Origin of the sequence: Acinetobacter sp. 479375 (assembly GCF_000581715.1) — a bacterium.
GTDB lineage: Bacteria > Pseudomonadota > Gammaproteobacteria > Pseudomonadales > Moraxellaceae > Acinetobacter > Acinetobacter ursingii.
Window position 1 is genome coordinate 1 of sequence record NZ_JEZN01000011.1, and the last position, 57,671, is coordinate 57,671.

Below are 57,671 nucleotides of genomic sequence, written 5' to 3' on the forward strand. Positions count from 1 at the left end.
GGCTTTGTTGCACAAAGATTTAAAAGATAACACTCTGCTCATTTGAACAGAATTCAAGTGACAACTTGGGTATGAGGACGACCTAATTCTGTAAATTTGTTCAATACGGCTATGCGTGCATGAATCTCATTCACCTGACTAGAAAAACTCCTTGCTGTTAATTTATCACCTAATAGTTTGATGCAATGCATCTTGGTTTCAACTAAACTTCGACGATGATAACCAGACCATTTTTTCCAAAGCGTTCTTCCTAAACGTTTAACTGTTTTCAGTAACTCATTCCGCTCTAAAGATCTCAATTTCTGATCTTTCCATGGTTTTGCATTTTTTCTTGGCGGAATGAGCGCATGTGCATCTCGATCTAGAATGACTTGTCTGCAGTGCTTCGTGTCATAAGCACCATCGGTATAGACCGAATCAATTCGTTCATCTAAGGGAATTTGAGCAAGTAAATCACCGAGTACTTGCGAATCGCTCACATTATTTGTAGTAAGCTGTACTGCACGTATTTGCAAGGTTTCAGCATCGATGCCAATATGAAGCTTACGCCATTGGCGACGATATTCAGGTCCATGTTTCTTACGTTTCCACTCACCTTCACCTAGAAACTTTAAGCCAGTTGAGTCGACGAGTAGATGTAGCCCATCACTACTTTTTTGATAGCTAATCGCAATATCAATATGTTTTTGTCTTCGACAAAGCGTACTGTAATCTGGTGCGGTCCAATTTAATCCACAAAGTTTAATCAGACTTTGAACAAAACCTGTGACCATGCGTAAAGAGAGTCTAAATAAAGATTTGATCATTAAACAGCATTGAATAGCCGTATCGGAGTAAGTTTGATTTCGACCTTGCTTGTTTTGTGGTTGTGCATACCACTGAGTGTTTGGATCAAACCAAATGGAAATGTTGCCCCGATTAATGAGAGCGCGATTATAGGAAGACCAGTTGGTTGTACGATAAGTTTTAGGAGTAGGTTTATTCATTTTGAAATTATAGGACTGAATAAACCTTATAGGCTCTAGGTTTGTGCAACAAAGCCCTCTCCCTGTATAAACTTGATATTGTAACAAAATCAAGTTTATTAATTAGAAGAAGCTAAGACAATGAAATTACGATAAATGGTTAGTCACTTTTATATTAGTATTTCTGCGAAATCAATCTCTAAAAATATAAGGGAGACTACCTCCCTTATATTTCAACCAATCGAGATAATCGGTTATCTTATATCTCTAGACCACATATCTTTTACTTAATCCCCATTCTGCCAATATCCGTCTATATGTCGTTGAAGATTTGTCTGCTGCAAAGTGCGCCTCCATTGAAACATCTAATGGAAGTTCTTCCGGTTTTTGACTCTCAACAATATCCTGATCCTCTGCAAAAATTTGTGCATTGAAGTCATATACAGCCTGTAGGTCACCCGTCGTATCAAAATTACGTGTCAACGGAACAAATAGCCTGGTTTGATTATGCGAAACAGGACAACAAGCATTCAAAATTTTTAAAATCCCATTGTTAGGAAAATAGACAGTAAGTGTTGCCGAGAATGGAGGATATACATCAAATTCTCGTTTCCATAAGAAATTCTCTGGCTCTAAATGTCTCAAACTATGAGGAAGGTTACTTACTGTAGAGATATAAATCGTTTTAAGTCCATAATCTGTTCTTTCAGTTTCATATTTTGGCACTACTGGATTATCACGATCAGCGAATGCCTTGTTATGCACCCAGGCAAAATGTGCCACATCGATAAAACCTTCAAGCTGACGACCACTAGAACCTGCTATATCAACAAATGGTGGGAGTATTGATTGATGTTCATCCGAATCCCAAGTTTCAAGAACTGGAAAATTAGCTTCACTTTCATCACGGCTAAATAAGCTGGTCCAAACTAGTCCATATTTCTCAACTACAGGGAATTTAGTTAAGGTGAACCGATCTGAAATTTGGGTAAGTTCTGGTTGAGCAGGGATTTTTACGCACTTACCTTGTGCGTTATAGTTGAGCCCATGATAGGGACAAACAATATTTTCACCTTCTACCCATCCTTTACTTAATGGCACTCCTCGATGTGGACAGATATCTCTGACCAGATGAATTTCTCCACTTTCAGTTTTATAAATAGCCATTTTGACATCAAGAAGCTGAACTTGTTGCGGTTGAGTCGTTACATCCTGGATTTGAACTACCGGATACCAATGCTGCGCTAGAATATTCCAGTCATTTGGGTCAAATTGACTACATTGTGGCTGAGTGAATAAATTGAGAACTGGTATTGCATTCATTTTAGCGCTGCCCCTCTTATAAGTTATTGATTAATTCAAACTTCTTAGCATTGCTTCATCATGACTTTTTCTTTTCTATCTGTCTATTAAAGACTTTAGGAATGGTATTTCTAATTTTTAGAACACTTTTCTTATTATTGTTCTTCTTATCTAAACTTAACGAATAACTAGCATTTTATAACTCATCACAATTCTTAATTGATGCTGAATTACTTGGACTCCTATTACTACTCTGACTTTATTTAGTGTTGCCTTTTTGGCAACGAGTTGAGCGAGATTCTCTGCTATGCACGGAATTAAATTGTCATTAAGTTGATAACAACAAAGTTCAAAGAGCCACAAAAATGTTGATATACACACCACCTTCTACGGCTAAAAGTATTCCAGTAATCGACTTAAGCGACAGTTTTTCCGATAACCTAGAAAAACGGAAATCTGTTGCGTGGGAAATCCATAAAGCATGCAGAACAACAGGTTTCTTCTATATTAAAAATCATGGTATCGCTTCTGAAGTTCTCCAAAAACAACTAGACATTGCAAAACAGTTTTTTGATCTTCCGATCGAAAACAAATTAGAGATTGATTTCAAAAACTCCAAATGCCTTCGTGGTTATGAACCTATGGCAGCCCAAACACTCGATGAGGGTTCTCCTCCTGACCTAAAAGAAGGCTTCATGTCTGGAAAAAACCTAGATTCAAGTCACCCATATGTCCAAAAAGGATATCCACAACATGGGCAAAATCAGTGGCCTGAAGACCTCCCTGAAATGAAAACTCAGACTGAAACTTATATTCAACAGGTGTTAAAACTGGGTAAACATCTAGCTGGTTTACTAGCCCTTTCTCTTGGTCTTGAAGAAAACTACTTCGAAGTAGGCTATGACGAAGCTGTGATTATTACTCGTATGCTTCACTACCCACCACAGTCTGAAGAAATTATAAATAATCAGTTGGGTTGCGGTGCGCACACCGATTGGGGCTTATTGACCCTCTTATTACAAGATGAAGTGGGTGGACTAGAAGTCCGCAACAGTGAGGGTGAATGGATTCGTGCACCTCACATTCCAGATACTTTTATCGTAAATTTAGGTGATTTAGTCCAATTCATGACTAATGGACTATACCTGTCAAATATGCACCGAGTTTTCAATAGTAAAGCAGGAGTCTCTCGTTATTCGGTTCCATCCTTCTTCGATCTGGATTACGAATACAAAATCAAAAGGCTCCAAAATTTAAGTGATGAATTTAAGGCTGAACCTAAAGAAATGACCGTAGGTGAATACTTAGCCTATATGTATCAGAAAACTTACGCTGCGAAAAAAGAAGCCGTTTAATTTATTCAACAGTTGGTATCAAAATTATGAAAAAAATGTTTCCTCTAGGTTGTGCTGGTTTAGGCATTCAAAACTCATCAAAAGAACGACCAGTAAGCCTGAATGAGCCTACTATTCTCGAACAGTTCGAAATGCTAAAAGCTGCGGAGGTCTTTGATTTTCTGGATCGTATCCCTCTTGAAGATAGTCAAATAGATGCTTACATCAAGGCAAGTCAGAAAACAAATATCCCTATTTATTCTGGTTGTGGCTTATATGTCATTGGCAAGGATGAGGAAGCATTCAAACAGGATATTAATCGTAGTGCCGCTGTAGGGGCCAAATTCCACAACATGATGATTTGGGCAAAACATGCAGATGGTCATTATGTAACGAACGAAGAAGTTGCTAAAACTTATATCGATTTCTACACCTACGCTCAAAGTAAAGGAATAACGGTTACCTTAGAGTGCCACGTTGATAACTGGTCTGAAGATTATCGTCGAGTAATTCCGGTGGCAGATCTTATAGAAAAAGAAGGTGTGCCGTTTGAGTTTGCAATGGATTACAGCCATTGTATTTTTAAAATTGAAAATGAAATTGAGCTTGCTGTATCACAAATGCGTGATGATCCTGAAGCTATCAGAAAGTTAGATCCTTTTAATAATGATAGTTTTGCAGATGATTGGCTGAATCGAAATTTAGTTACATGGGGGCAGATCCGTCCTGCAGTCCCGAATAATCCAGTTAACTGGTTAGCATTTGAAACAGGACCATATAATGGCTTAGGAACAAATCGTCCTGGCCGAGGAATTCAGTATCCATTTAATCAACCTACGGAAGGTGAATGGCATACAGACTTCTGGCATGCATATAAGCTTGCACCAACCAAAGAAGTCATTCGTAAAATCATTGATAGCTACTTGAACAATCCAAATTCTAAAGTTCAACTTATGACTGTTGATAATATCAATTTAGAGTCGTATGGTTTAAATTGGAAATACAACATGTTTGCCGACAGTTGCAGTGTTGCCCATTATATTCGTGAGATTTATGAGGAGCGACTGGCAATATTTATGGCAAAACAAAATTCAACTGATACTCTTCAAAGAGAATCAGCATGAATAACCTACTTAATTTAAAAAATATTTTCGTAAATGCCAGTCTTTTAGGACTTTTACTCATCAGTGGGGCCAATCCAGCATTGGCCGCTGATCAAGCGGCTTTTGTCTATGTCGCTCATAAAAACGATTATGGTTGGTCTTATTCACACGATATAGGTCGTCTGAAAGCAGAAAAGTCCTTACAGGGTAAATTTAAGACCTCTTATATCGAGAATATTCTAGATAATGCCGACTCTGAACGTACATTTCGGAGACTCGCACAACAAGGAAATAAGGTTATATTTGCTACTACCTTCGGGTATATGAATGCCATTGAAAAGGTAGCTAAACAGTTCCCGAACACCATTTTTATGCATGCGAACGGATATAAAACTGCAAAAAATGTGGGAGTCTATGATATCCGAACCTATGAAGGCTCTTACTTGCAAGGGGTATTGGCAGGCTATAAGACTAAAAGTAATGTTTGGGTGTTGTAGCACCATTCCCAATTCCTGAAGTCATTAGAGACATCAATGCCTATACACTTGGGGCTCAATCTGTAAATCCAAAAATTAAGACCAAGATAGTCTGGATTAACACTTGGTTTGATTCAGGAAAAGAGCATGAGGCTGCACTTGCATTAATATCGCAAAATGCTGATATATTATCACAAGTCACCAACTCACCCGCTGTAGTTAAAGCTGCTCAGGAAAAAGGGAAATTTGGCTTTGGCTGGAACTCAGATATGAGTAAGTTTGCTCCTAAAGGTCACCTAGCTGCATCAGTGTTATATTGGGAAAAAATCTATACTCCTGTTTTGCAGCAAGTGCATAACAAAATATGGAAGTCGGGATCGACATGGTATGGTGTCAAGGAAGGTGCCATCGATATAGCAGGTTTTGGTCCAATGGTCTCTAACAATGAAAAAATGAAGGTTTTGGCTGTCCGAGATAAAATTCGTAACGGTCAATATATTGTGTTTAGTGGACCACTTTACAAACAAGATGGAACATTACTTTTGGGAAAAGGTAAACATCTCTCAAATACGCAATTGATGAGTATGAATTATTTCGTTAAAGGCGTGGATGCTGCTTATCCAAAATAAACAAAGCTAAGCCTTTATTGAGGGATTTCGATAAGGGCTTAGCTTTTTAGTTGTACTTTTCAGGTTATGTTTATTGTCCAGCTTCGCCTCTTTGTAGGATTTCATCTGTAATAAGCCTGGAGAGAGCGTCTGTTGCTGTGGAAAGATAATGCCCTTTACGTGCATACAGACCTAAATCACAGTAGATACCATTGTTATCATTAAGCGGAATATAGCGAAGGCGATTATTAATTATTTCATTTTCCAACCCAAAGAATGTCTGAAAACCAATTCCCTTATTCCTGAGTATTAACTGTTTCATTAATTCCAAAGAACTCGTTTGCATTTTAAAATTTGGAATAGCATGTTGTGCACCCGCAAATAATGGCGCCAACTGTTGATAAATAGATAAATTAGGTTTTGGCATAATCACATCATAGTCGAGGCACTGATGGAATGACACCGTCTTTTGAGAGGCCAAGGGATGCTCAGTCGATACAATTGCACCTAATTTAAAATGGGATATTGCTATTTGGTGCAAATCATTATGCTTTGGCAAGGCAAAAGCCAAGCCTAGATCCACCCTATTTTCAATGATTTCATTAGGGATATCTTTTGAGCCTAAAATTGTAACCCCTACAGTTACATTAGGATATTTTACTTGGAATTTTTCAATAATCTCTGGCAGGAAATTAATTGCCAGTGTTTCAACACTCGCAATTTCTACATGACCTTTATAAAGCCCTTTCAGTGCATCCAATTCATTCTGCAATCGCTTAGTATCTCGCAATACTAAACTGATATGTCTTGAAAATAACTCACCTGCATGAGTAAGTACCATACCCGAAGGCACCCGATTGAATAATGGTGCTCCAACTTCATCTTCGAGTTTTAAAATTTGCCTGTTTACAGCAGAAGATACGACATTTAATTGTCTGGCTGCTTCCCTGATTGAACCGCACCGGCGTACAGCATCAAAATAATGAATTGCTGCTGAGTGAAAGCGAAGACCACGTGTACTCATTTTAACATCACATCCTATTCCAATTTTAAAGCCCCAATCCATTTATAAATTTGAATGAGCTATTGAAATAGAAGCAAAAAACTTGCCATTAAGTAGCAGCCATTTTTTGGACCTAAAGCATTATTTTCAGTGCATCCCGTTGCTTTTTCAGCATCACCACTCATTTAAAAAAGTTTAAGCAATTGTTTTTATTTAATTAATTAAGAATAGCTCTCTTTTTGGCATCAGCTTGCTCGATATTCATTGCTATGCGGTCTCATGATTATTTTATAAAAAAAGAAAACATTATTTTTGAGAGATTGCTACATGACTGCGCTGGAAAACAATCAAAACATTACCTCTATACCCATCATCGATATTTCTGGACTTTTGGATAATGACATACAAACGCACCAAAACATTGCCTCACATATTCGGAAAGCATGCTTAGATAAAGGTTTTTTTTACATTACGGGACATGGAGTTTCTAAAGCATTACAAGATAAGGTTTTTGAATATTCCAAATTATTTTTTAGTCTTCCCCCAGAACAGAAAAAGCAGTGGTCCAAAGAGCTTTCTGAAGCAAATAGAGGCTATGAATCATTAAGAGCACAAACACTTGAACCTAATTCTCCGCCTGATATAAAGGAAGGCTTTTATATCGGGAAGGAACGCTCACCTTCAGATCCTTTTGTCATCCATAAAGCTTTTAACCAAGGCCCAAACCAATGGCCAGATATTGATGGATTTAAAGAGGTAATGGAGGAATATCAAGTTGAATTGATTAAAGTCTCTGAACGACTCATGCGTGCTATTGCATTATCTCTAAACTTGGAAGCTGACTATTTCACAGAGTTTTGTAAGGATGCAGATTTAGTCACTTTACGCTTATTACACTATCCCCCTCAACCAGCTAATGCTCAACCAAATGAAAAAGGTTGCGGGGCACATACTGATTTCGGCGGGCTTACTCTATTACTTCAAGACCATAATCGTGGTTTACAAGTATGGGATCAGTCAACAAACCAATGGATTTGGGCAGAGCCTATTGAAGATAGTTATGTCGTTAACCTAGGTGACCTAATCTCTATGTGGACGAACAATACATATAGATCCACCCTCCATCGCGTCATCAACATCTCAGGTGGGGAACGATATTCTGTTCCATTCTTCTACAGCGGTAATCACCAGTATCAGATTGAATGCATTCGAGAGTGTTTGGAGGAAAACTCAGAACCGCTATATCCACCAATCAGTGTTGAACAGCATTATCGTAACATGTTCAAAAAAACATATATCTAATAATAAGGAGTTTCCCATGAAAAAATTACCAGTTATCGACATTGCACCTCTTTATGACGTTAACCATCCTGATTATGCAGATATATGCAACCAAATTGACCAAGCATGTCGTGAATGGGGATTCTTCTATATCAGTGGTTATAAACCGAATCACCTTGCAGAAGTTCAAAGTTTAGCTAAAGAGTTTTTTAGTAAGCCTCTACAAGAGAAATTAGAAATAGATATTCAAAAGAATAAAATTGCACATAGAGGATATGGTGCATTAGGAGTAGAACAACTGAACCCTGACTTACCTGAAGACTTTAAAGAAATATATGACATGGGTGTCCATTTAGAAGCTAATCATCCCGAAGTCATTAATCAAGAACCTCTAAGGGGACCAAATGTTTATCCAAATATTGAAGGGTGGAAAGTAGCTACAGAAGAGTATTTTGATGAAATGGTGGATTTAGCAAAAATATTGCTTAATGCCATGTCTCATGCCATTGGTCTTCCGCAAAATTATTTTGATCATTGTCTGCAAGACAGCCTATGTTTTCTCCGGTTAATTCATTATCCGCCTACCTTAGACAATACAGACTCTCAAGGTTTTAATGCGGGAACACATACTGATTATGGGTGTGTAACTATTTTGGCTCAGGATGAAGTAGGTGGATTACAAGTTCAGGATGTTAATGGTAATTGGATCGATGCTCCTCCTATACCTAACACCTATGTAATCAATATCGGAGATATGATGGCACGATGGTCAAATGATCTCTATAAATCGACACCTCATCGCGTTTCGAGTCCTAAAGGAAAACAAAGATTCTCATTTCCATTTTTCATACAACCTAGTCCAAAAACTGTAATCCGTTGCCTACCTAACTGTTACAGCGAATCCAATCCACCTAAGTACTTACCAATTACTAGTATGGAATATTTGCAATCACGTTTTAGTGCAACCTACAAACATCGTGCTGAAGTTTGAATATCGGAAACAATTATATGAAAAAAAATGCGCCCTATCTATTTTTAAGCACATGTTTAATAAGCACTTATTCTTTTGCTGAGGAATCATGGTTAAATTGGCAATCCAATAGTATTTCTGCACTTTACGGTAAAGGTTTTGAAGTTGAACCAGATACACATGAAACCATTACCTTCGAACATGCTAGTAATTGGAAATGGGGAGATCTTTATCTATTCGTCGACACTTATTGGTTTGATGGCGAAAAGACAGCTTCCCAAGGCCATAATGCGGTCTATACAGAAATAGCCCCACGCTTTTCAATAGGAAAACTAACCAATACGAATTTGAGCTTTGGGCCAGTGAAAGATGTCCTAATAGCTACGAGTTTTGACTTAAGTATTCAAGATCAGCCTGGCTATGACGATATGTGGACTTATTTAGTTGGTCCAGGTTTTGACCTAGATATCAAAGGCTTTGATTATTTCACCCTTAATTTTTACTATCGCATTCCAGACGATGGAAACACCCCAAGTGGACAATGGCAAATCACTCCTTCCTGGTCATATACCGTCCCATTTCTTAAATCATCAATCATTTTTGATGGATACATTGATTGGGTAGTCAATTCCAAAGGTAATAACTCTTCCGACTTTCACTTTAACCCACAAATCAAATATGACCTTAGCCCTCATCTAGGCTTAAGCCCAAAAAAATTAGCAGCAGGTATTGAATACGACTATTGGAAAAACAAATTCTTAATCGAAGACACTCCATATTTTAAAACTAATCAAAATGCTACTAGTTTCATCGTCAAATATACCTTTTAGGCTGAAGGAGAAAAACATATATGACTAACACAATCACAGCCAATAACTTAAAACCAAGCTCCATGATTTTTCTCAGTATCCAGCACGTCTTGGTAATGTATGCAGGTGCTGTTTCAATTCCCCTAATTGTTGGAGGAGCTTTAGGGTTAAGCACTGCAGAAATTGCTTTCTTAATTACTGCAGATCTATTTGTTTGTGGCATTGCCACCCTCATTCAAACTATTGGTTTTAAAAATGTAGGTATTCGCTTTCCCATTATGATGGGAGTTACCTTTACTGCAGTAGGCCCAATGATTGCAATTGGGACTAATCCAGATATGGGACTACTAAGTGTATTTGGGGCAATCATTATCGCAGGGATCTTTGGCTTCCTGATTTCACCATTTATTGGAAAGTTAATACGATTCTTCCCTCCTGTGGTGACAGGAACTCAAATTCTTGTGATTGGTCTATCTCTCATTGGTATTGCAGGCACATGGTCCGCTGGCGGATATGGGGTAAAAGACTTTGGAAATCCATTGTACTTATCTATCGCTGCCTGTGTTCTATTAAGCATTATTATCATCAGCCGTTATGTTAAAGGCTTTTTGGGCAACATTTCAGTTCTAATCGGGATGGGAATTGGTTATATCATCGCTGCATTTTCTGGCCTCATCTCTTTAGACAAGATAGATGAAAGCCCATGGTTAGGTTGGGTGATGCCATTTCACTTCGGTATTCCAGAGTTTAACTTTTGGGCTGTCTTGACTATGTGCGTAGTCATGCTGGTTATTTTCATTGAAACAGCTGGGATGTTCATGGCTGTAGGTGAAATTGTTGAAGAAGAGGTGGATCAGGAAAAATTGACTCGCGGTTTTAGAGCTGACAGCCTTGGCACAATGATTGGTGGGATTTTTAATATCTTCCCGTATACATCCTATGCTCAGAACATCGGTTTGCTAGCGATCACAGGTGTTAAGAATCGCAGTGTATGTGCTTTAGCTGGTGTGTTTTTAATCCTTTTAGGTCTATTTCCTAAAATAGCTTACTTTGTTGCGTCTATACCCTCATGTGTTCTAGGTGGAGCCGCATTGTTTATGTTTGGGATGGTGACATCTAATGGTATCAAAGTACTGCAGCGTGTCGACTTTCAAAATGTGAATAATCTCTACATCATTGCAGTCAGTGCCGGCATAGGTATGTTGCCTGTATTCTCACCTACTATTTTCTCACAACTACCATCTTATCTTTCACCTCTGTTAAACAGCCCAATTTTGCTAACGGCTTTTTGTGCTGTGATTTTGAATGCTGTTCTCAATCGAAAACAGCGGATATTGGATGAATAGTATCTTCAGAAATTGAAAGATGCATAAATATCAGATACACAGGGCTTTGTTGCACAAACCTAGCCTATAAGGTTTATTCAGTCCTATAATTTCAAAATGATCAAATCTTTATTTAGACTCTCTTTACGCATGGTCACAGGTTTTGTTCAAAGTCTGATTAAACTTTGTGGATTAAATTGGACCGCACCAGATTACAGTACGCTTTGTCGAAGACAAAAACATATTGATATTGCGATTAGCTATCAAAAAAGTAGTGATGGGCTACATCTACTCGTCGACTCAACTGGCTTAAAGTTTCTAGGTGAAGGTGAGTGGAAACGTAAGAAACATGGACCTGAATATCGTCGCCAATGGCGTAAGCTTCATATTGGCATCGATGCTGAAACCTTGCAAATACGTGCAGTACAGCTTACTACAAATAATGTGAGCGATTCGCAAGTACTCGGTGATTTACTTGCTCAAATTCCCTTAGATGAACGAATTGATTCGGTCTATACCGATGGTGCTTATGACACGAAGCACTGCAGACAAGTCATTCTAGATCGAGATGCACATGCGCTCATTCCGCCAAGAAAAAATGCAAAACCATGGAAAGATCAGAAATTGAGATCTTTAGAGCGGAATGAGTTACTGAAAACAGTTAAACGTTTAGGAAGAACGCTTTGGAAAAAATGGTCTGGTTATCATCGTCGAAGTTTAGTTGAAACCAAGATGCATTGCATCAAACTATTAGGTGATAAATTAACAGCAAGGAGTTTTTCTAGTCAGGTGAATGAGATTCATGCACGCATAGCCGTATTGAACAAATTTACAGAATTAGGTCGTCCTCATACCCAAGTTGTCACTTGAATTCTGTTCAAATGAGCAGAGTGTTATCTTTTAAATCTTTGTGCAACAAAGCCATATTGAAGTGCTTTGCTCAGTTAGGTTTGTCTTAAATCCTTCATCATCTGATAAATAATTTAATAATCTTAAATGTATCCACTGTTTGAGTGGTTCAATTTTATGATTAAAAGGTAAATACAAAGTATTATTATTGATATCACCCGATAAATTATGGTTTTTTACGATTTTAAAAATGGAAATTTTTTACTTTTTAGAATTTTTTGAATGCTATCAGTTTCAAAAAAAGATTCATTAATGAGAAGTAAATCAATATTAGGATCGGCCGCATTTATCCAGTTAATACCATATTGGTCTGGAATAGCATTTCTTAATTCTATTTTTAATTCATCTGAACTTTTTAATCCTAAGCCAGAAATTGCAATATTAATGCAGTGTCCATTCATAATATCTTTTTGTATCTCAACGTTGGACAGTACAAAATTAATAGCCCTTAAGTCATTTGATTGATTAAAGGGCTAATGATCATTAAGCAAAATCGAGTTCTTTCTCAAACGTTTTTAGTTCATGGCGGGCCATCGCTAAATTAGATTTTGAGCGATCCAAAACTAGATATAAGAAGATATTGCTATTGCTCTCTAAAGGGCGAATAAGATGATATTGCTTGCCTAGAGTGATTAATATATCTTCAATTTCATCATTGAGCTTGAGTGCATTTGCAACGCGTCGCTTAGCACGGACAACTTCAGTGTTGCCTGCTGCTGCAAGTTCTAAATCAATATTACCCCTACCTTGAGTCGCTAGCGCTAAACCGCTTTCAGTATCAACTAATGCCACAGCATTGAAACTATCAATACTGGTCAATCCATCAAGTGATAATTTCGCCATATTTTTACCTATTTATTAAGATATGATTATTTATAATTTCTACTACTCCTGATTTTATTCAGAGTGAAATAGTAGGAGTTTTTTATTATTCAAAAGTGCCTTGACTAAATCAATAGTACATATACTAGAACCTGTAATGATGAGTCTTTTAATTGATTAGAATAGCCAAGTTAAATTGAGAAAAATGTATTTTTTAAATGCATATTGATCTTTTAAATGTGATTTTTATCGCATTAAATTTGATCAAAAAAGCTAAAATTACAAGTGTAACAAATTATATTTTTTAAAAATAATGAATGTGATAAAGTGACATTATTTGTGAACTATAAGGTAAATAAAAAATAAGAGAGTATATACTCTCTTATTTTTAAATAGTCTTTTTAATCTGTCTTAATGAATTAAGTTTGAATATTGGCAATATAAAAAAACCAAAATTGCCAAAGCCACTATTGGCGCCACAATTTTAGACCATGCAGGAATAGGTAATTCCTGAATTTCAATCGTGTTATGGTGATTTGTTTCGGTGGGTTGTTGTGCGGTATGGACCATTTGATTAAACTCCTTCATGGTTTCATCTAATGATAGCTCTTCTGAAACTTGAGGTTTAGTCCCAATGAGTTCTGTGAGTTGATTTGTTGACCAAACCCAATCATCAGCCTGTCCAGATAAATGCTCAATTTGACCTGCCAATAGTTCTTTTAACCCAGTGGGACCAAAATTTCCTGTATCATCGAGTTGTTTAATCTCAGAAAATTGTAGTTCCAAAATCTCCATCAACGCCTGTTCTTGCTCTTTAGGGGCTAATTCTGATTGATTGTTTGAGGAGGTAACAAGATGACGAGCAATCTCTTGTAGGTACAAGGGATCGATTCTATGAATTTCTTGGTAAAGTTTATTTTCATCTTCACGCCAGAGTTGAATCAATTTTCCTAAAACCAAGGCATTGAGTTCAAAAATATAATGGCTACGCTTTTCACGTGAATATTGTGAAAATAGCTGAGGCTTTTGAATTTCAGTCTGCTCAGCAAAATAATGTACTAAATCAAAAGCCATCGGATACTCCGTAAATTTAATCTAATAATCGTAAACTTGGTTTTTTCTTAGGTGTTTCAGATTCAACTTGGTCTTGAGTATTTGATTTTAAAGTATCTAATGTCGTTTGCACATTGGCATATTCGTCAGGGTCGAAGAATAATCCTTGTCCATTTTCACGTGCATAAATTCCCAATAAAGCAGAAATAGGGACATAAATATCACGAGCAACACCACCAAAACGGGCAGAGAAGCTAATCGCATCGTTACTCATTTGAAATTGATGAACTGCATGAGGGGCAATATTCAAAACAATCTGTCCATCTTTAACAAATTGTTCTGGAACGGAAGTATACGGCTGAGTCGCATCAACCAATAAATAAGGCGTGAGTTGGTTATCACAAATCCATTCATAAATTGCGCGTGCCATATATGGGCGGGTAGGGCTTAAATTTATTTCCTGATCTGACATGATAAACTCACTTAACGATTTACTAAGGCACTATAGCGCGTTTTTTCCTGCTGTGTCATGGATTTAACAAAAGCAGGACGACTAAACACACGATTACAATAGAGTAATAAAGGACGAGATTGTTGAGGCGATAATTCAATTCCCATACTTTGCAGCCTGAGAAACATGGGAGCAATCATGCAGTCCAAAATTCCAAAGTTTTCCGACATAAAGTATGGAAAATGTTGAAACAATGGAGCAAGTGAAATTAAAGTATCTTTAAATTCTTTTTGGGTTTTGGCTTTTTGTGTAAGATCTAAAGTATCCGCATGTTTGAGCATAATATCAGCTTGCTTAAACCAGTCTTGCTCAAAACGCCAGATATATTGGCGTTGTTCTGCCCGAGTACTCGGTGCATCGGCATATAGCTTATTTTGTCGATAACGATCGTCAATATATTCTGAAATAATTGCAGTCGAAAATAGTTTTAAATCATTTTCTAGTAGCATCGGCAGTTGATTGTAGGGATTTAAGCTCGCGAGGTCTTCATCTTCATGATCTACTAAAATTAAGTGATGTTTGATTTGTTTTTCTGCGAGTAAAAATCGTATCCAGTGTGAGCGAAAATCATCTGCATGACTATAAAGCGTAATTCCTTGAAGCGATGCATTTTCGACAGACATATCTCAAAAAACTAAAAAACTGGATGGTGTAGGATACTAAAAATACATCTAAAAAGATAATACCCCGTTAAATAAGTTTGGAGCATTCGCTTAGCATTTAGCGAGTATTGTAAAGGGCAATAAGTAAAAAAATTTAGATAAAGAAAAACCCCAGAATATCTGGGGTTTTGTCCAACTCGAAAAACGTATTAACGTTTAGAGAATTGAGGACGTTTACGTGCTTTACGTAAACCAAGTTTTTTACGTTCAACTTCACGTGCATCACGAGTAACGAAGCCCGCTTGACGAAGAACTGGTTTTAAAGTTTCGTCAGATGCGATCAAGGCACGAGTAATACCGTGACGGATAGCACCAGCTTGACCACCGATACCACCACCTTTAACAGTGATGTAAAGGTCGTACTTTTCAGTTGCTTCTAACAACTCAAGTGGTTGACGAACAACCATTTGAGCAGTTTCACGACCGAAATATTGCTCTAAAGTACGGTTGTTAATCACGAGTTTACCAGTACCAGCTGATAAGAAAACACGTGCAGTTGCGGTCTTACGGCGACCTGTACCATAATTAGTTGCCATGTGCTTTATCCCTTAGATGTCCAAAACTTGTGGCTGTTGAGCAGTATGAGGATGCTCGCTACCAGCATACACTTTCATCTTCTTGATCATTGCATAACCAAGAGGACCTTTTGGCAACATGCCTTTCACAGCGCGTTGGAAGATTTCTTCAGGTTTGTGAGCAACTAATTTTTCGAAATTAGTTTCTTTTAAACCGCCTGGGAATTCAGTGTGGCGATAGTATTTTTTATCAAGTGCTTTGTTACCAGTCACTTGAACTTGTTCAGCATTGATCACAACGATGTAGTCACCGGTGTCAACGTGAGGTGTATAAGAAGTCTTGTGCTTACCGCGTAAACGACGAGCGATTTCAGTCGCAAGACGACCTAAAGTTTTGCCAGAAGCATCAACAACGTACCAGTCGTGTTGTACTTCAGCAGGCTTAGCGCTGAGAGTTTTCATTACTACTACCTATTATAGTTGGTTTGGACGGTGGAATCTGCCCAAACAAAAGGAGACGAGATTCTAAACGAATCCATCAGCTTTCACAAGAAATAATCGATTTTAAACCACATTATTTTACCCGACGAAACGTTAAAATTGAATATACTGCAATCGATGAAAATTGATACGAGTGCGATTTGATGACACGTCCTTTATATATTACCAGTGGTGAACCTGCGGGGATTGGTCCAGACATTTGTTTAAGCCTTGCTGAACGTTTGGATGAACGACCGCTTGTGGTTCTGGTCGATCAGGATTTAATGCGTCAACGTGCCCAGCAATTGGGAATTGAGGTTGAACTGATTGAGTATCATGGACAACCCAACTCTTGTGAAAAAGGTCAGCTTTATATCGAACATGTTGCTTTACATGTTCCCGTTATTGCAGGGGAGTTAAATTTCCAAAATGCAGCTTATGTGATTGAGCAATTAAAGCGTTCTGCTGAATATGCCATGACGGGGAAAAGTGTAGGAGTAGCAACTGCACCTGTACAAAAATCGGTGATCAATGATGCAGGAATTGCTTTTAGCGGACATACTGAGTTTTATCAGGAGTTTGCAGGCGTTGCCCGTGTGGTGATGATGCTAGCAACTAAAACTCTTCGAGTGGCTTTAGCCACTACGCACTTACCCTTACGTGCTGTTGCGGATGCGATTACAGCTGAACGCTTACATCAGGTGATTGATATTTTGCTGAATGATTTAAAAAGCAAATTTAAGATTGCACAGCCACGAATTTTAGTCTGTGGATTGAATCCTCATGCAGGCGAAGATGGTTACTTGGGTCGGGAAGAAATCGAGGTGATTAATCCTGTGCTTGAAAGCTATCGTCACAAAGGTGTCAACATGAGTTTATGTCTGCCTGCGGACACTTTATTTACCCCTGAACATTTAAAAGAAGCAGATGCAGTTTTGGCGATGTATCACGATCAGGGCTTACCTGTGTTAAAATCACAGGGCTTTGGTGAAGCCATCAATATTACCTTGGGTTTACCGTTTATTCGCACTTCGGTCGATCATGGCACGGCACTTTCGCTTGCGGCTACAGGTTTAGCCAAAAGTTCAAGTTTGCAGGTTGCGGTCGATCTGGCGCTAGATTTGGCGCGTCAATAACTGATTTATGTTGGAATGTTTTTATGTATCAAATTAATGCCCTAAACCCGAAAGAAGAAGGGCATAAAGCTCGTAAGCGTTTTGGTCAAAACTTTTTGCATGATCAGCGTGTGATTGCCAAAATCGTGCGCTCAGTCAATCCGCGTCCTGGTGATAATATTGTCGAAATTGGCCCTGGTCTGGCCGCCTTGACTTCGCCACTGATCGGGGAGTGTGATGCGCTGACAGTGGTTGAACTGGATCGAGATTTGGCAGCGGGTTTACCTGAGCGCGTACCGCATCCAGAGCGTTTAACTATTATTGAAGCAGATGCACTCAAGTACGATTTTAGCCAATTAGCGCAAGAGGGTCGTCCACTGCGTGTTGTGGGAAATTTACCCTATAACATTTCGACCCCATTACTTTTTCATCTTTTGGAATTTGGCGACAAAGTCAAAGACATGCACTTTATGCTGCAAAAAGAAGTGGTCGAGCGAATTACAGCCGCACCCAATACCAAAGAATATGGTCGTTTGTCGGTGATGATTCAATATTATTGTCAGCCGACATTTTTGTTTGAAGTGCCTGCTGGCGCATTTAATCCGCCGCCGAAAGTGACCAGTGCGGTCTTTCGCTTGGTTCCTTATCTTGAAAAGCCGATTGTAGCGAAGGATGAAAAAGCATTATCACGCCTCGTTGCACATGTATTTACCCAGCGTCGTAAAACTTTAAGAAACAGTTTAAAAGGAATGTTGGATGAGGATGGTTTTGTACAAGCGGGTGTTGACCCAATGGCACGCCCTGAAACTTTAACGCTAGCGCAATTTGTGGCGTTATCTGATCGTATGCTTGGGTAAATCGTGATGTCTAAACGCTATAACTATGTGATTGGTGACGTACAAGGCTGCTTTGAAGCATTAAAAGCCTTACTCAAAGAAATCCGCTTCGATCCTGATCAAGACGTGATTTGGTTCGCAGGGGACTTAGTGGCACGTGGAGAAAACTCGGTCGGCACTTTACGCTTTGTTAAAAAATTAGCAGAACGTGGTGCAGCTTATACCGTGTTGGGAAATCATGATTTAACTTTAATTGCGACTGCGCGTGGCTTTAAAAAAATCAAAGTGAAGGATAACACGCAGCAAGTTTTCGATGCGATTGATGGAGATGAACTGATTGATTGGTTACGTCGTCAGCCGTTGTGTTTATTTCCAAATGATCAAACGATTTTGACCCATGCTGGCATTCCTTGTATCTGGACGGCTGAAAAAACCGCGCAATTGGCTCAAGAAGTACAGTTGCAAGTCGCAAATCAAGATTTAAATCAGCTTGATGCTTTTTTGGCGGAAATGTACGGCGAAGAACCCACGTTGTGGTCAGATGGTTTGACAGGCATGTCGCGATTACGTGCCATTACCAATTATTTGACTCGTATGCGCTTAACCAATGCTGAAGGTCGTTTGGAATTTAGTTTTAAAGATGAATTGACCGCCCCAATGCCTGAAGGCTTTCGTCCGTGGTTTGAGTTTGATAGTTTAGCTGCACAGACACATCAAATTGTATTTGGCCATTGGGCAGCGCTACAAGGACGAAGAGTGAATTCTCAAATCCAGAATGTCGATGGTGGCGCGGTATGGGGTAATCAATTGATCGCTTATCGGTTGGAAGACAAACAGCTTTTTCAGGTGGATAATCCACTCATGAACTAAAATAAAAAAGTCACCGTTTGGTGACTTTTTTATGATTGCAATGACGCGATCTTTATTCCTGACGGATCCAGATTTGGGTACGCCCTAATGCTGAAACACCAATATAACCACGGAGCTGTAGACGTTTGCCATTTGGGCTTAATTTGGCTTTCATGCTGTAAATCTTGCCACTTAAAGGATCAATGATTTTACCGCCTTTATAATCTAAATCTTTATCGTGCTGAAGGCCAGTTAAAACATCCAGACCTAAAATTGGTTTATTGGTATAGGGCGGTGGGCAGTTGACGCAAGTTTCTTTAGGCGTATAACCCGGACGCGGTGTAACCTTAATAATTTTACCAATATAAGCCCCATTTGAGTCTTTGCGAATTTCAATCAGGGCTTTGGATGAACCTGTTTTATCATCAATATTTTGCCAGATACCAGAAATGTCTTGTGCAAAAACCAGACTGCTCAACCCCGACAATAATACCGCTGCTGCTAATTTTAGCTTTCGCATCTTTTAAATTCCTTTTTTGCGTAACCAGATAACTTTTTATGTCATAAATGACAACTACTCCAATCTTAGGTGGAATTTGGCTGCTATTCAATGCCTATTTTTGTTTGACAAGTCACAGATTTTGCAGAAAAAGTATAAAAGTTGGCAACCAGATTGCTGTGAATACACCATTAATGGCCATGCCAAACGCTGCATAACGACCAGCTACCGCACCCCGTTGCCATGCTTGCGCAGTTCCAATGGCATGTGCAGCTAAACCCAAAGCCAGACCCGATGCGCGTTCATCATTAATATGACGCAAAATAAGCGGAGAAAATGCCGCACCAATCACCCCTGATAAAATCACAATTAATGTCACTAGAGTCAATGGAGCATGTAATAAGGTCGCGATATTTAAAGCAATTGGAGTGGTAACCGCACGTGTGGCAAAAGCTAAAATGATGGGTTCGGACATGTGAAGTAAGTATGCAAGTCCCATCGGTAGAGCAACTGCGCTGGTGCTGGCAAAAATTAGAATACCAATCATGGATTTAAGCGGTAGATCATCGTAGCGCATAGCTGCTAATGGAATCGCAAGCGCGACCGTGACATAGCCCAATAAATGACTAAATAAATTATTCACATGGCTCATGTATTGCTCATAGGGCATACCGATAACAGCCAAAATCGCGACGACAATACACATACCAAACACCAAAAGTGGTACTTGAGGTAAACGTTTGTTCAAGGGTTTAGCACAGAGATAAGCCACCAGCGTGATTAAAAAACCATAAATAACGGTTAACATGTCTTATCTCCCTAAAGCCAACGTTTTGCCATTTTGGCGTAAATCCAGAGTGGAATCAGGGTGCTGATGACCAGTACCAATAAGAACAAGGGAATTTCTTTGCCCATATGTACTAGCATCATCAATGAACCTGCACAAATGGGTAAAAAAGCAAATCCACTTTCTTTCATGATTTTATTGTTGGTATCGACCAGACGATTTGGAACCTTTTTAAATTTCCGCCAGATAAACAATACAATCAAAAGGCTAATTAGTCCGACCAAGTTGCCTAATTCGGGATGATGAAATGCGCCCATAATCAGCACAGCGCCCTCTCGAAATACAATAATTAGCGCAATGGTGGCCAGCCATGCCAACCAGTCGATTTGTTTTAACCTGTCCATGTTGCTCATCTATTTATCATTTGAATATTCACGTTTTAACCGATCTAGGATTTGATTTCAAATTCTTCGAGTGGTCGTTTGAATAGATTGGCATTTTCACCCAGAATATCTTGAAGTGGTAAATGCGCTTGTCGAATCAGTTGCTCAAGTTTATGTGGAGCAATCGAAACCTTTAAATGTAGATTTCCCTCATCATCATAATGTTCGCTTTGGATGACATTTAGTGCATAAAGTTGAGTCCGCAATTTGCCATACGCAGGTTTTAGGATGAGTTCAAAATTTTGTAATTGCCCCATTAAGCATTCTTGTACGGCTTGTTTGAGGAGGTCTAATCCTTGTCCTGAATGTGCAGATACATAAACTCGATCAGGTAAATGCGGTTCAGCATATATAATTTTGGGTTCATCACCACTTAAATCAATTTTGTTATATACCCTCAAAACGGGTGCATCTGCGCTAATTTCTTTGAGTACACCTTCTACCGCTTCAATTTGTTCATGCATATCAGGGCTATGACTATCAATCACATGCAGTAAAAGTGTCGCTTCAAGGGTTTCTTCCAAGGTGGCTTTAAATGACTCTACCAAGTCGTGTTGCAGGTCACGAACGAAACCGACCGTATCGGCAAGGACAACGGTGCCAATACCATCCCAGTCTAAACGCCGCAATGTTGGATCAAGCGTGGCAAACAACTGGTCGGCAGCATAAACATCACTATTGGCTAAGATGTTGAACAGGGTTGATTTGCCCGCGTTGGTATAACCGACCAAAGATACCGTCGGAATGGCCGCTTTTTGTCTTGCTGCACGACCCTGCATACGGGTGTGTTGGACTTTGACCAGTTTATCTTTTAATTGACTAATACGCACTTTGATCAAGCGGCGATCAGTTTCGAGTTGTGTTTCACCTGGACCTTTGAGTCCAATTCCGCCTTTTTGTTGCTCAAAGCCTGCTGCCCAGCCACGAATCAAACGTGTCGATAAGTATTTCAGTTGTGCCAGTTCGACTTGTAATTTACCTTCATGTGTGCGGGCACGTTGTGCAAAGATATCCAGAATTAATCCTGTGCGGTCAATGACGCGACACTTCATGATTTTTTCCAGATTGCGCTCTTGTGCAGGAGAAAGTGAATGATCAAAGATCACGAGTTCAGCCTCTAAACTTTCTACGAGTTGAGCAATTTCTTCAGCTTTACCTGAGCCAACAAAAAACTTGGGATCGGGCTTATTGCGCTGAACAGTCAGATGTTCAAGTATTGTCGCGCCTGCGGATTGGGCAAGTAGACGAAACTCTTCAACATCCAGATCATCAAGCATATTGACAGCTACACTGACCAGAATGACGCGTTCCCTTTGTTGTACTTGTCCCAAACCGTCTTCCACAGATCACCAAATTCGTTTAACTAAAATGTCCTGCTAAGATAACCCGAGCAGGCATTTGAATCTAGTTTTATAGCCAAAAGGACTAGATTAAACTGTTAAATGCTTGGGCAGTGAGAATCATGGCCCCTGCATATAAAACTGACCAACCCAGAATCTGACGTAACATGGTGGTCATTGAACCTGTAGAATATTGATGTTGTTTCACGGGAGTAGTATGCATAACATGGCTCCTTTGATCTTTAATTTCGATAGTTAAATAATAATCAATCGCAATAATAAATAAAAATTGAATTTTTAAATGTTCATGTTCGGTTTTTATCATCAATACAAGCCCATCAAGTTCAGTATAAAATAGGGCGAAATTGCAATTTAAACAAAAATGATATTTTTATGGCTCAAACGAAATCAGCGACTTCAAAGAACTTAACTCCAGTAGAAAAAGTTTTTTTATATAGTAAAAAATTGGCCACAGGTCTGGGAGTGATTGGTGAAGGCTTTTATTTAGTCTATCGTCATCGACTCTATAAAAATCCAAATAATCCAAAGAATACCCGTTATGTTCAGTACTTTTGTCGTCAATTGTGCAAAGTTTTTAATATTGAGGTTGAAGTACACGGCACAATTCCACGGAATCCATCATTGTGGGTGAGTAATCATATTTCTTGGCTGGATGTTGCAGTATTAGGCTCTGGTGCGAGAGTCTTCTTTTTGGCGAAAGCTGAAATTGAAAAATGGCCAGTCCTCGGGCAGCTCGCGAAGGGCGGTGGCACCTTATTCATTAAACGCGGTTCAGGCGATTCGATTCGGATTCGTGAACAAATCGCAGATTTTTTAAGGAAAGACATTCCCGTTTTATTCTTTCCAGAAGCCACAACGACAGATGGAAAAAGTATTAAACGAGTGCATGGTCGTATTTTGGGAGCTGCAATAGAAGCACAGCGTCCAGTACAAGTCTGTTTGATTTGTTATGTGAATCAACAAGGTGAGTTAGATACGGTGGCACCATTTATTGGCGAAATGACTTTTGCAGAACATGTACAACAAGTTTTGGAAATGCCGAAAGTCACCGCGCATTTACTAACTTTGCCTGAAATTGAGGTACAAGGTCATACGGTGAGCAGTTTAACCGCCGAAGTTCAGCAAAAAATGGAACAAGGTTTAAAAGAGCTGCATGCGAAAGTGTTAAATCATTGATCAAGCAGTGCAAACTTGGAGGGTTTATAAGTGATTTAACATCACATAAATCCTTCAATTGGAAGCCATGATAACATTTTGACGCCTGCTCGTTGCCACCATTTCATACGAGGTTCTTTTTTATAAATTTTAGTGCTATTCGGCATTTGGCGATACCAATTGATATTATGATTGGCATCCAGCACCAGTTTATACGCATAATGAGTCAATTGTTGATCCATGGTTTGGTGAATACTTTTCGCTAAACTCGGACTATTTAAAATGACGCCGATTTCGGTATTTAAATAGGCTGAACGCGGATCAAAATTAAAAGAACCGATAAACACTTGTTTTTGATCGAGTGTCATCATTTTGGCATGTAGGCTTGAATTGCTCAGACCTTTTAGACTAATTTTAGCTTCTTTGGCTAATTCGCGAGTATCTTTATTCAACTCCTCTTCATCCAGCGTGGGCAAAAACTCATAAAGCTGGACGCCATTTTCCAATAGTTCCTTACGATATTTGCCATAAAAGGCATGTACGATCGAAACGTCATTGGCTTTAAAAGAATTGGTTAATACCCGAACCTGTACGCCATTTTGTGCCAATTCACTTAAATGTTTGGCGCCCTGTTTTTCAGGTACGAAATAGGCAGAAACTAAATCAACATTTTCTTCTGGTTTTTGCAGATTTTTAATCAGTTGAAAGTTTAAATGCTGTTCCTTTTTGGCTTTGCCACGAATTTTATCAGGTGAGTCTTTAACCACTTTCGCCTGAACCCAATCAAACTGGATATTACTATTAAACCATTGGTCAAAGGCATGTGATCGTGCAGCCAAGTTCAGATAGTTTTGTACATTTGCCAGTTCGTAATGTTCATCAAGCTGACGTTTTAGTTCTGGATAGCGTAAATAATGCGTTTTAGCATTGACGATATTAATCACAGAGTAGGCATATTTATCATTCCAGTAATCATCAAAAGAATGAACAATATCATCTACAGCCGAGCCAACCAACATGACATCGACATCGGAAAATTGATAATTATCACTGCTGTTATAGTATTGATTGGTCATGTTGCGCCCCCCAATCAGCGCAATCTGATCATCGGCGATAAAGCTTTTATTATGCATGCGACGATTAATGCGCTTTAAGTCGAGTACCATATCGATGGCACGAAACTTACGGAAGCGATAGGGATTAAACAGTTTGACTTCTATATTTTGATGCTGTGACAATGCCAGTAAAACCGCTTCCATTTGTTTGGCATTGTTATCATCTATCAATAAACGTACTTTGACGCCACGATCCGCAGCCCGAATAATGGCATGTAAGGCTAAAGCGCCAACGCGGTCGTTGTCCCAGATATAGTATTGTAGATCCAGACTTTTTTCGGCTTTATCAATCAACTTTAGACGTGCTGTAAGCGCTTCAAGTGGATCATAAAGCAGGTGATAACCTGTCAGCCCTTGATTTTGCTGACGTAGAGGTTCTACGACTTTGGCAAGCGTGGTGTGTGATGTATCGACTTGGCTTGCTAACTGGATGATCTCATGACCAGGTTTGGGCAGCGTATTGCATCCGCTTAAACTCAATACCAGCATACAACTGACGCCAAGCAAAAAGTGCCTACTTATTTGCTTTTTTGCAGTAAAATTAGGGTATTGTGTAGTTAAGCGGAATGTTTTTGCCATAGTGTATGCATCAATAATGTGGCCTAGAGTATAATTCTTGATTAGCCAAAGATAAATAACTGAAACAAAATCACTCATCCTGATGAGTCTTTCAGTGTTTAAGATGCTATTTAAGATCATTTGAGAATAGCTATGTGGGATTTTAATTCGATTATTTTTTATTTCTATCTGATTTTTGTTGTTCTCGCAATTTGGGCGGTTTCACAAGCTTGGCGTAGTCAGGCCTGTACCGAAACCATTCACCCTTTTAAAGCCTTTGTGCATTTGCTGGTGTTTTATTTATCTTATTTACTGTTTCCTCTGGTTATTTTTACGCTTTATGCGGGATGGTCTGGTTACTTTTCATTGCATCAGAGTGTTTTCATTTTTTTATTAAGTGTTTTTCTGATTTATGCACGTTTTATCGAGCCGCATTTGGTACATGTTCGTCAGCATCAGTACCGTTTAAATCCGAATCAACCTTTTGCAAAATCGGTCAAAGTGGCTTTGATTGCAGATCTACATGTCGGTTTATATTCTGGTCATGAGCGTCAATTACGCATTATTGTCGAAAAGCTGAATCAGGCACAACCCGATATTGTGGTGGTGGCTGGGGATTGGACCTACGAGCCAGAACATAAACTCGTTGAAGAATTACAAGTATTACGCCAGATACAAGCTCCTGTTTATTCTGTACCCGGTAATCATGATGAACAATACCCCGGCCCGCCGATTCAGGAATTGCTGAAACATGCTTTAGATGTCAATGATGTGATCGATATTGAAGGAAAAATTGTTGAGTTTGATGAGTTCCGTCTGATCGGAATCGGGGACTTATGGGCGGGTAAAACCGATATGCGGTTTATGCCAGAATTACCGCAAGATAAGCCGTGGCTGATTTTATCGCATAACCCAGATACGGTCGATATGGTGCCCGAACTTCCTTCACGCCCTTTAATGCTCTCTGGACATACGCACGGAGGGCAAGTTGAATTGCCGTGGATTACCAATTACATCATGAAAAAAGTCTCAATTTTAGGACATAAAAAGGGTTTTTATGAACATGAGCATGCGGATGTTTTTGTCACTGTAGGTACAGGCATGGTCGGTGTGCCTTTTCGATTTCGGGTGCCACCCACGATTGATATTATTGAATTGATTTAAGAAATTTTTCTTCAATGCGTTAAATTAAAAAAACCAGCAAGCGCTGGTTTTTTCATCAAATTGGTTTAAATCTGATTATTCACATCTTCGTTTTTAGTTTCACGGATCAGCAAAAACGCAATCAATGATAAAATAGACGCTGCTGTCAAATAATAACCGACTGCTTGTAAACCATAAGTTTCAGCTAACTTGGTGGCAATCAAGGGTGCAAAAGATGCGCCTAAAATACCTGCAAGGTTAAAAGTCAACGCTGAACCTGTATAACGCACTGACGTTGGAAATAGTTCTGAAAGTACAGTTCCAATTGGACCATAAGTGAGTCCCATAATCGACAAACCAATACACAAAAACAGGAACACCACCAAAGTATTGCCTGATGCAAGCAGATCAGAAAAGAACAAACCAAAAATAGCAGCGGCGATACAAACCCCAATCGATGTTGCTTTGCGACCAAATTTTTCAGCAAAAATAGCGGAAAGGGGAATAAATGCGGCAAAACATAAAGTCGCGAATAATTGCATTTCCAGAAATTGTCCACGTGCATAACCAAGATGGGTGGTTCCCCAGTTCAAAGCAAATACAGTAGTTAAATAGAACACAACAAAGGTACATACCGCACCAATCGTTCCCAGTACCAGTTGTTTGGTGTGCTTGGTGACCACTTCGGTAAATGGAATATTCACTTCTTTCTGCTTATCTAATACTTTCTGAAAAGCAGGAGTTTCATGCAATTTTAAACGGATATATAGGCCAACTAACACGAGGATTGCACTGGCAATAAATGGAATACGCCATCCCCACTGCATAAATGCTTCATCTGGCATTAATGCGCCAAGCGTTAAAAATGAACCCGCCGCTAAAATAAAACCAATCGGTGCACCGAGTTGCGGGAACATGCCATACCATGCACGTTTACCTTCTGGCGCATTTTCAGTTGCGAGAAGTACAGCGCCACTCCATTCACCGCCTAATCCTAAGCCCTGACCCAAACGACATAATGCAAGCAATAATGGCGCAACAATGCCAATTTGAGCGTAAGTAGGTAATAAGCCGATACACACGGTTGAAATTCCCATTGTCAGTAAGGCAGCAACAAGAGTTGCTTTGCGGCCAATACGATCACCTAAATGTCCAAAGAGTGCAGCACCAATCGGGCGCGCAATAAAGGCAATCGCAAAAGTAGCTAAAGACTGTAGCATGGCAGCACTGCCACTACTTGCAGGGAAAAACAGATGTGGAAAAATCAGGACTGCCGCTGTGGCATAAATATAAAAGTCAAAAAACTCGATCGTTGTTCCAACGAGACTCGCAGTTAAGACACGGAATTTTGAGTTACTGGCAACAGCAGGTGCTGTGGTTGCAGAGGTAGAGGATGACGCCATAAAGGAACCTTACACTTCGTAAAAATAAAAAAATTTGTTTTTAAAAGCGTAATCTTTTTAAAAAAGGCGTAATTTCTTAAAAAAATAACGAGTAGTAGATTTCTTTCATAACTATATAACTATTTAGTTAAATGCTCTTTATTTTTCTCCCTCAAGGAGAATAAAAAAAGGACTGATGAAAGAAATCGAATCTAAATATTCAATACCAATCAGGGTCGCTGAACATAGTATTCAAAATAGACTAGATGACGTACCAATAGATCGAAAGGAATTGTAATCCCGCGCCCATCAATACAAAAATATGCCAGATTGCATGGGTATATCTTACCTTTTTTAGCGCATAAAACAATGCTCCGATCGTATAAGCTAACCCGCCAGTCACTAAAAAAATCAGTGCGTCTTTACTCAAATATCTTTGCATATCATCAATAAGTAACACAGCTGTCCAACCCATCAGCAAATAGGCAATCAGGGAAATTTTTTGAAACCGATGAATGAAAATTAATTTGAAAAGTGTCCCAATGAAGGCGATCACCCAGAGTGCAATCAAGAGATAGTGTGCTTTGGCCGTTGGAATAGCAATACTTAAAAAAGGGGTGTATGTCCCTGCGATGAGATAATAAATCGCGGTATGATCCAGTTTTTTATACCAATGTCGTTTTTCTTTGGTTTTGGCAAAATGATACAGCGCAGAACTACTAAAGACTAAAATTAGGCTGAAACAATACGCCCATAAACCCACCCATTGACCTGTGCTGAGGTCATGTGCCTTGATCAATAAAAAAAACGAAGCCATGATTGCCAGTACAGCACCAGCCGTATGGCTCCATGCATTGAGCTGTTCCTCCAGAGGATCATAATCAAGTACAGGAAACTGAGACATTTTTAGATCATTTTATTAAAAGTACAAGTGTATAGTAATTCAATTTTGTTTTTAAAGTAAGACGTTTTAAACTAGAGCGGCAAATAAATAAGGTTTTTACTATGTCCGCTTTGGTAACTCATTCTCCTCAAGAGCAGCAGTTCCTAGAATTGATACAACAAATGATTCAAAGTCAGCAGTTTGAACGACTGATTTTGAGTCAATATCAAGGTACAGAGACAGAGCTTGAGAAAATTACATTCCGAATGGTTGAGTTACAGCAACAAACGAAATTAAGTGCGCTGTATCATTATAAAACTAAAGACGTGACTAAGAATTATGATTTAGCTGAATCATCTGGGGTCATTCAAGAATTGATGTCTTTATGCAAGCAAGCCAATTTGTTTGCGCACAATGTTGAAGCTCAATTGAAAAAAAATAAGAAAAAAGCACTACTGAATATTCAACAACATACGAAACCGAGTCTGGAGCATTCGAAACCGACTCAGCAACATAATCGTGAAAAAGAACGCTATGTTGATCAGGCCAGTCCATTTTTACAGTATTTAGGAATTACAGAGGCCAATGGAAAAATTATTCCTGCGATGGCGCGTAAATGGAAACAGATTAATAAATTTATTGAAATTTTTTCACATGCTTACGAGCAAATTGAGATAAAAAAAGATCAGATTAATATTGTCGATTTTGGTTCAGGCAAGGGCTATCTGACCTTTGCCTTGTATGATTATTTACAGCAGCAAACAGCGACTCAGCCTGTCGTCACAGGCGTTGAGTTACGTTCTAATCTGGTCGAGTTTTGTGAGGATGTTGCTAAACGGTCAGGTTTTCATCATCTTGATTTTTTTGAAGGGGATGTCAGAACTTATCAGACCGAGCAGCTTGATGTCATGATTGCTTTACATGCCTGTGATATTGCAACAGATTTTGCGATTCATACAGGCATTCGTTTAAATGCTTCGATGATCATGTGCGCGCCGTGTTGTCATAAAGAATTAAGACCACAGTTGCACAGTCCATCAGTGTTAAAACCGATGTTACAGTTTGGTATTCATGCAGGGCAACAAGCTGAAATGCTGACCGATACTTTACGTGCCTTATTGCTCAAAGCCTATGGTTATGAAGTTAAGGTTTTTGAATTTGTATCACTGGAGCATACCAGTAAAAATAAAATGATTTTGGCCACAAAGCGTAAAGATATCGATCAACCTGATGCACAAATTCTGGGGCAGATTCAGGCATTAAAACAGATGTATGGGATTGAAAAACAAACACTGGAATTGCTCTTAAATGACCAGATCGCAATTGAGAATGTAGGATGTAAATGTTAAATGATGGATAAAACTACGCTGGATCTGCAACTAGATATTCAAATAGGTGATTGGAATAGCTTGCAACCTGATGCCAAACTGATTCGGACCTTGGTGTTTGTTGAAGAACAACACATTCCCGAGGCGGAAGAATGGGACGCTCATGATGCAATCTCGCAGCATTTCGTCGTGTATCATGAAGCTCAACCGATCGCGACAGCGCGGTTGTTAGAAGATCGGAGTATTGGGCGAGTGGCCGTTCTAAAGGCTTATCGGGGCTTTAATATTGGATATAAGCTGATGCAAGCCATCATTGATTATGCCAAACAGCAAAACTTGCCTGATTTAAAGCTCTCTGCACAGGTATATGCAACGGGTTTTTATGCGCGATTAGGTTTTTGTCAACGCGGTGATATTTATGATGATTGTGGTATTCCTCATATTGAAATGTTTTTATCTTTAGATGATTAACCCTTAACATTCAGGTTTTGGTAGCATTTCGTGCAAAATAAGATTTGATAAAGAACCTAAAAACCAGTCGTTTTCAATGACTATGAGAACTGTCGTTGAGGTGTTAAAAAGACTTCTTTCATCATTGCTTAAACCCTGTTTGTTTTTCTCCCATAGGGAGAAATAAAGGGAATTTACGAAAGAAGTCTAAAGTTTAAATGTTTTTGAATAGGCGGTAGGCTTGTCGCCAAAAGATTACGGTATTTACAGCAACGTAAATCCAAAGATAAAGAAACACTTCAAAATACAAACTAAATTGAGAAAAAAATGAATCAAAACCAAAATATCATTCCTGTGTTACGCATTTTTGATGTGGAAAAGGCCAAAGTTTTTTATCTTGATTTTTTGGGTTTCCAACTAGATTGGACGCATCAGTTTGAAGAGAACTTTCCGCTTTATATGCAAATTTCTAAAGATCAATATTGCTTACATTTAACGGAACATTATGGGGATTGTAGCCCAGGTGCATTGGTACGGTTGCATTTAGTGGAATTAGAACAATTTGTTCAACAACTCTTAGATCAAAATGCCCGATTTGCCAAACCACAGATCGAAACCGTGCCGTGGGGAAATTTAGAATTATCGATTCGTGATCCCTTTTCAAATCGTCTAGTGTTTTGGAAAGATCAGGCAGAAACCTGATCTTTTAACTGTTTAGGGCAGGGTTTTCCATTGCTCAATCGCCGCAAATCCTGTTTCCAGACCGACTTGATAGGTATATTGCAACTTGTTGCGATCTTTACAAAGACGATTTGCCAATCCTTTTTTATCGGGAATGCAAACTTCAAGAATGTGTTGTGGTTGCTGAGTTGAAAGGGGCTGACGCAGAAAATTGACAGAATCATTATAACGATGGCAGCGTTCTTTTAGACTCAATGCAAAGCCTTGATTATTCCTGACGATATATTTTGCTAAAAATTGATCGCCTTTACTACTGGCTTTAAAATAATGCTGCGGACGTGTGCGAATCACCATCAGCTTGCTCACATCAGCTTGTTGCGCTGCCCACTGTACAGGTAAGGCATCTGCGACACCGCCGTCAAAATAAGGCTCACCCATAATTTGGACAGGATGACGAGTCAATACAGGAATAGTGCTCGATGCACGTAAAGCATCCAGTAGATTGTCTTGACCTGCTCGTAAATATTCTGCACGACCACTGAGCGCATGAGTCAATACCATATAAAAATCAGGATTTTGTGAAAATAATTTTTGTTGATCAAGCGGGTGTTCAGTTTCGCCAACTTGCCACATCCATTCTAAATCAAGTAAATCACCGCCTTTCAAGAAGCGTTTATAACTGATAAATTCTGGACGTAAAGAATGATCAATATAAAAATTAAGTGTACGACCTTTTTGACCTGCCAGATAATTGGCAAGATTGGTAGAACCCGAAGACACACCGACATACAGATCAAACGGATTAAATTGCTGTTCTAAAAAGGCATCGAGTACGCCCGCAGTAAAAGCACCGCGCATACCACCGCCTTCAACGATAAGTGCCTGACGTTGTATTGCTGACATGATATTTTCCAGTGTTAATGTTGCGCTTGATGTTGCGAATGTGCATCCGTAGGCGTGGACTGTTGAGTTGGCGCTTCATCATTTTGCTGATTTTCAGATGCGGGTTGCGATGTCGTTTTGAGTTGGTAATGACCTTTTTTCGCTTCCTGATTGGGCATATAGTCAGGTTCGCTGGACATGGCCAAGTATAAAAAAGTGAAAAATATCGTGGTAATCGCCGCCACAATGATAATAAATTTCCAACCTAAAGCTGTTGATTCAGCATCATTGCCAGAAGATGATTTACTCATAAATGAGTCCAACCGTCAAAATAAACAAAGAAAAATAAGTGGTTGTTATAGCATAAAATTGAAAAAAAGAGAGAATTTAAATATAAAGTCTATTCAATACAATGATATAAAAACGCACACCAGATTTAAATTTGGTGTGCGTTGTGATGAGCATGCGTATGTTTAGCGAATGATGTCCCTCTTTTGTGCTTGGTCTCTCAATAATTGCGGAGGAGTGAAGCGTTCTCCATATTTTGCAGCGAGTTGTTCAGCACGTTGTAGTGACTTTTCAACTCCGTTTTGATTGAGGAATTGAATCGCGCCACCTGTCCACGGGGCAAAACCAATGCCAAAAATTGAACCGACATTGGCATCAACAACAGATTCTAAGACGCCTTCTTCATAACAGCGCAAAGTATCCAATGCTTGAACAAATAAGAAGCGATCAATCATCTCCTGTTCCGAAATATCATTCTCTTTTGTCCAGCGGCTGAGTCCATCCCATAAATGTTTTTTGCTATTTTCAGGATAGTCATAAAAACCTGCACCTGCCGCTTTACCTTTACGGTTGAGTTCATGAATCATGGTATGTACCACCTCATCCACATGGGTTTTTGGCAGATATTTACCTTCTGCTTGTAATGCTTTGCGTGTTTCACTGGCAACATGTTCAGACAAGGTCAAAGAGACTTCATCTTGAATCGCCAATGGGCCAACGGGCATACCTGCTTTCAATGCTGCCATTTCAATCTTAGCTGGATGGACACCTTCAGCAAGTAAACGCATACCTTCCTGAACGAACGTACCAAACACACGACTGGTAAAGAAACCACGACTGTCATTCACCACGATTGGCGTCTTGGCAATTTGTTGCACAAAGTCGTAAGCTTTAGCCAGTGTTTCAGCAGAGGTTTGTTTACCTTTAATGATTTCGACCAATTGCATTTTATCGACTGGACTAAAAAAATGTAATCCAATGAAGTTTTTGGCATCTTTACTGGCTGTTGCTAAACCTGTGATTGGCAAAGTTGAGGTATTGGATGCAAAAATACCGCCATCAGCTAAATACTGTTCAGCTTCTTGAGTCACCTTCGCTTTGAGTTCTTGATTTTCAAATACCGCTTCAATGATTAGATCACAGCCTTGCAGATCAGTTGCATCGGCCGTTGCGGTAATTAAAGACAGGATTTGATCACGTTTTTCAGCGGTCATGCGGCCTTGTGAAACACGTTTATCGAGTAACTTTTGCGAATAAGCTTTGCCTTTTTCAGCATTTTCCATGGATACATCTTTAAGGACAACAGGAATGCCCTTGATTGCTGTTGAATAGGCAATACCTGCACCCATCATGCCTGCACCTAAAACACCCACTTTGGTTGCTTGCCATTTTGCAACTTCAGCAGGACGGCTTGCACCAGACTTGATTGCATTGAGACCATGCCAGAATGTACCAATCATATTCTTGGAAATCTGACCGATGGCGAGTTGGGTGAAATAACGTGATTCGATACGCAAAGCGGTATCCACATCCCCCTGTGCGCCTTCTACTGCTGCCGCCATAATGGCTTCAGGCGCAGGGTAACAGCCTTTGGTTTTATCACGTAGCATCGCAGGAGCAATCGCCAATACCTGAGCCACCGCGGGAGTACTTGGACTGCCACCAGGAATCTTGTAGCCTTTGACATCGAATGGTTGTTGTGACTTTGGATTGGCTTTGATCCATGCAATGGCTTTATCTAAAAGCTCTTGTTCATTCTCAGCGGTGTCATGCACCAAACCAAGCGATTTTGCCTTATCCACGCCAAATTGCTTACCTTCCATTAAGAATGGAAATGCATTTTGTAAACCGAGCAGACGGACCATACGCACGATACCACCACCACCTGGTAGTAGACCTAAAGTGACTTCAGGTAAACCAAACTTGGTTTTAGGGTCGTTGATTGCAATGCGGTAATGGCAACCTAAAGCAATTTCCCAACCACCGCCTAATGCAGTACCATTCAGCGCAGCTACAACAGGAACGCCTAATGTCTCAATCGTGCGTAGGTCACCTTTAAGTTTATCAACCATCTTGAAAAACTCAGTGGCATGTTCAGGTTGAACCTGAATCAGTTCGTCCAAATCACCGCCTGCAAAGAAGGTTTTTTTGGCAGAACGGAAAATAACACCTTTGAGATCAGTTTCAGCTTTGAGCTTTTGGCTGACTTCATCTAGTGAATCACGAAATTCTGCATTCATGGTATTCGCAGATTGACCCGATGAATCAAGGGTAAGAATTACAATATTGTCAGCGTTTTTTTCGTATTGAATTGCGCTCATATCTTTGTCCTAAATTATTTTTTTAAAACGCTGGCGAAGCAGAGCTTGCGAGGCGGAAATATTTGAAAAAAGCGCAGTTTACGATGTGTAAATGATCATTTTGAAAGTGTTTCCAACGTGGCAAGATCAATCCAGCCAGTTTTTATACCAACTCAATGATGGTGGCAATCCCCATCCCACCGCCGACACATAAGGTTGCCAGACCACGTTTCTTGCCCTGACGCTCCAACTCATCTAGCAATGTACCTAAAATCATGGCACCTGTTGCACCCAATGGATGACCCATCGCAATCGCACCACCATTCACATTGACTTTCTCGGCTGGAACGTTCAGTTCATTGATAAAACGCATTACTACGGCAGCAAAAGCCTCATTGACTTCAAATAGGTCGATGTCATCAATGGTTAAGTCTGCTTTTTCCAATGCTTTACGTGCAGCAGGCGCAGGACCTGTGAGCATGATGGTTGGGTCTGTACCGACCAATGCTGTTGCAAGCACTTTGGCACGTGGTTTTAAGCTTTGTTCTTTGACTGCTTTTTCAGAAGCCAATAACACCACAGCAGCACCATCAACAATCCCTGATGAATTGCCTGCATGGTGAACGTGATTAATTTTTTGAGCCTCTGGATATTTCTGTAAAGCAACTGCATCGAAACCCATTTGTCCCATCATTTCAAAGCTGGCATTAAGTTTTGCTAAGCCTTCAACCGTGGTAGAACCTCTCATAAATTCATCTTTTTCTAAAATCATGACACCTGAATGATCTTTGACAGGGACAACTGATTGATCAAAGTAACCATTGGCTTGAGCCGCCGCCGCTTTTTGTTGTGAACCGACTGCAAATGCATCCACATCTGCACGGCTATAACCATCTAAAGTCGCAATCAGGTCAGCACCAACACCTTGCGGTACAAAAGAGGATTTTAAATTGGTTTCAGGATCAAGCGCCCATGGACCGCCATCAGATCCCATCGGGATGCGTGACATGGATTCCACACCACCTGCAACGACCAAATCTTCCCAGCCTGAACGCACTTTTTGAGCGGCTAAATTTACTGCTTCTAAGCCTGAGGCGCAAAAACGATTAATCTGAACGCCAGCCACATCATCATTCCAGCCTGCGGCAATTGCTGCGGTTTTTGCAATATCACCGCCCTGATCGCCTATAGGGGTCACGCAGCCCAAAACAATATCATCAACTTTTGAGGTATCAAATTGATGACGCTGTTGTAGCTCATGAAGCAAGGTCGTGACCAAAGTAATGGGTTTGACTTCGTAGAGTGAGCCATCTTTTTTTCCTTTCCCGCGTGGCGTGCGGATGGCATCGATGATATAAGCCTCGCTCATCATTCTTCCTTTTATAACCTTAAATATTTTTATGCTTTTGAGTGTAATGGATTTTAGACCCAACACAATGACGATAAGGTCATCTGGTGGATGATGATTTTTGCCAATGCTTTGTCTGATATAGAAACTTGATCAAGCATCGCTTGATGAGTAAACTATGCAGCCATAAAAAAACAATCTATTTATATGAAATTTATTAATATTATTGGCACAACAGGGTCAGGGAAAAGCACACTCGCCAAACAACTTTCTAAGCAATTAAATCTTGTTTATATCGAATTGGATGATTTACTTTGGTTGGATGACTGGCAGGAATCTTCAAATGAGGCTTTGTTTTTAAAGCTGAAAATAGCAACCGAGAATGCTGATACAGGATGGGTATTAGATGGCCTTTATACACGCACCATTCCAATGATTATGCAACAAGCAGATATGGTAATTTGGCTGGATTATCCATTTTGGGTGAATCTGTATCGTCTTACTCGACGAACATTAAAAGGTTTAGTGAATCAAAAACCATTGTGGAAACATTCAAATAATCGGGAAAATTTAAAATTGATTCTGTCTAAACAATCAATTTTTGTTTGGTTAATCAAATCCTATCCTAAAAATCGAAAAAAATATTTAAACTTAATGAAAAACCCTGATTATCAACATATCCAATTTATTCGACTCACTTCGCCTCAGCAGACAAAAGAATTCTTAAATCGGCTAGGGGTAATGTAATGACTAGTATTAAAGCAAAAGCCCTGTGTATTTTCCGATATGAGAATAAATCTTTGCTTTCTTTTGGGTATGATCCCAGCAAAAATGAGCATTATCTAAGACCGATAGGCGGTGGTATTGAATTTGGAGAAACCTCCTTACAAGCAATAGAAAGAGAGGTACTTGAAGAAATTAATCAACAAATTACCCATCCAAAACTTCTAGGCGTATTGGAAAATTTATTTAGTTTGGATGGTCAGCAAGGGCACGAAGTTGTTTTTGTGTATGAAGCAGAATTTGTTGATCCCACATTATATAGCCAGACTAAAATAAACGGCTATGAATCCGATGGTTCAACTTATATTGCGCAATGGATGACGTTACAGCAGCTTGTTTCAGAACAATATCCTGTCTATCCAAAAGGAATAGAGCAGTGGCTTTTCGCTAATAGACAGCCTAATCTTTAGACTGTCTATCTACAAACTACAAAGCTAAACCTTAATGATAACCGTGTAATTGTCGATATAAACCTGGCGTAACCCCAGTCCATTTTTTAAAGGCACGGTGGAAGGTGCTGGTTTCACTAAATCCAACCTGTTGCGCAACATCTTCAAGGGTCAAATCTGGATTTAGCAACAAGTGAATGGCGGCATCTCGACGCAAAGCATCTTTGACACCTTGATAACTTTTACCTTCCGCAGCCAGACGGCGGCGCAGTGTTTGCGGAGAAAGATAAAGCATAGATGCCACATCATTAAGCGTTGGCATTTCCTCACCAATCTGACTTTTAAGGACATCACGGATGCGTGAAGTCAGAGAATTGGTGTTTTTAAATTTGACCAAAAGCTGCGCAGGTGCAGCTTTTAAAAATTCTTCTAGTGTTTTCTCATTTTGGCGAATCGGTAAATCCAGATAATCTGCCGCAAAGGTGATTTCGGTACGTGGCATGTCAAATTGCATCACAGGGGCAAAAAATAATGCGTCGTATTCATCGGCATGTGCAGGACGAGGATAACCAAAATGAACCCGTTCAAGTGGCAAACGACGTTCAATCAACCACGAAGCCAAACCATGCCAGATCATTAGCATACTTTCGGTAATAAAATGATCAGGATCCAGACTTTTAGGAATCATCGGTACCAGACGCGCTTCATGTTTGTCACGTTCTAAAGTGACCGACCACTCATCACCAAAAAGTTTATAAAATTGAGAAGATAAATCTAGTGCTTCGCCTAGTGTCTTTGCATGAATAATCAACTGGCACATAATGGCAAAAGTGCCTAAACGGCGTGGTTGAACATCAAAGCCAACATGCTCATCCTGAGTGACCATCCAGAGCATTTTGATAAAACGAGTGTACTGTTCTGGTGAAATACGCGCTTTGGGTTGACGTAATAATTCTGCTTCAATCCCAACATGCGAAAGCAGGGTTTCGACATCCATGCCTAGGCGTTTAACACCAGTCAAAGCCGCATTCACGAAATGGATACTAATGGTATCGCGACTCATGTTAAATCCTTCAGTCTCTTTTATGTTCACTTTTGATTGACCTAAATGACTCTAAAAAATGTTCAATTGGCGATTTACAACAACAGCAAATCACTTTTTACATGTTAAATTGCCGAAATGATCAAGGTAAATGGCTGAACATGACATTGTTTTGATTCTTTTATATCCCTAAGATGACTAAAAAGACAATAGTTTTAGGATGAAAATAAGCATGACAACGGCATTAAACGGACTGAAAATACTGGATTTTTCAACATTGTTACCGGGGCCATTTGCCACGATGTATCTGGCGGATATGGGGGCAGAAGTGATTCATATTGAGTCACCAAGTCGGCCTGATCTGGTTCGGATTATGCCGCCTTATGCCAATGGTCAAGCCACATCGCATAGCTATCTCAACCGTAACAAACAATCGATTGCACTCGATTTGAAGGATCCTGCCAGTATTGATTTGATTAAATCGAAAATTTCAGAATTTGATATTGTAGTTGAACAATTTCGTCCTGATGTCATGCGACGACTTGGGCTGGACTACGCCACATTGTCGGCGATCAACCCTCGCCTTATTTATTGTTCCATCACGGGATATGGGCAAACAGGCAGTTATAAGGATCGGGCAGGGCATGACATTAATTATTTAGCCTTGTCTGGCATTATGGGACATAGTGGGCGGGTACAGAGCGGGCCACCGCCATTGGGGATTCAGATTGCCGATGTGGCAGGCGGTTCGTTACATGCGGTGATTGGTATTTTGGCGGCTGTGGTAGAGCGGAGTCAAAGTGGACAAGGGCAATATATTGATATTTCCATGACCGATTGTGTGGCGGGGCTTAATAGTATGGCAGCTTCGGCAAGTCTGGCAGCAGATGTTGTGCAGCAACCTGAGCAGGCGATATTAAATGGCGGTAGTTTTTATGACTATTATCTAACCAAAGATGGGCGCTATATGTCAGTAGGTAGTCTTGAACCACAATTTATGACAGGACTTGCAGCGGCACTGGATTTACCCATTTTATTAGAAAAAGGGGCATCATTTCATCCAGAAGATCGACAATTGGTTAAACAAGCATTGGCAGATCAATTTAAAACCCAAGATTATGCGCATTGGCATCATGTATTTGCTGGGTTAGATGTCTGTGTTGAACCTGTTTTAAGTTTAGAAGAAGCATTGCATACCCCTCTTGCTGTTGAGCGAGGTTGGGTGGTCGATGTGCCGTTATCTGAACAAACTGATCAAACTGAACCTCAGTTGGCTTGCCCGATTAAATTTTCAAGATCACAACCACGCTATGATTTTATTGGGCAGGGCTTAGGGGATGGGAAATGGTGACAAATTAAACGAATAGCTACAATAAAAGTGATTTTAATCAAACAATTAACATTTTGAATAAATTGTTATGCTTTGAATTATCGTAATCTTTATCGCATAAATATATAAAAAGGTTACGTAAACATGACAATTAATTCATCTTTAGTTGTTTCTTGTTTATCTGTTTTATCGCTCAGTATTTTTGCTCAAACCTCGCACGCTGCATCCGCATTTGATTCATCAAGTCCGTGGATGTTTGGTGATTGGAATGGAAAACGTACTGAGTTACAGCAACAAGGATATGACTTAAGTTTAGGTTATACGGGCGAATTGGCAAATGTTCTGGATTCAAAAAAAACCTCGAATCATGGTACAGAATATGCCGATCAATTCTCATTGGGTGCGCATCTTGATCTCAGCAAAATCGCAGGTTGGGAGGATACTGAAGCACAAATCACCATAACTGAACGTAATGGGCATTCACTGTCTCAAACTTCACCTGCGCTAGATGGACATTTAAGTTCAACACAGGAAATCTGGGGACGTGGTCAAACTTGGCGTTTAACTGACCTCTGGATTAAAAAGAAATTTTTTGATCAGGCGCTGGATATTAAAGTTGGTCGTTTTGGTGAGGGCGAAGACTTTAATAGTTTCGACTGCGATTTTCAAAACCTTGCTTTATGTGGTTCGCAAGTGGGTAACTGGGTCGGCGATCAATGGTATAACTGGCCAGTGAGTCAGTGGGCATTACGCGTTAAATACAATTGGCAGCCCAATTTATATACTCAAATTGGGGTATATGAATACAACCCAGAAAATCTGGAGCGCGGTAAAGGTTTTAACCTGAGTACCGATGGTTCACATGGCGCGATTATTCCTGCTGAGGTGGTTTGGTCTCCGAAATGGGGTACACAAGCACTCAATGGCGAATACCGTCTGGGCTATTATTACAGTACTTCGGATGCCGCAGAAATTAATCATCCACAACAAACGTCACATAAACAAGGTGGCTGGTTGGTTGCCAAACAACAGCTTACTCGAGTGAATGATCAATCAGATCGCGGTCTGAGTGGATTTATTAACCTCACGCTGCATGATTCGGATACCAATACGGTTAAAAATATGCAAAATATCGGCCTCGTTTATAAAGGGCCATTTGAGCAACGTCCACAAGATGATGTCGCGATTGGTTTTGCGCGTATTGAGGTGAACGGTGATTTAGATACCGATCAGGATGAAGAATATAATACTGAGCTTTATTACGGTATTCATGCCAATAATTGGTTAACCATTCGTCCAAATATTCAATACGTACGTCATGTAGGTGCCTATAAAAATGGCGATAACACATGGGTTGGCGGCATTAAATTGCAAACAGCGTTTTAATTTCTATATAAAAAACACAAATGAATAGGGTGGTATTATGACTCAACCATCTTCACACTCAGGGCTCAGAACCTTTACCGTGATTATTGCCATGGTATTTGGGCTGGTCCTGCTCGCTGGAGGTCTCTGGCTTACCTTTTTAGGTGGGTCTTTCTATTATGTAGTAATAGGACTATTGTTTATTGCCTTTGCAATTTTGCTTGGCAAGCGTTCTGTTTCAGCAATCTGGTTATATGCAGCACTCATGCTGGGTACAACTATCTGGGCGATATGGGAAGTCGGAACAGACTTCTGGGCACTTGCACCACGTTTAGATATTTTAGGGTTGTTCGGTTTGTGGTTGCTTATTCCAGCCATTACCCGCGGTATGGTCAATGTTGCGCCAAGCAAGATTGTATTGTCTTCAACACTGGTCATTGCCATTGCGGTAATGGTGTATTCGATTTTTAATGATCCACAGGAAATTAATGGGGTTATTCAAAATCAACAACCTGCAACTGCTCAAAAAGTGGATGGTGTGGCTGAACAAGACTGGCCAGCTTATGGGCGTACCCAAGCAGGTGTTCGTTATTCACCACTCAATCAAATTAATGAACAAAATGTCAAAGATTTAAAAGTGGCTTGGACATTTCGTACTGGCGATTTAAAAAGTGGCAATGACTCTGGAGAAACGACCAATCAGGTCACGCCAATCAAAATTGGCAATGACATGTATATGTGTACCACACATCAATGGTTGATTGCTTTAGATCCTGCAACAGGTAAAGAAAAATGGCGCTTTGATCCAAAACTAAAAGCAGATAAAACGTATCAGCATTTAACCTGTCGTGGTGTTTCTTATTTTGATGCAGCCAATACCGATGGTTTTGCGACCAGTTTGCAAAACAAAACATCGAGTTCAACGGAATGTCCACGTAAGATCATTTTACCCGTCAATGATGGTCGTTTGGTTGCGGTCAATGCAGACACGGGCAAAGCATGTTCTGACTTCGGTACGAATGGTCAGGTTGATCTTCAAAAAGATATGCCTTATGCCTATCCAGGGGGTTATAACCCAACTTCTCCACCAGTTGTCACAGGAACAACAATTGTGATTGCGGGTTCTGTCACCGATAACTACTCAAGCAAAGAGCCGTCTGGCGTAATTCGTGGTTATGACGTCAATACAGGCAAACTGCTTTGGGTATTTGATACAGGTGCAGAAGATCCAAATGCAATTCCTGCGCCGGGTCAGACTTTTGTTCATAACTCTCCAAACGCATGGGCTCCACTTGCTTATGATGCCAAAGCAGATGTGGTTTTTGTGCCAACAGGTGTGGGTACGCCTGATATCTGGGGAGGTGATCGTACTGCGCTGAAAGAGCGTTATGCCAACTCTGTATTAGCCATAAATGCTTCGACTGGGAAATTAATTTGGCATTTCCAAACCACACATCATGATTTGTGGGATATGGACGTACCATCACAACCAACATTGGCCGATGTAAAAGATAAATCAGGTCAAATGGTGCCTGCGGTCTATGTCACCACCAAAACAGGTAATGTCTTTGTACTGGATCGCCGTGATGGTAAGGCGATTGTGCCAATTACTGAACGTCCTGTACCACAAACCGTAAAACGTGGACCTCAAACCAAAGGCGAACATTATTCAGCAACCCAGCCTTTCTCTGATCTAGATTTAGCACCACAAAACAAGCTCACAGATAAAGATATGTGGGGTGGTACGATGTTTGATCAACTGGTCTGCCGTATTCAATTTAAACGGTTGAATTATGATGGTATTTATACACCACCCTCTGAAAATGGTACGTTGGTTTTCCCGGGTAATCTTGGCGTGTTTGAATGGGGCGGTATTTCGGTGAACCCTGACCGTCAGGTTGCGGTCATGAATCCAATTGGCTTGCCATTTGTGAGTCGTCTAATCCCAGAGGATCCAAGCCGTGCGGAAACAGCCAAAGGTGCGGGAACGGAGCAAGGTGTTCAACCAATGTATGGTGTTCCATACGGTGTTGAAATCAGTGCGTTCCTTTCTCCAATTGGTTTGCCGTGTAAACAACCTGCTTGGGGCTATGTGGCGGGTGTGGATTTAAACACCCATCAAGTAGTATGGAAAAAACGGATTGGAACGATTCGTGACAGCTTGCCAAATCTGTTCCAGTTACCAGCAGTTAAAATTGGTGTGCCGGGTCTAGGTGGTTCGATTTCCACAGCAGGAAATGTCATGTTTGTGGGCGCAACTCAGGATAACTATTTACGTGCATTTAATGTGAGTAATGGTAAACAACTTTGGGAAGCACGTTTGCCAGCAGGCGGGCAGGCAACACCCATGACTTATGAGATCAATGGTAAACAATATGTGGTGATTATGGCGGGTGGTCATGGTTCATTTGGCACCAAGATGGGGGACTATCTAGTGGCCTATGCTTTACCTGATGCCAAATAACGAGCAACATGGTTAAATAAATGGAAAAGCTCAGATTAACTCTGGGCTTTTTCATATAAAAGCCGCAATAAAACGTCTTATCAATAAAATCGTTATTAAATATCCAAAAAAAGCATTTTGTTGATGAATCAAAGCTCGTTATGCTATCCGCCTTTACCATGAATCTACTAGCCATACGCCATGTATTTATATACTGATTTCGATCAACAACTGGTCAATGAACGTGTTGCTCAGTTCCGCGATCAAACAGAACGCTATCTTGCTGGAAAGCTTACTGAAGATGAATACCGTCCATTGCGTCTGCAAAACGGTCTTTATGTACAACGTTACGCGCCAATGCTTCGTATTGCTGTGCCGTATGGCTTAATGAACTCAAAACAATTACGTAAAATTGCCGAGATTTCGACGGAATATGACCGTGGTTACGCACACGTTTCAACACGTCAAAATATTCAGTTGAACTGGCCTGCGCTAGAAGACGTGCCTGATATTCTGGCTGAACTGGCTACTGTACAAATGCATGCCATTCAAACCAGTGGGAACTGTATTCGTAACACCACTACTGACCAATATGCAGGTGTGGTCGCGGGAGAAATTGCTGATCCACGTCCGACTTGTGAATTGATCCGTCAGTGGAGTACTTTCCATCCTGAGTTTGCATTCTTGCCACGTAAATTCAAAATTGCAGTGTCTGCATTGGAAGAAAAAGACCGCGCGGCAACCTCGTTTCATGATATTGGTGTCTATATCGTCAAAAATGAAGCAGGCGAAGTTGGTTATAGAATCAAAGTCGGTGGTGGTTTAGGTCGTACCCCAGTCATCGGTAGCTTTATTCGTGAATTTTTACCACGTGAAGATCTCATTGCGTATTTGGAAGCGGTATTGCGTGTGTATAACTTGCATGGTCGCCGTGATAATAAATATAAAGCACGCATCAAGATTTTAGTGAAAGCTTTAACTCCAGAAGTGTTTGCTGAAAAAGTTGAAGCAGAATTTGCACATACGCGTGAGCCTCTAAAAATCCAGCCAGAAACCTTGAAAAAACTGGATGAGGTATTCACACCATTTGACTATCAAAACTTTGAAGATCAGGATTTTACAGCCTTATTTGCTGAGCATCCTAAATTTAAACAATGGTTTAATGTCAATACCAATGCCCATAAGGTTAAAGGTTATCGTATTGTCACCATTAATCTAAAACGTGCAGGGGTTGCGCCGGGTGATATGACCACCGCAGAGATGAATTTGATTGCCGATTTGGCTGACAAATACACCTTTGGTGAACTGCGCACCACGCATGAACAAAACATTTCTTTGGCCGATGTTCCACAAAAAGACTTATTTGAATTGTGGCAAACGCTTGAGCAGAATGACATGGCACGTGCGCATATTGGTTTCCTGACCGATATTATTTGCTGCCCGGGCGGTGATTTCTGTTCATTGGCGAATGCGAAATCGATTCCAATTTCAGAAGCGATTCCCCGCCGTTTTGAAGATTTAGATACCATTTATAATCTGGGTCAACTGGATTTAAATATCTCGGGTTGTATGAATGCCTGCGGTCATCATCACGTCGGGAATATCGGGATTTTGGGTGTCGATAAAAAAGGTGCTGAATTCTATCAAATCACGTTAGGTGGAAACTCAGATCATGATGCTTCGATTGGTGATATTTTAGGACCATCATTTGCAGCAGATGTTATTCCTGATGTAATCGAAGAAATTTTGAATACCTATCTCGATTTACGTACTGGCGAAGAACGCTTTATTGATACGTATCGTCGTGTCGGCATTCAACCATTTAAGGAGCGTGCATATGCTTAATCCAGCCTTACAGGTGCTGCTTAAAGATGGCACGATCGTAGATAATACCTATCAACTGATCGCTGAAGATGGGATTGTTCCTCAAGGTGATGTCGTTGTGACCACAGCGCAACTCGATCAACTGGAGAATATTCAGGGCAAAAAAGCGCTGTATATCACTGTAGATGATTCTCCTGAAACACACGAATTTCCATTGTCTGATTTAGATGCAATTTTGATTGAATTTGCGGGTTTCAATGATGGTCGTGGTTATTCCTTTGCTGCGCTGTTACGCCGTCAAGGTTATCAAGGCGAATTGCGTGCGGTAGGTGATATTTTTAAAGATGTCCTGAATTATTTAAAGCGTTCTGGCTTTGATAGCTTTGTGGTGAAAGAAGGTAAGGATATTCATGAGGCTGCGGCGGGGTTAAATGATTTTAAACATCCGTATCAAGCTTCAACAGCGGTAGCTCAAGCGGAATATCAAACTGGCGCATAATTCGCTCGGTGAGATTTGATAGAAAAGCTAAACTTCGGTTTGGCTTTTTTGTTTGAGCTATTTTGAGATGATAAAAAAACCGTACTCTGATATTTCAGCGTACGGTTTATTTTTACCTTATGAAGATTAAGCTTGTAACTTCGCCAGTAATTCTTCTTTGCTTAAATTGATAGATTCAGCATCGGTACGGCCTTTATATTCAAAGGTTCCAGCGTCCAAACCTTTTTCACCAATCACAATACGATGTGGAATACCTGTCAATTCAAGATCCGAGAATTTAACCCCAGGTCGTTCATTACGATCGTCCAGAAGGACATCATAGCCTTGCGCTTGTAACTCAGCATACAACGCTTCTGCGGCTTCCAGTGTTTTTGGTGATTTGTGCGCATTCATTGGCACAATGGCAATTTCAAACGGTGCAATTGCAGAAGCCCAGATGATGCCTTTGTCATCATAGTTTTGTTCAATGGCAGATGCGACAACACGTGTCACGCCAATACCATAACAGCCCATAGTGACGGTAAGTGGTTTTCCATCGTCACCCAAAACGGTACAGTTCAGCGCTTCAGAATACTTTTGTCCAAGTTGGAAAATATGTCCGACTTCGATCCCCCGTTTGATTTGCAGTACACCTTTGCCGTCTGGAGATGGATCACCATCGACCACATTACGCAGATCATAAACTTCGCTGAACTGTGCATCACGTTCCCAGTTCACACCTGTAGCATGTTTATCAGCTTCATTTGCGCCTGCAATAAAGTCAGATAATACAGATGCAGCGCGATCTACAATCACAGTCACGCCTTTTTCAACTAAGCCTTGAGGGCCAACGTAGCCCGCAGTTAAGCCGAGCTCTTGGAGTTGCGTTTCAGTGGCAAAAGTTAAAGGTGCTGCAATTAAAGGATGGTGCTCTGCCTTAATCTCATTCAGCTCATGATCACCACGCAAAAATAGCGCAATCACAGGGATGTTACCTTTTTCATCAGCATTGCCCTGTACCAGTAAGGCTTTAACCGACTGTTTAGCATCTGCTTTTAAAAATGCGCAGACATCAGCAATGGCTTTCTGATTTGGCGTGTCTACAATCGTTAAGGCTTGTGTCGGTGCAGCGCGTTCACCGACGAGTACCGCTTCAGCTTTTTCAACATTGGCGGCGTAATCGGATTCAGTCGAAAATACGATATCGTCTTCGCCACTGTCTGCCAGAACATGAAACTCGTGCGAACCTGAACCACCAATTGAACCTGTGTCGGCTTGTACAGGACGGAAATTGAGTCCCAAACGTGTGAAAATACGGCAATAGGTGTCATACATATTGTCATAAGTTTCTTGTAAAGATGCCTGATCCACATGGAAAGAGTAGGCATCTTTCATAATAAATTCACGTGAGCGCATCACCCCAAAACGTGGACGGATTTCATCACGGAATTTGGTTTGAATCTGATAGAAATTAACAGGTAATTGCTTATAACTTTTCAGTTCGTTACGTGCCAGATCGGTAATCACTTCTTCATGGGTTGGGCCAAGCACAAACGGATTATCATGACGATCTTTAAAACGTAACAGCTCTGGACCATATTGTACATAACGACCCGATTCTTCCCATAGACTTGCGGGCTGAGTCACGGGCATAAACACTTCTAGTGCGCCTGAACGATCCATTTCTTCGCGTACAATCGCTTCAACTTTATTTAACACACGTACACCCATCGGCAGCCAAGTGTATAAACCTGAAGCCAATTTACGAATCATCCCAGCTCGTAACATGAGCTGATGCGAAATCACTTCTGCATCATTTGGGGTTTCTCTTAACGTTGCAAATAAAAAGCGGCTTGCGCGCATGGAAACTGTCCTAAAAGTTGGCTCTGAAATAGAGCACGATAAAAACACAAGATTATACGATAAAAAATGAGATGAATATTTCACCTCATTCAACAAAGCCCAGATTATGACATTAATTTACGGGTTTGGCGCAACAAGAAATTTTTCAAATCGTCCAAATAGGTAAAAATCACAGGCACTACCACTAGAGTCAGTAGGGTAGACGTGATCACCCCACCAATCACGGCATGTGCCATCGGCGCACTTTGTTCGCCGCCTTCGCCTAGCCCTAAAGCCAATGGAATCATGCCCATCACCATCGCACTGGTGGTCATCAAAATAGGGCGCAAACGGGTTTTACCTGCCTGAATTATTGCATCATAACGGGTTTCACCACGATCCATCGCCTTTTTAATAAAATCAATCAACAGAATCGCATTTTTGGTGACCAGTCCCATCAACATGATGATGCCAATAATCGAAAACAAATTCATGGTGCTTTGAAATAAAAATAACGCCAGAAATACCCCAATTAAAGACAAAGGCAAGGATGCCATAATCGCAGCAGGATGGATAAAGCTGTTAAATTGTGAACCGAGTACAATATAGATAAACACGATTGATAGAGTAATGGCAGTCAGTGCATACCCCGCCGATTCAGCCATATCGGCATTGGCACCTTGGGTATCAAAACTATATCCAGCAGGCAGTTTAAAGTTCTTCTGTAATTGATCAATGTCCTTGCCAATATCACCCGCAGGGCGACCAGAGGTATTGGCTTCAACCAGCACTTCACGTGCCAGATCACGTCGATTGATTTGTGACGCGCCTAAGGTCTGCTCAAACTTTGCGACGGTTGCAAAAGGCACCAAAATTGGTTGTCCATTCGCATCGTTTTTAGACGAGGTGAGATAAAGATTTTCCAAATCGCTTGGTAAGGCACGACTATGTTCAGCTAGACGCAAATTGACATCGTAGGTTTCACCACGTTCGTCTTGCCATGTGGTGACATCATCTCCTGCGATCAGTGGTCGAATCGTATTGGCGATTTGATTGACAGAAAGCCCAAGATCACTGGCCAATACTCGATGAATCTGAATTGATAAAGTGGGTTTTGGTTCTTTGAGTGAGCTTTCAAGATCGACTACACCTTTTATTTTTCCCATTTCAGCCATAAAACGATCTGAAATATGTTGTAGCTCATCTAAATCAGGGCCTTTGATGGAGATCATAATGGGCTTTTGTCCACCAGATACGGTTTCATCTGCCGATGCGACAGAGGTAACCGTGATTCCAGCGACCCGTTTTAAACGTTCACGAAATTCATTATTTAATTCGGTCAGCGTCTGGCTACGTTCATTTCTAGGCGTTACCGTGACCCTCAGGCTGGCATGGTTTTTACCACGATCTGTAATGCCGTTGACCACGCCATAAGTCGATTTGACCTGATGGTGCTGACGAATGATTTGATTGACCTGATTCAGTTTAGCCTGAGTGTATTGCAAGGAGGCATCCACTGGGGTTTCAAATTTAATGCGAATCTCGCCTTTATCGGGTGTAGGTACAAATTCGGTTCCAATAAGTTTGGATAAGCCTAATGCCCCAATTAACGATGCAATTGCAATTAAAATCGTGATAAAACGAAATCGTAAGGCAAGTTTGAGCAAATGCTCATAGACATGACTTAAGTTGTCGAGCTTTTGAGAAATCCATTGGAAAAAACGTTTCATCCGACTGGGTGGCTTATTGGTTTTTTTCTCTTGCCAATGGGCCGATAGCATCGGGTCAAGGGTAAAACTAACAAACATCGAGATGAGAACAGCCGTACTGACCGTCACCCCAAATTGATAGAAAAAACGCCCAATAATGCCACCCATAAAAGCCACAGGTAAAAACACTGCGACAATGGTCAGTGTGGTTGCCAAAACAGCCAGTCCAATTTCTTTGGTTCCATCCAATGCCGCAGTCACATGATCTTTGCCCATTTCTGCATGACGCACGATGTTTTCGCGTACCACGATGGCATCGTCAATGAGTAAACCAATACATAATGACAATGCCAGTAATGTCATCATGTTGATGCTAAATCCAAACGCCCAGATAAAAGTTAAGGTTCCAAGTAGGGCAATCGGGAGAGTTAAACCGGTAATGATGGTGGAGCGGAAAGAGCCTAAAAACAGTAAAACAATCAGCACAGCCAGTAATGCACCTTCAATAATGGTACGCGCAACATCTTTAATGGAGGCGCGAATCCCTTTGGAGCTATCGACCACGACATTTAAACTGGCGCCTTGAGGAAGTTGAGTTTTAATTTTCTCCAGCACTTTATAGGTGTTATCCACGACCTGAATCACATTGGCATCGGAACTCCGCAAAATATCAACTGCAACAGCAGCCTTACCATTTAAATAAGCCCCTGTTTCTAGGTCAGCTTGAGTATCTTCAACTTTGGCGATTTGTTTTAAATAGATCGGCGTACCATTTTTATTGGCAACAACCAAATCACCAAAGCCATGTGGATAGATCACTTTGGATTGGATCTCGATCACGAGCTCAGAGTCAGGTTGTTTGAGTGTACCGCCTGGAATTTCAACATTTTCATTTTTTAACGTGTTAATGACCTGATCAATCCCAATGCCATAGCTTTGTAGTTGTTGGGGATTGATTTCGATACGGATCTGACGCTGGGCATCTCCCAGTAGATTGACTGTGCCTACGCCAGGAACCGTTCTAAGTTGCGGTAAAATTCGCTGATCCAGATAAGAACTAAAATCACGCAAAGACATCGAACCTGATTCAAACACCACTGACATAATCGCATTACTGGCGGGGTCATAGCGTTCAACCACAGGGTCTTCGATTTCATCACGAAAGTTGGATTTAACGACAGCAATTTTATCGCGAACGTCTTGCGCAGCGACACTGGAAGGGACATCCAGATTAAATTCGGCAATAATCATCGACAGTCCCTCACTGGACTGCGAAGTAATCTGTTTTAAACCTGAAATTGTATTGATCTGATCTTCCAGTTTTTTTGTAATCTCGGATTCAACCGCTTCAGGGGACGCACCCGGATAATTGGTATAGACCACGACAAATGGAAAGTCGACATCAGGAAATTCTTCTACCCCCATACGTTGCCATGATGCCAATCCCAATACCATCAGACAGAACATCATCATAATGGTAAACACAGGATATTTGACACTAATTCGGGTAAACCACATCGCTATTGAGTCCTAAAAAATCGTTCTTTTATTTGTTGTTTACTGCGGGTTGATCTGGGTTAGAAAATACCACTGATTTATTTTCATCGGCATTATCAAATTGAATTCGGCTGACAGCGTCATGATTTTGCAAACCTGTAACCACCGCTTTGTTTTCGGCAAAACGTTTTTCCACAACCTGAATATTGATTTTATGCAGTTTTTGTTGACGAACAACCCACACATAAGGTGAGTGATCCAGACTTTGGATACTGTCCAATGGGATAATCTGTCCCTGCACTTGATCTTGATTTAAAATAACACCTTCGACAAAAGCACCAATACTGAGTGAGTTGATGCTTTCAATCGGTCGAGCAAAGAATTTGATTTGACGGCTGACTTGATCTGCTACAGGTGAAATACGAGTCAGAACGGCATTGAATTGTGTTGAATTACCCTGAATTGTGTATTGAATTTTTTTGCCAATACGCAGAGCAGATTGTTGTTCAAGCGGTAATTTGGCCTGAATTTCCAATTGTTCAGGATTCACAATTTCAAATAAAGTTTGACCTGAAGTCACCGTTTGACCAGGCTCAACCTCTCGTTTGGTTATTACACCAGTCAGCGGACTGCGAATAATGCCATCCAGATCAGCTTTATGCGCAATGTCTAAATTGGCTTTTTGAGCGTTTACTGTTTCAAGTTGGGCTTTATAGTCAACTTGACTTTGTTCATATTCAACTCGTGAAATAAAACCCTGATCTAAAAGTCTTTTTTTGCGCTGCATCAGATTGCGTGATAGCTCAGCTTGAGCCTGAGCAGATGCCAGATTGGCCTGCGCTTGTGCTAAACGAGCAGCATTATCCTGATTATTTAAACGCACTAAAATCTGATTTTTTGTCACTTGCTGTCCGACATCGGCATTGACTTGCGTGGCTGTTGCGGAAACTTGTGACTGAATGGAGCTTTGTTGAATAGCACGAATCGTACCCGTGAACGCAGTTTTACGTTCCAGCGCACCTGTTGAGACCTGAACCAGATCTTGCTGGATCATCTCAATGCTATCAGTTTGATTGGCTTGTGACGATTCTGTGCTAGAACGATGACAGGCAGTGAGAACAAAGCTAGAGCTTAAACACAGTACAGTAATATAAAATGCAGTGCTTGACACTTTGTGCATGCCTAATCATCCTCAAGTTAATGACATTCATGGTTTTATTTAGTGTCAGGATTATAACGATTATTCCAGCGTTTTTAAGCGTTCAATAATGTTGGAATAATGTTCCTGTGTTGTTCGGTAGTTATTTTGCAAACTAGAGATATTTTTTTTAAGACTGGTCATATTCTGGTCGTTTTGATTGAGTTGATCTTTTAGACGTTGCGGGATACTACTTTCGCCCTTGCGTAGATATTCCATTTCCTGACGTTTAAACAAAATACGATCGCTTTGCAATTGTCTCAATTGATCTTGTTGTGATTTGATTTGCTTTTTGATCCCAGACAAAGCCTGATTTTGCTTTTCAGTCGCAATAGTTACATTGCCATAAGCACGTTTAAGTTTTAAATCTTGCTCACGCTGCCGCGCTTGTGCCTCACGTTGAGTGGACTGACGTAAATCGGCTTCTGCATTATAAGGTCGATTACGACGAATCACCTGCATATTGCGATCCAAAGCCTCATAACCATAACGGATATGTGCAGGTGTTACAGAACTACTAATATTGGCAATACCTTTTTGATCGTAATATCGATACCATACAGCATGTGATTGTGGATTGGTCGCATAAAGCAAAGGCATCCATAACAATAGACCACATATAATAATGAAATGACGAGTCATCTGTTTGGATACTTCCAGAAGCTTTCGATGAGTCACTCGACTATTCATGACTTTCCCCAAATAAACTTGACTAAATTACTTATTTTTAAATATTAATAAGGTTATATTAGTTGTAATTTATCCAATTAAAAATAGGAATAACTCAAAAAAAAATCATAAGTCCTTTTAAAATGTGATTGGTTTGGTGATATTTAGAAAAAATGTGTTTTAGCTTGAAAAAACCTTCATTGAAACCGCAAGTAATAATATGTTAAAAAAGGTCATAATCTGTAAAAACAATGAAAGCCCCAATCATCGGCTATAATTAGTTTCAGTTATTGTTAGTAATGAATAAATGGGGAAAGGATCATTAAATGGAAGACAAATTTCAAAATCTTAAAGTCATGGTAATTGATGATTCAAAAACCATTCGCCGAACCGCCGAAACGTTACTACAACGCGAAGGATGTGAGGTGATTACTGCTGTAGATGGCTTTGAGGCGCTCTCAAAAATAGCTGAAGCGAATCCTGATATCGTTTTTGTAGATATCATGATGCCGCGTTTAGATGGTTATCAGACCTGTGCATTGATCAAAAATTCACAGAGTTATCAAAATATTCCGGTGATTATGCTATCGAGTAAAGATGGTTTATTCGATCAGGCCAAAGGTCGCATTGTCGGTTCAGATGAATATTTGACTAAGCCTTTTAGTAAAGATGAATTATTAAACGCTATTCGAAATCACGTAAATACATAAATTAAAGAAAAGTGTTGGGGACATAAAATGGCACGTATTTTAATTGTAGATGATTCACCAACCGAAACATTTCGTTTTAGAGAAATATTAACAAAACACGGTTTTGAGGTGATTGAAGCATCTAATGGCGCTGATGGGGTGACCATGGCACAGGCTGAACAGCCTGATTTGGTGTTGATGGATGTCGTAATGCCAGGGGTCAACGGTTTTCAGGCGACTCGTGAAATTAGTCGCGGTGATAATACCAAGCATATTCCAGTGGTGATCGTGAGTACTAAAGATCAGGCAACAGATCGTGTCTGGGGGAAACGTCAGGGTGCACGTGACTATCTGACCAAACCGATTGAAGAAAGCCAACTTATGGACGTGATTAAACAACACCTTAATCTGGAATAGTCATCATGGCTGCTAATGGATTTATCGAATTGCTTCGATTGGCAAAACGTGGCAATCGAAGCTACGCTTCTAACCAAAATGAAGTCAACCGGTGGTCAGGTATAGCCTTTGAGATGATGGGGCAATATTTTGTTGCGCCTCTGGGGGAGGTGATGGAAGTCATTTACCCTCCTAAATATACCCCAGTTCCAAATGCCCAAGCTTGGGTGCGCGGGCTGGCGAATATTCGGGGAAGACTACTCTCAGTTTCTGATTTAACACATTTTGTCTCTGGGCAACGTGCTCCATTTTCGCCTAGCCAAAAAGTGTTATGTATTAGTCATAATGACCACTATGTCGGTTTAGTTGTAGATCAGGTTTTGGGTATTCAGCACTTTAATAAGCACAGCTTTTTTTCTAAAAGTGATGAGCTGGATCAAAAATTAAAAGATTATTGTCAAGGTTATTTCTATCAGCATAACCAACGTTGGCATGTCTTTTTATTTAGTCAGCTGCTGAAAAATCCACAATATATGAATGCTTCAGCAAAATTTATAAATTAAATTCGTACGCAATTAAGTAAATCACGCGTATTCAGGGGAGAAGCTGTATGGGCTTTAAACTAAAAAAGAAAAACACAGCTGAAAGTGCGAGTAAGAAAAACGGTTCTGCATTTTTTGCCAAGATTCAAGCTCAAATTGAGCTGATTTCACAAATGTTCGGTGATAGTAAAAAAACGAGACCGATCATTTATTCAGCGATTATTTTTCTTTTTCTATCAACGATAACGTTGATTTACTTATTTTATAGTGTACCGCGGAATAATGAATTAACTCGTAGTCTGGGGCAACTGCGCTTATTGTCTCAAACTATTCCACGACAAGCGACAGAGTCAACTGCATCAGGTTCACCTGAGGCAATTGCAAGTCTGAAAAAATCGCAGGAACAGTTTGCGCAAAATCTGGAAAATGTACAGGACATCTATGGTGCATCTTCTGAGGAATTTAAGAAGGTTGATCAACTCTGGAAGAATGTATCGACCAATGTGGATTTGATTACGTCTCAACAAAAGCTGATCAATCAACTCTATGACACCAATATTGCGATTGGTGAGTCGATTCCAGGGATTCAGGCAGAATATAACCTGATGGTAGATCAGATGGCTCGTCTGAATATGCCAAGTAGTCAGGTGGTGATTGCCAAGAACCAAGTATTTATTGCAGAGCGTATTTTACGTTCTATCAGTTCTGTATTGGTGGGCACAGAAAATGCCCGTGCGTCAGCAGATGACTTTAGTGCCGATATTGAAACCTTTGGTGCTTATTTAAATGCACAGTTAAATGGTAGTGCTGACTTGGGTGTTGAACGTATTAGCGATCCAAGTTTACGTGAATCTGTCGATAGTATTAAATCTGAGTATGATGAAGTTTTAAAAACAGCAGCATCAACGGTATTTAAAAATGCCAACCAGATTGTAAAAGTCCGCCAAGCGTCTTCACAGATTTTCTCTCAATCTGATGATATGTTGAAATCTTTGAATAATCTTTCAGATAAAGCAGACTCTGGCTGGTCAAGTGTTATTCCAGCAGTTTTATTACTCCTGTTCCTTACAGGTTTTATCTTATCCGTTGCCCGTTTATTGGCGATTCGTAATTCGTTGGAAAAAAATCGTGTAACGCGTTTACAGGATGAATATGACCGTAACCAAAATGCGATTTTACGTTTACTTGATGAAATTGCCGATTTGGCTGATGGTGATTTACGTTCTTACGCAACGGTATCAGAAGATTTTACTGGTGCAATTGCTGACTCGATCAACTTCGCAATTGATCAACTACGTGATCTGGTATCTCGTATTACAGACACGTCTCAGGAAGTGGCACGTTATACACAAGATACGCAGACTATTACCAATCAGTTAGCAGAAGCTTCTGAGCATCAGGCACAAGAAATTGCAGGTGCATCTGCTGCGATTAACGAAATGGCGGTGTCGATCGATCAGGTATCTGCGAACGCTGCTGAGTCAGCAGAGGTTGCGGAACGTTCGGTACAAATTGCATCCAATGGTGCTGACGTTGTAAACCGTTCGATTGTGGGTATGGATACGATTCGAGAACAGATTCAGGAAACATCGAAACGTATTAAACGTTTGGGGGAGTCTTCGCAAGAAATTGGGAACATCGTCTCGCTCATTAATGATATTGCCGACCAAACTAACATTCTCGCATTGAATGCTGCAATTCAGGCATCGATGGCAGGGGAAGCGGGCCGTGGTTTTGCGGTAGTTGCCGATGAGGTTCAGCGTCTTGCAGAACGTTCTGCATCTGCAACCAAACAGATTGAAAGCTTGGTTAAAACCATTCAGACCGATACCAATGAAGCTGTAATTTCTATGGAACAGACCACTTCGGAGGTGGTGCGTGGTGCGAATTTGGCGAAAGATGCGGGGGTTGCGCTTGATGAAATTCAAAGCGTATCTAACAACTTGGCTAAATTGATTGCAAACATTTCCAATGCTGCAAAACTTCAGTCTGCATCGGCGAGTCATATTGCCAATACCATGAATGTCGTACAGGAAATTACCTCACAAACCACGACTGCAACTTTTGATACGGCACGTTCGGTTTCTGAACTGGCCAATATGGCAGAGTCATTGCGTGAGTCTGTATCTGACTTTAAGTTACCTGAATAAGCGTGAAGTGACTTTTGGGGCGGACTTCGGGATGTCCCAAATTAAAAAATGCATCGTCAAGATGGCTTCTTGAGAAGGAAGTCACTTGCGTGATGGTGGTAGATCAAGTTTCACCATCAAGGGTGGATAAACGAAAGAAGCCTTCGTTATGAAAGAAATATTAAAACATCTTGTTGAAAAAATAAGCTTACCTGAAGACAGTTTTCTTGATCAGGATGAAGAAATTCTTGAAATTTTTATTGAAGAATTAGAAGAAATTTTTCAAGAATTGGATCAACTTATTCCGCAGTGGGTGGCTGATCCCGATGAGCAGCAGGTTTTAGCGGACGTTCGTCGCCATTTTCATACTCTAAAAGGGTCTGGTCGAATGGTGGGGGCGAAATCTTCCAGTGAACTGGCGTGGACAGTTGAAGATGCACTCAATCGACTTATTGCCAAAACCTTGCCATTAAGTGCAGATTTACAGCGTTATGTGCAAGTGGTATTTAATGTTTATCGTTTTAAATTTTATCATGATTTTAAAAATACCCAGCCACACTCTATCGATATTCGCCCACTGGTTTTGTTGGGACAACAGTTACAACACCAACAAGACGTCGAGCCTGCTTTAGAAGAATTACTCGATTTAGCTGAACAGTTAAATACAGAATCTGGAATTACAGGGCTCGAAATTCAGCAACAACAGATCATTGAAGCTGAACAGCCAGTTGAAATAGAGCCTGTTGCCATAGCTGACACCTGTGTGGACGCAGTTGCTTCATCAGAGGATAGTCTGATTGAAGAAACCATGGCGATTTTCCTTGAAGAAGCAGAAGAACATCTACAAACAATTGATACTTTTTTACAGCAAGATGAGCCATCAGATCAAAGTTATAATCAATTGATTCGCGCTTTGCATACTTTGCGCGGCAGTTCATCGATGGCGCATATTCAGCAAGTATTTGAAGCCAGCAGCAAGGTAGAAACGCTGTTTAAAACCTTGATGCAAGATGAGCTTGAGTCGACTTCAAATGAAACCGCTCTCTTAACCCACTATGCTGAATTTGTTCGAGATTATCTACATACACTGCATCAAAAGGGTACTCAGCAACAGCTTGACAAAATTGATCAAAAATTTAATCAAGCATGGGAAAACTATGGCTTTAATATCGAAGAAATTGCACATGAAGCACAACATCCACAAGGTGTTGTCACTTCACTATTGCAATTAGATATTGAAAATCTACTGAATGCAGACTATGAGTTTGAAAAACGCGTCAAACTGGAATTCCCTGTCTATATTCAAGCATTGATTACCGAGGCAAGTTCTTTAATTGAGCATACGCATAATCGAGCAGCCCAAGGCGTTCATGATTATGTCTTGCAATTAAAGCCTGCTTATGAACAATTACTTGAAAAACCTGAATTACTGCATCTGGATTATGCCTTTGATATTTTTGGACAGGCACACCAGCAAGTCATTCATTTATTTGATACCTTGGCAGCAGGGCAGCGAGTAAGCTTGGGACAAGAGCAACTCAATGTGATTCATGAGCTGCAAGACTTTGTCCAACAAGATATTGAAACAGCGATTACGGATAAGAAAGTATCATCTGAGCTAAGTGCTGATAAAGTAAGTGCTGAACCTGAGACTATTTCCATTGAGCCTGTTGCGGTATCAGAACCAAATGTTTCAACATTTGATTTATCGTCAATTTCTGCACGTATTCAACAAGATCATCAGCAGCTAGATTCAGAGCAAGCCAATCGTCATTTCGATGCAGACCTTCTCGATATCTTTTTAGAAGAAGCTGA

At 40.3% G+C, this 57,671-nt stretch carries 52 protein-coding genes and 3 pseudogenes (1 of these 55 running past the window's edge); 28 read left to right on the forward strand and 27 right to left on the reverse strand.

The features are described 5' to 3' along the window. Positions 1-53 precede the first annotated feature (53 nt). Both J500_RS10325 and J500_RS10330 read right to left on the reverse strand, forming a co-directional pair. The gene (locus J500_RS10325) at positions 54-986 is read right to left on the reverse strand and encodes an IS5-like element ISAha2 family transposase (RefSeq protein ID WP_001040037.1); all 933 of its coding nucleotides are present in this window, start codon (positions 984-986) and stop codon (positions 54-56) included. A 246-nt stretch (positions 987-1,232) separates the two neighbouring features. Further along, complete coding sequence (locus J500_RS10330; RefSeq protein WP_004992287.1) at positions 1,233-2,288, reverse strand: aromatic ring-hydroxylating oxygenase subunit alpha; 1,056 nt, start codon at positions 2,286-2,288, stop codon at positions 1,233-1,235. Positions 2,289-2,632: 344 nt separating this feature from the next. On the opposite strand from J500_RS10330, the gene J500_RS10335 reads away from it, so the two are divergent. The 3 genes and pseudogenes from J500_RS10335 to J500_RS17855 all read left to right on the forward strand — a co-directional run bounded on the left by J500_RS10335 (position 2,633) and on the right by J500_RS17855 (position 5,809). Next, a complete protein-coding gene (locus J500_RS10335; RefSeq protein WP_000909845.1) occupies positions 2,633-3,622 on the forward strand; it encodes an isopenicillin N synthase family dioxygenase in 990 nt (329 codons plus the stop codon). Positions 3,623-3,648: 26 nt separating this feature from the next. Continuing rightward, positions 3,649-4,725, forward strand: coding sequence for a hypothetical protein (locus J500_RS10340; protein ID WP_000738084.1), 1,077 nt, complete (start codon positions 3,649-3,651; stop codon positions 4,723-4,725). Continuing rightward, positions 4,722-5,809 (forward strand): annotated as a pseudogene (locus J500_RS17855) (BMP family ABC transporter substrate-binding protein). The gene J500_RS10340 and the pseudogene J500_RS17855 overlap by 4 nt, the downstream one beginning before the upstream one ends. Before the next feature lie 70 nt (positions 5,810-5,879). Here J500_RS17855 and J500_RS10355 read toward each other — a convergent pair. Continuing rightward, positions 5,880-6,812, reverse strand: a complete 933-nt coding sequence (locus tag J500_RS10355; protein ID WP_000107470.1) for a LysR family transcriptional regulator — start codon at positions 6,810-6,812, stop codon at positions 5,880-5,882. 306 nt (positions 6,813-7,118) lie between these two features. On the opposite strand from J500_RS10355, the gene J500_RS10360 reads away from it, so the two are divergent. The 5 genes and pseudogenes from J500_RS10360 to J500_RS10380 form a co-directional block, all read left to right on the forward strand. Then, on the forward strand, positions 7,119-8,093 hold the full coding sequence (locus J500_RS10360; RefSeq protein WP_000125683.1) for an isopenicillin N synthase family dioxygenase: 975 nt from the start codon (positions 7,119-7,121) through the stop codon (positions 8,091-8,093). Positions 8,094-8,109: 16 nt separating this feature from the next. After that, positions 8,110-9,063 carry an isopenicillin N synthase family dioxygenase gene (locus J500_RS10365; RefSeq protein WP_000735995.1) on the forward strand — a complete coding sequence of 318 codons (954 nt, stop codon included), beginning with the start codon at positions 8,110-8,112 and terminating at the stop codon, positions 9,061-9,063. A 17-nt stretch (positions 9,064-9,080) separates the two neighbouring features. After that, positions 9,081-9,872: an outer membrane protein OmpK gene (locus J500_RS10370; protein ID WP_004992292.1), complete on the forward strand. Its 792-nt coding sequence runs from the start codon at positions 9,081-9,083 to the stop codon at positions 9,870-9,872. Between the two features lie 20 nt (positions 9,873-9,892). Continuing rightward, the gene (locus J500_RS10375; RefSeq protein ID WP_000185581.1) at positions 9,893-11,197 is read left to right on the forward strand and encodes a nucleobase:cation symporter-2 family protein; all 1,305 of its coding nucleotides are present in this window, start codon (positions 9,893-9,895) and stop codon (positions 11,195-11,197) included. A gap of 96 nt (positions 11,198-11,293) precedes the next feature. Then, positions 11,294-12,046: pseudogene (locus J500_RS10380) on the forward strand (IS5-like element ISAha2 family transposase); the annotation flags it as partial. Positions 12,047-12,106: 60 nt separating this feature from the next. Here J500_RS10380 and J500_RS17395 read toward each other — a convergent pair. The 7 genes and pseudogenes from J500_RS17395 to rplM form a co-directional block, all read right to left on the reverse strand. Next, positions 12,107-12,486 (reverse strand): annotated as a pseudogene (locus J500_RS17395) (hypothetical protein); the annotation flags it as partial. Between the two features lie 82 nt (positions 12,487-12,568). Beyond that, the gene (locus tag J500_RS10390) at positions 12,569-12,928 is read right to left on the reverse strand and encodes a hypothetical protein (protein ID WP_004995036.1); all 360 of its coding nucleotides are present in this window, start codon (positions 12,926-12,928) and stop codon (positions 12,569-12,571) included. Between the two features lie 390 nt (positions 12,929-13,318). Further along, on the reverse strand, positions 13,319-13,981 hold the full coding sequence (locus tag J500_RS10395) for a hypothetical protein (RefSeq protein ID WP_004995035.1): 663 nt from the start codon (positions 13,979-13,981) through the stop codon (positions 13,319-13,321). A 16-nt stretch (positions 13,982-13,997) separates the two neighbouring features. Continuing rightward, positions 13,998-14,432, reverse strand: a complete 435-nt coding sequence (locus J500_RS10400; RefSeq protein WP_004995034.1) for a ClpXP protease specificity-enhancing factor — start codon at positions 14,430-14,432, stop codon at positions 13,998-14,000. Between the two features lie 11 nt (positions 14,433-14,443). Beyond that, on the reverse strand, positions 14,444-15,094 hold the full coding sequence (locus J500_RS10405) for a glutathione S-transferase N-terminal domain-containing protein (RefSeq protein WP_004995032.1): 651 nt from the start codon (positions 15,092-15,094) through the stop codon (positions 14,444-14,446). A gap of 188 nt (positions 15,095-15,282) precedes the next feature. After that, positions 15,283-15,669: a 30S ribosomal protein S9 gene (gene rpsI / locus J500_RS10410; RefSeq protein ID WP_004992397.1), complete on the reverse strand. Its 387-nt coding sequence runs from the start codon at positions 15,667-15,669 to the stop codon at positions 15,283-15,285. Positions 15,670-15,681: 12 nt separating this feature from the next. Continuing rightward, positions 15,682-16,110: a 50S ribosomal protein L13 gene (rplM, locus tag J500_RS10415; protein ID WP_004992400.1), complete on the reverse strand. Its 429-nt coding sequence runs from the start codon at positions 16,108-16,110 to the stop codon at positions 15,682-15,684. 182 nt (positions 16,111-16,292) lie between these two features. Here rplM and pdxA point away from each other — a divergent pair, with 182 nt between their 5' ends. The 3 genes from pdxA to J500_RS10430 are packed head-to-tail and all read left to right on the forward strand — an operon-like array spanning position 16,293 to position 18,949. Further along, positions 16,293-17,264: a 4-hydroxythreonine-4-phosphate dehydrogenase PdxA gene (pdxA, locus tag J500_RS10420; RefSeq protein ID WP_004995030.1), complete on the forward strand. Its 972-nt coding sequence runs from the start codon at positions 16,293-16,295 to the stop codon at positions 17,262-17,264. 23 nt (positions 17,265-17,287) lie between these two features. Then, positions 17,288-18,100 carry a 16S rRNA (adenine(1518)-N(6)/adenine(1519)-N(6))-dimethyltransferase RsmA gene (gene rsmA / locus J500_RS10425; RefSeq protein WP_004995026.1) on the forward strand — a complete coding sequence of 271 codons (813 nt, stop codon included), beginning with the start codon at positions 17,288-17,290 and terminating at the stop codon, positions 18,098-18,100. A gap of 6 nt (positions 18,101-18,106) precedes the next feature. Continuing rightward, positions 18,107-18,949, forward strand: a complete 843-nt coding sequence (locus J500_RS10430) for a symmetrical bis(5'-nucleosyl)-tetraphosphatase (protein ID WP_004995023.1) — start codon at positions 18,107-18,109, stop codon at positions 18,947-18,949. A gap of 52 nt (positions 18,950-19,001) precedes the next feature. Here J500_RS10430 and J500_RS10435 read toward each other — a convergent pair whose 3' ends face one another. The 5 genes from J500_RS10435 to J500_RS17710 form a co-directional block, all read right to left on the reverse strand. Next, positions 19,002-19,448 carry a DUF2147 domain-containing protein gene (locus tag J500_RS10435; protein WP_004995022.1) on the reverse strand — a complete coding sequence of 149 codons (447 nt, stop codon included), beginning with the start codon at positions 19,446-19,448 and terminating at the stop codon, positions 19,002-19,004. 112 nt (positions 19,449-19,560) lie between these two features. After that, the gene (locus J500_RS10440) at positions 19,561-20,235 is read right to left on the reverse strand and encodes an LrgB family protein (protein WP_004995018.1); all 675 of its coding nucleotides are present in this window, start codon (positions 20,233-20,235) and stop codon (positions 19,561-19,563) included. 11 nt (positions 20,236-20,246) lie between these two features. Then, positions 20,247-20,618, reverse strand: coding sequence for a hypothetical protein (locus J500_RS10445; protein WP_004992414.1), 372 nt, complete (start codon positions 20,616-20,618; stop codon positions 20,247-20,249). A gap of 44 nt (positions 20,619-20,662) precedes the next feature. Continuing rightward, the gene (gene hflX / locus J500_RS10450) at positions 20,663-21,988 is read right to left on the reverse strand and encodes a ribosome rescue GTPase HflX (protein WP_004995015.1); all 1,326 of its coding nucleotides are present in this window, start codon (positions 21,986-21,988) and stop codon (positions 20,663-20,665) included. Between the two features lie 94 nt (positions 21,989-22,082). Further along, entirely contained in the window at positions 22,083-22,220 is a 138-nt protein-coding gene (locus tag J500_RS17710; RefSeq protein WP_227546612.1) for a hypothetical protein, read from the reverse strand. A 170-nt stretch (positions 22,221-22,390) separates the two neighbouring features. On the opposite strand from J500_RS17710, the gene J500_RS10460 reads away from it, so the two are divergent. Next, positions 22,391-23,194 carry a lysophospholipid acyltransferase family protein gene (locus tag J500_RS10460; RefSeq protein ID WP_004995013.1) on the forward strand — a complete coding sequence of 268 codons (804 nt, stop codon included), beginning with the start codon at positions 22,391-22,393 and terminating at the stop codon, positions 23,192-23,194. Between the two features lie 41 nt (positions 23,195-23,235). Here the strand turns inward: J500_RS10460 and J500_RS10465 are convergent, their stop codons facing one another. After that, complete coding sequence (locus J500_RS10465) at positions 23,236-24,777, reverse strand: phospholipase D family protein (RefSeq protein ID WP_227613809.1); 1,542 nt, start codon at positions 24,775-24,777, stop codon at positions 23,236-23,238. A gap of 222 nt (positions 24,778-24,999) precedes the next feature. On the opposite strand from J500_RS10465, the gene J500_RS10470 reads away from it, so the two are divergent. Beyond that, entirely contained in the window at positions 25,000-26,010 is a 1,011-nt protein-coding gene (locus tag J500_RS10470) for a metallophosphoesterase (RefSeq protein WP_004995009.1), read from the forward strand. 65 nt (positions 26,011-26,075) lie between these two features. On the opposite strand, the gene J500_RS10475 is transcribed toward J500_RS10470, so the two are convergent. Next, positions 26,076-27,392, reverse strand: a complete 1,317-nt coding sequence (locus J500_RS10475; protein WP_004992432.1) for an MFS transporter — start codon at positions 27,390-27,392, stop codon at positions 26,076-26,078. A 241-nt stretch (positions 27,393-27,633) separates the two neighbouring features. Beyond that, positions 27,634-28,275, reverse strand: coding sequence for a PAQR family membrane homeostasis protein TrhA (trhA, locus tag J500_RS10480; protein ID WP_004995007.1), 642 nt, complete (start codon positions 28,273-28,275; stop codon positions 27,634-27,636). Positions 28,276-28,376: 101 nt separating this feature from the next. Here trhA and J500_RS10485 point away from each other — a divergent pair, with 101 nt between their 5' ends. The 3 genes from J500_RS10485 (at position 28,377) to J500_RS10495 (ending at position 30,734) form a co-directional block, all read left to right on the forward strand. After that, positions 28,377-29,603, forward strand: a complete 1,227-nt coding sequence (locus tag J500_RS10485; RefSeq protein WP_004995005.1) for a class I SAM-dependent methyltransferase — start codon at positions 28,377-28,379, stop codon at positions 29,601-29,603. After that, positions 29,604-30,053: a GNAT family N-acetyltransferase gene (locus J500_RS10490; RefSeq protein ID WP_004995004.1), complete on the forward strand. Its 450-nt coding sequence runs from the start codon at positions 29,604-29,606 to the stop codon at positions 30,051-30,053. A gap of 306 nt (positions 30,054-30,359) precedes the next feature. After that, positions 30,360-30,734 carry a glyoxalase superfamily protein gene (locus J500_RS10495; protein WP_004995003.1) on the forward strand — a complete coding sequence of 125 codons (375 nt, stop codon included), beginning with the start codon at positions 30,360-30,362 and terminating at the stop codon, positions 30,732-30,734. A gap of 12 nt (positions 30,735-30,746) precedes the next feature. Here the strand turns inward: J500_RS10495 and J500_RS10500 are convergent, their stop codons facing one another. The 4 genes from J500_RS10500 to J500_RS10515 form a co-directional block, all read right to left on the reverse strand. Beyond that, positions 30,747-31,616, reverse strand: coding sequence for a patatin-like phospholipase family protein (locus J500_RS10500; RefSeq protein ID WP_034699537.1), 870 nt, complete (start codon positions 31,614-31,616; stop codon positions 30,747-30,749). A gap of 14 nt (positions 31,617-31,630) precedes the next feature. Then, positions 31,631-31,906 carry a hypothetical protein gene (locus J500_RS10505; RefSeq protein ID WP_004994998.1) on the reverse strand — a complete coding sequence of 92 codons (276 nt, stop codon included), beginning with the start codon at positions 31,904-31,906 and terminating at the stop codon, positions 31,631-31,633. A gap of 162 nt (positions 31,907-32,068) precedes the next feature. After that, the gene (locus J500_RS10510) at positions 32,069-34,204 is read right to left on the reverse strand and encodes a 3-hydroxyacyl-CoA dehydrogenase NAD-binding domain-containing protein (protein ID WP_034699539.1); all 2,136 of its coding nucleotides are present in this window, start codon (positions 34,202-34,204) and stop codon (positions 32,069-32,071) included. Between the two features lie 142 nt (positions 34,205-34,346). After that, on the reverse strand, positions 34,347-35,552 hold the full coding sequence (locus J500_RS10515; RefSeq protein WP_034699541.1) for an acetyl-CoA C-acetyltransferase: 1,206 nt from the start codon (positions 35,550-35,552) through the stop codon (positions 34,347-34,349). Between the two features lie 186 nt (positions 35,553-35,738). Between J500_RS10515 and J500_RS10520 the strand changes: the two genes are divergently transcribed. Together J500_RS10520 and J500_RS10525 are read left to right on the forward strand one after the other, a co-directional pair. Further along, positions 35,739-36,278, forward strand: a complete 540-nt coding sequence (locus J500_RS10520; protein WP_004994983.1) for an AAA family ATPase — start codon at positions 35,739-35,741, stop codon at positions 36,276-36,278. Then, positions 36,278-36,724 carry an NUDIX hydrolase gene (locus J500_RS10525; protein ID WP_004994981.1) on the forward strand — a complete coding sequence of 149 codons (447 nt, stop codon included), beginning with the start codon at positions 36,278-36,280 and terminating at the stop codon, positions 36,722-36,724. The genes J500_RS10520 and J500_RS10525 overlap by 1 nt, the downstream gene beginning before the upstream one ends. 31 nt (positions 36,725-36,755) lie before the next feature. Here J500_RS10525 and J500_RS10530 read toward each other — a convergent pair whose 3' ends face one another. Continuing rightward, positions 36,756-37,766, reverse strand: coding sequence for an AraC family transcriptional regulator (locus J500_RS10530; protein WP_004992456.1), 1,011 nt, complete (start codon positions 37,764-37,766; stop codon positions 36,756-36,758). 211 nt (positions 37,767-37,977) lie between these two features. Between J500_RS10530 and J500_RS10535 the strand changes: the two genes are divergently transcribed. From J500_RS10535 to J500_RS10555, 5 genes are all read left to right on the forward strand, one after another. Further along, positions 37,978-39,096: a CaiB/BaiF CoA transferase family protein gene (locus J500_RS10535; RefSeq protein ID WP_004994971.1), complete on the forward strand. Its 1,119-nt coding sequence runs from the start codon at positions 37,978-37,980 to the stop codon at positions 39,094-39,096. 123 nt (positions 39,097-39,219) lie between these two features. After that, a complete protein-coding gene (locus J500_RS10540; protein WP_034699543.1) occupies positions 39,220-40,461 on the forward strand; it encodes a carbohydrate porin in 1,242 nt (413 codons plus the stop codon). 37 nt (positions 40,462-40,498) lie between these two features. Beyond that, positions 40,499-42,904: a glucose/quinate/shikimate family membrane-bound PQQ-dependent dehydrogenase gene (locus tag J500_RS10545; protein WP_004994967.1), complete on the forward strand. Its 2,406-nt coding sequence runs from the start codon at positions 40,499-40,501 to the stop codon at positions 42,902-42,904. A gap of 180 nt (positions 42,905-43,084) precedes the next feature. Beyond that, the gene (locus J500_RS10550) at positions 43,085-44,728 is read left to right on the forward strand and encodes a nitrite/sulfite reductase (RefSeq protein ID WP_034699546.1); all 1,644 of its coding nucleotides are present in this window, start codon (positions 43,085-43,087) and stop codon (positions 44,726-44,728) included. Beyond that, the gene (locus J500_RS10555; RefSeq protein ID WP_004994963.1) at positions 44,721-45,206 is read left to right on the forward strand and encodes a DUF934 domain-containing protein; all 486 of its coding nucleotides are present in this window, start codon (positions 44,721-44,723) and stop codon (positions 45,204-45,206) included. The genes J500_RS10550 and J500_RS10555 overlap by 8 nt, the downstream gene beginning before the upstream one ends. Positions 45,207-45,332: 126 nt before the next feature. Here J500_RS10555 and J500_RS10560 read toward each other — a convergent pair whose 3' ends face one another. From J500_RS10560 to J500_RS10575, 4 genes are all read right to left on the reverse strand, one after another. Further along, positions 45,333-47,048 carry a proline--tRNA ligase gene (locus J500_RS10560; protein WP_004994960.1) on the reverse strand — a complete coding sequence of 572 codons (1,716 nt, stop codon included), beginning with the start codon at positions 47,046-47,048 and terminating at the stop codon, positions 45,333-45,335. A 104-nt stretch (positions 47,049-47,152) separates the two neighbouring features. Continuing rightward, positions 47,153-50,254: an efflux RND transporter permease subunit gene (locus J500_RS10565; RefSeq protein ID WP_004994958.1), complete on the reverse strand. Its 3,102-nt coding sequence runs from the start codon at positions 50,252-50,254 to the stop codon at positions 47,153-47,155. A 28-nt stretch (positions 50,255-50,282) separates the two neighbouring features. Further along, positions 50,283-51,413, reverse strand: coding sequence for an efflux RND transporter periplasmic adaptor subunit (locus tag J500_RS10570; protein WP_004994955.1), 1,131 nt, complete (start codon positions 51,411-51,413; stop codon positions 50,283-50,285). A 60-nt stretch (positions 51,414-51,473) separates the two neighbouring features. Next, positions 51,474-52,121: a hypothetical protein gene (locus J500_RS10575; RefSeq protein WP_004994953.1), complete on the reverse strand. Its 648-nt coding sequence runs from the start codon at positions 52,119-52,121 to the stop codon at positions 51,474-51,476. 305 nt (positions 52,122-52,426) lie between these two features. On the opposite strand from J500_RS10575, the gene pilG reads away from it, so the two are divergent. The 5 genes from pilG to J500_RS10600 form a co-directional block, all read left to right on the forward strand. After that, positions 52,427-52,810, forward strand: coding sequence for a twitching motility response regulator PilG (pilG, locus tag J500_RS10580; protein ID WP_004992473.1), 384 nt, complete (start codon positions 52,427-52,429; stop codon positions 52,808-52,810). Positions 52,811-52,837: 27 nt separating this feature from the next. Continuing rightward, positions 52,838-53,206, forward strand: a complete 369-nt coding sequence (locus tag J500_RS10585; protein ID WP_004994951.1) for a response regulator — start codon at positions 52,838-52,840, stop codon at positions 53,204-53,206. A gap of 5 nt (positions 53,207-53,211) precedes the next feature. Beyond that, positions 53,212-53,748, forward strand: coding sequence for a chemotaxis protein CheW (locus J500_RS10590; RefSeq protein WP_004992475.1), 537 nt, complete (start codon positions 53,212-53,214; stop codon positions 53,746-53,748). Between the two features lie 47 nt (positions 53,749-53,795). Further along, positions 53,796-55,877 (forward strand): methyl-accepting chemotaxis protein, encoded by a 2,082-nt coding sequence (locus tag J500_RS10595; protein ID WP_004994949.1) that lies wholly within the window; start codon positions 53,796-53,798, stop codon positions 55,875-55,877. Positions 55,878-56,025: 148 nt separating this feature from the next. Next, on the forward strand, positions 56,026-57,671 hold the 5' end (the start) of the coding sequence (locus J500_RS10600; protein WP_034699550.1) for an Hpt domain-containing protein. It continues 2,980 nt past the right edge of the window; only the first 1,646 of its 4,626 coding nucleotides appear in the window; it begins with the start codon at positions 56,026-56,028; the stop codon falls past the right edge of the window.

Coding starts and splice junctions, on each gene's coding strand:
- J500_RS10400 (WP_004995034.1), bottom strand. CDS start 14,432: ATGTCAGATCAGGAAATAAATTTAAGCCCTACCCGCCCATATATGGCA.
- J500_RS10460 (WP_004995013.1), top strand. CDS start 22,391: ATGGCTCAAACGAAATCAGCGACTTCAAAGAACTTAACTCCAGTAGAA.
- J500_RS10360 (WP_000125683.1), top strand. CDS start 7,119: ATGACTGCGCTGGAAAACAATCAAAACATTACCTCTATACCCATCATC.
- J500_RS10510 (WP_034699539.1), bottom strand. CDS start 34,204: ATGAGCGCAATTCAATACGAAAAAAACGCTGACAATATTGTAATTCTT.
- J500_RS10520 (WP_004994983.1), top strand. CDS start 35,739: ATGAAATTTATTAATATTATTGGCACAACAGGGTCAGGGAAAAGCACA.
- J500_RS10535 (WP_004994971.1), top strand. CDS start 37,978: ATGACAACGGCATTAAACGGACTGAAAATACTGGATTTTTCAACATTG.
- J500_RS10365 (WP_000735995.1), top strand. CDS start 8,110: ATGAAAAAATTACCAGTTATCGACATTGCACCTCTTTATGACGTTAAC.
- J500_RS17710 (WP_227546612.1), bottom strand. CDS start 22,220: ATGCATACTACTCCCGTGAAACAACATCAATATTCTACAGGTTCAATG.
- J500_RS10330 (WP_004992287.1), bottom strand. CDS start 2,288: ATGAATGCAATACCAGTTCTCAATTTATTCACTCAGCCACAATGTAGT.
- J500_RS10550 (WP_034699546.1), top strand. CDS start 43,085: ATGTATTTATATACTGATTTCGATCAACAACTGGTCAATGAACGTGTT.
- J500_RS10465 (WP_227613809.1), bottom strand. CDS start 24,777: ATGCTGGTATTGAGTTTAAGCGGATGCAATACGCTGCCCAAACCTGGT.
- rsmA (WP_004995026.1), top strand. CDS start 17,288: ATGTATCAAATTAATGCCCTAAACCCGAAAGAAGAAGGGCATAAAGCT.
- J500_RS10475 (WP_004992432.1), bottom strand. CDS start 27,392: ATGGCGTCATCCTCTACCTCTGCAACCACAGCACCTGCTGTTGCCAGT.
- rpsI (WP_004992397.1), bottom strand. CDS start 15,669: ATGGCAACTAATTATGGTACAGGTCGCCGTAAGACCGCAACTGCACGT.
- J500_RS10490 (WP_004995004.1), top strand. CDS start 29,604: ATGATGGATAAAACTACGCTGGATCTGCAACTAGATATTCAAATAGGT.
- J500_RS10590 (WP_004992475.1), top strand. CDS start 53,212: ATGGCTGCTAATGGATTTATCGAATTGCTTCGATTGGCAAAACGTGGC.
- J500_RS10595 (WP_004994949.1), top strand. CDS start 53,796: ATGGGCTTTAAACTAAAAAAGAAAAACACAGCTGAAAGTGCGAGTAAG.
- J500_RS10525 (WP_004994981.1), top strand. CDS start 36,278: ATGACTAGTATTAAAGCAAAAGCCCTGTGTATTTTCCGATATGAGAAT.
- J500_RS10390 (WP_004995036.1), bottom strand. CDS start 12,928: ATGGCGAAATTATCACTTGATGGATTGACCAGTATTGATAGTTTCAAT.
- J500_RS10505 (WP_004994998.1), bottom strand. CDS start 31,906: ATGAGTAAATCATCTTCTGGCAATGATGCTGAATCAACAGCTTTAGGT.
- pdxA (WP_004995030.1), top strand. CDS start 16,293: ATGACACGTCCTTTATATATTACCAGTGGTGAACCTGCGGGGATTGGT.
- J500_RS10530 (WP_004992456.1), bottom strand. CDS start 37,766: ATGAGTCGCGATACCATTAGTATCCATTTCGTGAATGCGGCTTTGACT.
- J500_RS10335 (WP_000909845.1), top strand. CDS start 2,633: ATGTTGATATACACACCACCTTCTACGGCTAAAAGTATTCCAGTAATC.
- J500_RS10375 (WP_000185581.1), top strand. CDS start 9,893: ATGACTAACACAATCACAGCCAATAACTTAAAACCAAGCTCCATGATT.
- J500_RS10405 (WP_004995032.1), bottom strand. CDS start 15,094: ATGTCTGTCGAAAATGCATCGCTTCAAGGAATTACGCTTTATAGTCAT.
- J500_RS10430 (WP_004995023.1), top strand. CDS start 18,107: ATGTCTAAACGCTATAACTATGTGATTGGTGACGTACAAGGCTGCTTT.
- J500_RS10355 (WP_000107470.1), bottom strand. CDS start 6,812: ATGAGTACACGTGGTCTTCGCTTTCACTCAGCAGCAATTCATTATTTT.
- J500_RS10570 (WP_004994955.1), bottom strand. CDS start 51,413: ATGCACAAAGTGTCAAGCACTGCATTTTATATTACTGTACTGTGTTTA.
- J500_RS10370 (WP_004992292.1), top strand. CDS start 9,081: ATGAAAAAAAATGCGCCCTATCTATTTTTAAGCACATGTTTAATAAGC.
- J500_RS10540 (WP_034699543.1), top strand. CDS start 39,220: ATGACAATTAATTCATCTTTAGTTGTTTCTTGTTTATCTGTTTTATCG.
- trhA (WP_004995007.1), bottom strand. CDS start 28,275: ATGTCTCAGTTTCCTGTACTTGATTATGATCCTCTGGAGGAACAGCTC.
- J500_RS10585 (WP_004994951.1), top strand. CDS start 52,838: ATGGCACGTATTTTAATTGTAGATGATTCACCAACCGAAACATTTCGT.
- J500_RS10340 (WP_000738084.1), top strand. CDS start 3,649: ATGAAAAAAATGTTTCCTCTAGGTTGTGCTGGTTTAGGCATTCAAAAC.
- J500_RS10435 (WP_004995022.1), bottom strand. CDS start 19,448: ATGCGAAAGCTAAAATTAGCAGCAGCGGTATTATTGTCGGGGTTGAGC.
- J500_RS10545 (WP_004994967.1), top strand. CDS start 40,499: ATGACTCAACCATCTTCACACTCAGGGCTCAGAACCTTTACCGTGATT.
- J500_RS10470 (WP_004995009.1), top strand. CDS start 25,000: ATGTGGGATTTTAATTCGATTATTTTTTATTTCTATCTGATTTTTGTT.
- J500_RS10515 (WP_034699541.1), bottom strand. CDS start 35,552: ATGAGCGAGGCTTATATCATCGATGCCATCCGCACGCCACGCGGGAAA.
- J500_RS10565 (WP_004994958.1), bottom strand. CDS start 50,254: ATGTGGTTTACCCGAATTAGTGTCAAATATCCTGTGTTTACCATTATG.
- J500_RS10575 (WP_004994953.1), bottom strand. CDS start 52,121: ATGAATAGTCGAGTGACTCATCGAAAGCTTCTGGAAGTATCCAAACAG.
- J500_RS10440 (WP_004995018.1), bottom strand. CDS start 20,235: ATGTTAACCGTTATTTATGGTTTTTTAATCACGCTGGTGGCTTATCTC.
- J500_RS10485 (WP_004995005.1), top strand. CDS start 28,377: ATGTCCGCTTTGGTAACTCATTCTCCTCAAGAGCAGCAGTTCCTAGAA.
- rplM (WP_004992400.1), bottom strand. CDS start 16,110: ATGAAAACTCTCAGCGCTAAGCCTGCTGAAGTACAACACGACTGGTAC.
- J500_RS10495 (WP_004995003.1), top strand. CDS start 30,360: ATGAATCAAAACCAAAATATCATTCCTGTGTTACGCATTTTTGATGTG.
- J500_RS10555 (WP_004994963.1), top strand. CDS start 44,721: ATGCTTAATCCAGCCTTACAGGTGCTGCTTAAAGATGGCACGATCGTA.
- J500_RS10325 (WP_001040037.1), bottom strand. CDS start 986: ATGAATAAACCTACTCCTAAAACTTATCGTACAACCAACTGGTCTTCC.
- J500_RS10395 (WP_004995035.1), bottom strand. CDS start 13,981: ATGGCTTTTGATTTAGTACATTATTTTGCTGAGCAGACTGAAATTCAA.
- J500_RS10500 (WP_034699537.1), bottom strand. CDS start 31,616: ATGTCAGCAATACAACGTCAGGCACTTATCGTTGAAGGCGGTGGTATG.
- J500_RS10560 (WP_004994960.1), bottom strand. CDS start 47,048: ATGCGCGCAAGCCGCTTTTTATTTGCAACGTTAAGAGAAACCCCAAAT.
- J500_RS10445 (WP_004992414.1), bottom strand. CDS start 20,618: ATGGACAGGTTAAAACAAATCGACTGGTTGGCATGGCTGGCCACCATT.
- pilG (WP_004992473.1), top strand. CDS start 52,427: ATGGAAGACAAATTTCAAAATCTTAAAGTCATGGTAATTGATGATTCA.